The organism is Paragemmobacter kunshanensis (genome assembly GCF_011059185.1).
GTDB lineage: Bacteria > Pseudomonadota > Alphaproteobacteria > Rhodobacterales > Rhodobacteraceae > Paragemmobacter > Paragemmobacter kunshanensis.
The window spans coordinates 1-55925 of sequence record NZ_JAALFE010000009.1 but is presented as its reverse complement, the minus strand read 5'-3'; the positions used below and the strand labels follow the sequence as shown (position 1 = coordinate 55925).

The window sequence follows — 55925 nt, the reverse complement described above, 5'->3', positions numbered from 1 at the left end:
ACGCCGGGGCTGCGCGCGATCACCGGCGCGGCACCGGCGCGCGTGATCTCGATCCCCGGCGCGGGGCGGCCCTCCAGCAGCCCCGCGAAATCCACCTGCAGGGCCTGCGTCAGGTTCCACAGCGTGGCGACCGTGGGCGAACTTTCCCCCCGCTCGATCTGGCTCACCATGGATCGCGACACGCCCGACAGCTTCGCCACCGCATCCAGCGACAGGCCGCGCGCCTTGCGCGCCTCGCGCAGGGATGCGGCCAGCCGGTCATGGATATCGGAACGCGGGTTCATGGCCGCATCGTGGCGCCTCGGCGGCCCAAGGTCAACGCGCCTCAGGTGCCGCAATAGGTGACATGCCGGCCCAGCCCCTGCGGCGCGGGCAGCATATAGGCCTCACGCTCCACGAACGGCTCCGACACGGCGGCCAGCAGGGCCCCGAAGGGGGCCATGTCGCCCATCGTGGCGGCATCCAGCGCCTCTTCCACCTTGTGATTGCGCGGGATCACGGCGGGATTGGCGGCCCGGATGCGATCCGCCGCGTCCGGGGCCAGCCGCGCCTGCCAGCGCGGCAGCCAGGCCCGCAGCGCCGTGGCATCGGCAAACAGCGGCGCGATCCCGCCCGCCTCTCCGCCCACCGCCCCCGCCAGACGGCGGAAGGTCAGCGTCCAGTCCGCCCCCTGCCCCGACCCAGAACCCTCCATCGCCGCCAGCAGATCATCGGCCAGCGCGCCGTCGCTTTCCTCGGCCCCCGCCAGCCCCAGCTTGCCGCGCATCACCGCCACCCATTCCGCGCGATAGCGCGCCGCGATCCCCTCCAGCAGCCCGTTCGCGATATCCACCGCCCGGTCCTGATCGGCATCGAACAGCGGCAGCAGCGCCTCGGCCAGCCGCGCCAGGTTCCAGCCCAGGATCAAGGGCTGGTTGCCATAGGCATAGCGCCCGCCATGATCGATCGAGGAAAACACCGTCCCCGGCGCATAGCCCTCCATGAAGGCGCAGGGGCCATAGTCGATGGTCTCGCCCGAAAGGGCCATATTGTCGGTGTTCATCACCCCATGGATGAACCCCACCCCCATCCATTGCGCGATCAGCCGCGCCTGCCGCCCGATGACGTGATCGAACAGCGCGACATAGGGGTTCTCCGCCCCCGCCACCTCGGGAAAATGCCGCGCGATGGTGTAATCGGCCAGCCGCCGCAGCTGCGCCTGATCCCCGCGCGCGGCAAAGAACTGGAATGTCCCCACACGGATATGGCTGGCCGCCACCCGCGCCAGAACCGCACCGGGCAGTTCCACCTCGCGCAGCACCGGCGCGCCGGTCGCCACCACGGCCAGCGCCCGCGTCGTGGGAATGCCCAGCGCGGCCATCGCCTCGCCCATCAGATATTCCCGCAGCATCGGCCCCACCGCTGCCTTGCCATCCCCCCCGCGCGAAAAGGGCGTCCGCCCCGATCCCTTCAGATGGATGTCCCAGCGGCGGCCATCCGGGGCCAGCACCTCGCCCATCAGCAGCGCGCGCCCATCGCCAAGCTGGGGCGAAAAGCCGCCGAACTGATGCCCGGCATAGGCCTGGGCCACCGGCTCGGCCCCCTCCGGCAGGCGGTTGCCCGAAAACAGATCGGCCGCCCCCGCCTCCAGCGCCACGGGATCCAGCCCCATCTCGCAGGCCAAGGCCCGGTTCAGCACCAGAAGGCGCGGCGCAGGGGCCGGGGCCGGACGCACGGGCAAGAATGTCCCGGGCAGATCCCGCACCCATGAATTGTCGAAGGAAATGGTCATCCTGCCCCCAAGCCCACGGCGCGCCTGCCCCCGATATGGGCCAGCCCCCGCCCCACTGCAAGCAGGGCCCGCCGCCGCGTCCTGCCAGGCTCAGCGGATCTCCAGCCGGGCAAGCTGCCAGATCGACCGGACATAGACCGTCTCGGTCTGGTATTGCGGCACCGAATCATAGGGATAGACCACCCAGAGCGGCCCCTTGTCCCGCACCGAAAGCAGCCGTCCATTCTGCTCGAAGGCCAGGATCGGCCCGCCCTCCACCGCATCGGCCAGCGGGATCTCGACCATGTAGTCGTTCAGCGCCGATGCCGCGATCACCTCGCCCTCTGCCTCCAGCGCCGCCAGCAGTCGCGACAGGGGCACGCCCCGAAAGCTCTGCACGCCTTCCGTCCAGATCGTGGTGGTCTCGATCGCCACCGGATCCATGGCCTGCAGCATCGCCAGATCGAACCGCGCCGTCCCGTCGCCATTGGTTCTTTCGATGCTGCCCGTGACCGTCAGGATGACCGCGCCATCCGGTTCCGGCAGCGCCTCGGCCAGCGCCGCCGTCGCCATCAGGCCCAGCAAGGCCAGCGCAGAAAGCACGGATCTGCAACACATCATGCCAGTCGCCCCCATCCAGCGACCTGCATACGTCAGAACCGGACCAAGGTCAGCTATCCTTTTGGGGTATGCACCCCGCGCGCCCGATCCCGCAAGGGTTGTGCCCTCCGCAAGGGCGCGCCTCCGCCCGGGCGGGACAATTGCCGCCTTGCCGTGGAAACTGGTCGGGGCGATAGGATTCGAACCTACGACCTACGGTACCCAAAACCGTCGCGCTACCAGACTGCGCCACGCCCCGAACGCGCCCTCCTTAGCCTGTCATTCCCGGCTTGGAAAGCGCCGATCGCGGGCGGCCTAGTCGCAGGGCCAGGCCGCGCGGTCCTGCGGGATCGCGGGATGGCGCAACTCGGCCCCGGGCACGATGCCCATGCGCGCCGCCAGCCCGCCATTGATCTCCAGCACAAAGCGCACCCCGTCGCCGCCATCGACCGGCGTCGTGTCGCCGGGGATCGCCTCGGCATGAACCCGGGTCACGCGCCCGGTCTCGTCGGCAAAGATCATGTCCAGCGGGATCAGCGTGTTCTTCATCCAGAACGAGGCCCGCTGCGGCGCCTCGTAGACGAACAGCATCCCCGAAGACTTCGGCATGCTTTCGCGGAACATCAGGCCCTGCGCCCGCTCCGCCCCGTCATCGGCCAGTTCCACCGAAAACCGCTGCTGGCCGCCCGGGCCGCGCAGCTCCACCACCTCGGGCGCACAGGACGCAGCCAGCGCCGCGCCCGGGATCAGCGCCATCACGGCACCGATCAGCCAACCTGCCGGGTTGCCGCTTCCCATGAAACCACCTGTACCGCCATACGCCCGCGCTTGCCCTCGACGATGCGCAGGCAGATCGCCTCGCCCGCCTGCAGATCCGCAAAGCCGGATACGCGCAGCACCTCGATATGGATGAACACATCCTCGGGCCGCCCGAAGACATTGGCAAAGCCAAAGCCCTTGGCCTTGTCGAACCACTTCACCCGGGCCGGTTCCAGCGGAAGCTGCGCGATCTCGTCGGCATCGACAGGCGCGTTCTCGTCGCCCAGCGGGAAGGAAACCCCCTGAGGCGGCTCGATCTCAAGCACCTCAACCGCCTGAACGCCACGCTGCGTCATCTGCACCTTCACCGAAATCACTGCCCCGTCAGCCACGGAATTCTGGCCATAGTTGCGCAGGACATTCGCATGAAGGAGGATATCAGCCCCGCCCTCATCCGCAACAATGAAACCAAACCCCTTGCCGGGATCGAACCATTTTACGCGGCCATGCACGACGTGCACGTCCTTTTCTTCATCTATCATCTCGAGAGCCAATCCCCAGTCAAAGCCCTGCGATGACATGACGCTAATGTAGAACCTGATTCAAGGGGCAATCGTTAACGATCCTGAAGCCAATCATTCGCGAAGCGCGAATTTCACGGGTTCAGGCGCACGATTTCCCAAGGTGCATCGTTGTCATTTCTGCTCCAGCGGAAACGGTCATGCAGGCGGAACTGGCCATCGGCCCAGAATTCGATCTCTTTCGGGCGGATGCGGATGCCGCCCCAGAAAGGCGGGCGGCGGGGAATCGGACCCTGCTCGACGGTGACCTTCGCCACCTCGGCCATCAGCGCCGCGCGCGACGACAGCGGCTCCGACTGGCGCGATGCCCAGGCGCCAAGGCGGCTCTTCAGGCTGCGGCTGGCGTAATAGGCGTCGGCCTGCGGGCCTTCCTCACGCTCGGTCACGCCGCGCACGCGGATCTGGCGGCGCAGGCTCTTCCAGTGCAGCACGAAGGCAGCCTTCCCGCTCGCGGCGATCTCGCGGCCCTTCCTCGACTCATAATTCGTATAGAAGACAAAGGCATCCGCCTCGATCTCCTTCAGCAGAACCATCCGCACATTGGGCATTCCCTCGCTGTCCACGGTCGCCAGCGCGATGGCGTTCGGATCGTTCGGCTCCACCGGTTCCGCCTCTGCCAGCCAGGCCCGCGCGATCGCGAAGGGGTCGTCCCCGGCGAAAATTCCACTTCTGTCCATGATCTTCCCCGACTGCCTTCCTGGGCCGGGCGCAACCGGGCCACCCTTGATGCAGCCCCGCAGTTCGCCTACACGTCAAACCCAACGCAAAGGGTGGGCGAGGGACAGGCAATGTCAACCGGACTTATGGCAGGAAAGCGCGGCCTCATCATGGGGCTGGCCAATGACAAATCCATCGCCTGGGGCATCGCCAAGGCGCTGGCCGATCATGGTGCCGAAATGGCCTTTTCCTACCAGGGCGAGGCGCTGAAAAAGCGCGTCGAACCGCTCGCCGCCTCCATCGGCACGCCGCTGCTCTTTGAATGTGACGTTGCGTCAGAAGAGTCGATGGATGCCCTCTTCGCCGGGCTCAAGGCCGAATGGGGCACGATCGACTTCGTCGTCCATGCCATCGGATTCTCCGACAAGAACGAACTCCGCGGCCGCTATGTCGACACGACACGCCAGAACTTCCTGATGACGATGGACATCTCGGTCTATTCCTTCACCGCCATCTGCCAGCGTGCAGCGGCCATGATGCCGGCGGGCGGCTCGCTGCTCACGCTCACCTATTACGGCGCGGAAAAGGTCATGCCGCATTACAACGTGATGGGCCTTGCCAAGGCCGCGCTGGAATCCAGCGTGAAATACATCGCCGAGGATCTGGGCAAGGACGGCATCCGCGTCAATGCCATCTCCGCGGGCCCCATCAAGACGCTGGCCGCCTCCGGCATCGGCGATTTCCGCTACATCATGAAGTGGAACGAGCTGAACTCCCCCCTCCGCCGCAACGTCACGCAGGAAGAGGTGGGCAAGGCCGCGCTCTACCTGCTTTCCGATCTGGGCTCGGGGACCACGGGCGAAAACCTGCATGTCGATGCAGGCTACCACGTCGTCGGCATGAAGGCCGTCGATGCGCCCGATATCGACGCGGTCACCGGCCGGAACGGCAAGGAATGACGCTGGCGGCCTTCCTCGCCTTCGCGGGCCTCGTGATCTTTGCCGCCATCTCGCCGGGGCCTGCGGTGCTGATGTCCGCCCGCACCGGCCTGACCGAAGGCTTCCGCACCGGGCTGATGCTGGCCATGGGCATCGGCGCGGGGGCGGTGGTCTGGGCCTCGGCGGCGATGTTCGGCCTGAACCTCCTTTTCGCCGTCGCCCCCGCCCTGCTCTGGGCGCTGAAGATCGGCGGCGCGGCCTATCTGATCTGGATGGCCATCGGCCTCTGGCGCGATGCCAGCACCCCGCTGATGACCGAAGACAGCCGCCCCCTGCCCCGTTCCGCCCTCTCGGCCTTCCGGCTCGGTCTCTTCACGCAACTGGCGAACCCCAAGCCTGCCGTGATGTTCTCGGCCATCTTCCTCGGCACCGTGCCGCAGGGCACGCCCCTTTGGGTCTACGGCGCCCTGCTCGCGCTGATCTTCACCGCCGAAACCGCCTGGAACAGCCTCGTCGCCCGCATCTTCAGCCTTGATCGCACCCGCGCCCGCTATATCAGCCTCAAAACCCTGATCGACCGCAGCTTCGGCGGCCTGCTCGCCCTGCTGGGGATCAAGATCGCAGCCACCTGAAAGGGATTGCCCCATGTCCGCCGAACGCCTGCCGCATGAAAAAGGCTTCCATGTCAGCTGGGACCAGATCCACCGCGACGCCCGCGCGCTGGCCTGGCGGCTGGATGGCAAGGGTCCGGGCGAAGGCGGCGCCTGGAAGGCCGTCGTCGGCATCACGCGCGGCGGGCTGGTGCCTGCGATGATCGTCAGCCGCGAACTGGATATCCGCGTCGTCGACACGATCAGCGTGAAATCCTATCACTCGGGCGGCGGCGCGCAGGACCAGCGGCGCGAGGCGCAGGTCGTGAAGGCGCCGCAGGCCGATCTGATGGGCGACGGTTCGGGCATCCTCATCGTCGACGACCTCGTCGACAGCGGGCGCACGCTGGAACTGATCCGCAGCCTCTATCCCAAGGCACATTGCGCCACGGTCTATGCAAAGCCGCATGGCAAGCCGCAGGTGGATACCTATGTGACCGAAGTGTCGCAGGATACCTGGATCTTCTTCCCCTGGGACATGGCGCTGCAATACGTGCAGCCCTTCCGCGGCACCGACTGACGGAAGGCGAAATCTGACGCAGATTTCGCGCCGCTTTCTGACGCAGAAAGCGGATGGCAGCCGCGCGGTCGTCCCCGACCCGGAATATGCGTCAAATTCCGGTATAACCACCGCCCACCACCCGGAATTTGCGTCAAATTCCGACGCGAAATCTGCGTCAGATTTCGCCATCCCCGCCATTCCGCGCAGACCATCCCGCCATCCTGTCGCAAACGATGCGCATCCCGCGCAAATTGGCGGTCGCAGCCTGCCCGTTCCGCGCCTATCCTGCCCGCGAACCGTCAACGGAGCCAAGCATGACCCTGCCCCTGAACCCCGCCATGGCCGCCACCGAACCGCCGCCGGTGATGGAGGCCCGCCGCTGGCTTCAGGGCGTGGCCTTCCCCGCCGACCGGCCCCTGATCAATGTCAGCCAGGCCGCCCCCGTCGATCCGCCGCCGCTCGCCCTGCGCCAGGCCATCGCCGAGGCCGCGCTCACCAATGACGCGGCCCATCTCTACGGCCCCGTCCTTGGCCTGCCCGAACTCCGCGCGGAGATCGCCGCGCAATGGTCCGCCGCCTATGGCGGCACCATCACCGAGGGCCAGACCGCCATCACCCAGGGCTGCAACCAGGCCTTCACCGCCGTCCTGTCCACCCTCGCAGGCCACGGGGATGAGGTGATCCTGCCCACCCCCTGGTATTTCAACCACAAGATGTGGCTCGATATGCAGGGCGTCAAAGCCGTCCCCCTGCCCGCAGGCCCCGGGCTGATCCCGCAGGCCGAGGATGCCGCCCGCCTGATCACCCCCCGCACCCGCGCCATCGTGCTGGTCAGCCCCAACAATCCCGGTGGCGTCGAATACCCGTCCGAGACGCTGGCCGCCTTCCGCGACCTCGCCCGCGCCCATGACCTTGCCCTGATCGTGGACGAAACCTATCGCGATTTCGATGCCCGCACCGGCCGCCCGCATGACCTCTTCGCCGATCCCGACTGGGATGACACGCTGATCCAGCTCTACAGCTTCTCCAAGGCCTACCGCCTGACCGGCCACCGCGTCGGCGCCATCACCGCCAGCACGCAGCGCCTGGCCGAGGTGGAGAAATTCCTCGACACCGTCGCCATTTGCCCCAGCCAGCTTGGCCAGATCGGCGCGCTCTGGGGAATGCGGAACCTGACGCAATGGGTGGCGGGGGAACGGGACGAAATCCTCGCCCGTCGCGCCGCCATGGTCAACGGCTTTGCCGCCCTGCCGGATTGGAAACTCCTCGGTTGCGGCGCCTATTTCGCCTATGTCGAACATCCCTATCCCATGGCCTCCGACGCGCTGGCCAAACGGCTGGTGCAAGAGGCCTCGCTCCTCATGCTGCCCGGCACCATGTTCCAGCCCGACAGCCATCCCGAAGGCCGCCGCCAGCTGCGCATCGCCTTCGCCAACATAGATGCAGGCGGGATTGCCGAGATGTTCCGCAGGTTGGCCGCCTTCCGTCCCTGACGCGCGCGCCAGGGGCAGGCGCGGCCCGCCGCGCCGATGACAATGTCACCACCGGCGGATGCCCCCGCTTGCCCCCCGCGCCGCGACCCACTAGACAGTCCCCGACCGTTAGAAACCGACCGATCCCCAGCCCGTAAAGGCGCGACCCATGGCCAAGCCCTCCGAAACCGACGAGACGCCCCGCAAGAAGAAGAAGGCCGGCAACATCGTTGTCTGGGTCATCCTCGTGCTGGTGATGATCGGCCTCGGCGGCTTTGGCGTCACCAATTTCGGCGGCGGCGTCACCTCGCTTGGCAAGGTGGGCGACCGCGAGATCACGGTGAACGACTATGCCCGCGCCCTGCGGCAGGAAATGGATGCGCTTTCGGCCCAGTTCGGCCAGCCCCTCACCTTCGCCCAGGCCCAGGCCTTCGGGCTTGACCGGCAGGTGCTGCAACAGGTCATCACCCGCGCCGCACTCGACAATGAAGCCGCGCGCATCGGCATCTCCGCGGGCGATGCGACGGTGGCGCAGGAAATCACCGCCATGCGCGCCTTCCAGGGCACGGCGGGCAGCTTTGATCGCGAAACCTATCGCTTCGCCCTGCAGCGCAACAACCTGACCGAGGCCGAATTCGAACAGGGCATCCGCGAGGATGTCGCCCGCTCCATCCTGCAAGGGGCCGTCGTCGGCGGCTTCACCGCCCCCGCCGTGGCCGTGGATCGCCTGGCCGCCTGGGCCGGCGAACAGCGCAGCTTCTCGCTTCTGGCGCTGACCGCGGCCGATCTGCCCAGCCCCATTCCCGCCCCGACCGAGGCGGAATTGCAGGCCTTCCATCAGGCCAATATCGACCGCTTCACCCGGGCCGAGGCCAAGCGCATCACCTATGTGGCCCTGCTGCCCGAAACGCTCGCCCCCGAAATGGAGGTGGACGAAGCCGCGCTGCGCAGCCTCTATGACCAGCGCATCGACGAATTCATGATCCCCGAAAAGCGCCTTGTCGAACGCCTCGTCTACCCGACCGAGGAAGAGGCAACCGCCGCCCGGGCGCGCCTCGATGCGGGCGAGGCCAGCTTCGATGATCTTGTCGCCGAACGCGGCCTGACGCTGGATGACATCGACCTTGGCGATGTCTCCCGCGCGGATCTAGGCGCCGCGGGCGAGGCCGTCTTCGCGCTGGCCGAACCCGGCGTCGCGGGGCCGGTGCAATCCGATCTGGGCCCCGCGCTCTTCCGGATGAACGCCATTCTGGCCGCGCAGGAAACCACCTTCGAAGAGGCCAGCGAAAGCCTGGGCGCGGAACTGCGCACCGATGCCGCGCGCCGCGCCATCTCGTCCCGCCTGGAAGAGATCAACGATCTGCTTGCCTCGGGTGCCGATCTCGAAGCCGTGGCCCAGGAACAGGGGATGGAGATCGCCACCCTCGACTTCCGCCCCGACGACACGCCCGAAGGCATCACCGCCTATCCCGATTTCCGCGCCGCCGTCGAAGCCGTGCAGGAAGGCGATTTCCCCGAGGCGGACCTGCTTCAGGATGGCGCCCTCTTCGCGCTCCGGCTGGACGAGATCGTCCCCGCCGCCCCGATCCCGCTGGACGAGGCGCGCGAAGATGTCATCGCGGGCTGGACGGCCGAGGCCACCGCCCGCGCCCTGGCCGACCGCGCCGCCGCCATCCGCGCCGAGGTGGAGGGCGGCAAGTCCCTTGGCGCCTTCGGCATCGTCAGCGTGTCCCGCGGCATCGGGCGCGACGGTTTCGTGGAAGGCGCGCCCGAAACGCTGCTTCCCGCAGTCTTTGCCATGGCCGAGGGCGAATTGCGGGTGATCGAAGGCCCGGGCTTCACCGGCCTCGTGCAGCTTGATGCCATTCTGCCCGCCGAAACCGAAGGAGCGGAGGCCGAGGCCCTGCGCGACACCATCACCCTGCGCGCCCGGCAGGCGCTGGCCCAGGATGCCTTCACGCTCTTCACCAATGCCCTCTCGAACGAGGCCGGCATCCAGATCGACCAGACCGCCGTCAACGCGGTTCATGCCCAGATGAACTGAAGGCCGGGCCGATGAAACTGGAACCCTCCTTCGCGGAATTCGAACGCGGCTGGGCCGCCGGGCGCAACCAGATCGTCCATGCCCGCATCGCGGCGGATCTGGATACACCCGTCTCGCTGATGCTGAAACTGGCCGAAGCGCGCGCCGACACCTTCATGCTGGAAAGCGTGACCGGGGGCGAGGTGCGGGGCCGCTATTCCGTGGTCGGCATGAAGCCCGATCTGATCTGGCAATGCCATGGCGAGAAAAGCCGCATCAACCGCGAGGCGCGGTTCGATCCGGCGGCCTTCGCCGAACTGGAGGGTCCCCCCCTCGATACCCTGCGCGCGCTGATCGCCGAAAGCCGGATCGACCTGCCCGAAGGGCTGCCCGCCATCGCCGCGGGCCTCTTCGGCTATCTCGGCTATGACATGATCCGTCTGGTGGAACATCTGCCCGACGTGAACCCCGATCCGCTGGGCCTGCCGGATGCAGTGCTGATGCGCCCCTCGGTCGTGGCGGTGCTGGACGGGGTCAAGGGCGATGTCACCATCGTCGCCCCGGCCTGGAACGCGCCCGGCCAGACCGCCCGCGCCGCCTATGCCCAGGCCGCCGAACGGGTGATGGACGCGCTGCGCGATCTTGATCGCGCCCCCCCCGCCCAGCGTGATTTCGGCGAAGCCGCGCCGGTGGGCGAGGCGACATCGAACTTCACCCATGACGGCTACAAGGCCGCCGTGGAACGCGCCAAGGATTACATCCGCGCGGGCGACATCTTCCAGGTCGTCCCCTCGCAACGCTGGGCGCAGCGCTTCGAGGCCCCGCCCTTCGCGCTGTACCGCTCGCTGCGGCGCACCAACCCCTCGCCCTTCATGTTCTTCTTCAATTTCGGCGGCTTCCAGGTCGTGGGGGCGAGCCCGGAAATCCTCGTCCGCCTGCGCGATGGCGAGGTGACGGTCCGCCCCATCGCGGGCACCCGCAAGCGCGGGGCCACCCCGGAAGAGGACAAGGCGCTGGAGGCCGACCTGCTGGCCGACCGCAAGGAACTGGCCGAACATCTGATGCTGCTCGATCTGGGGCGCAATGACGTAGGCCGCGTGGCGAAGGTCGGCACGGTAAGGCCGACCGAGCAGTTCATCATCGAACGCTATTCCCATGTCATGCACATCGTCTCGAATGTGGTGGGGCAGATCGCGGAGGGCGAGGATGCGCTCTCTGCCCTTCTGGCAGGCCTGCCCGCGGGCACCGTCTCGGGCGCGCCCAAGGTCCGCGCGATGGAGATCATCGACGAGCTGGAACCCGAAAAGCGCGGCGTCTATGGCGGCGGCGTGGGCTATTTCGCCTGCAACGGCGAGATGGATTTCTGCATCGCGCTGCGCACCGCCGTCCTGAAGGACGAAACGCTGTATATCCAGGCCGGTGGCGGCGTCGTCTATGACAGCGACCCCGAGGCGGAATACCAGGAAACCGTCAACAAGTCCCGCGCCCTGCGCCGCGCGGCGGAAGATGCGGGCCTTTTCACACGCCGCTCCAATTCCTGAAAGCGGACGGGGGGGCAACGGCCCCCCCGCACCCCCCCGTCACCAGACCACAGGCGTTCCGACAGGCGCCCCCTCCTTCAGGGTGCAGGAGGCGTTTCCAGCACCGCGCTCAACGGGGCCAGCGCCACGCTCGAGGCGCGGCCCTCCACCGTCCATTCCAGAATCGCCGCCACCGTCTCGGCCCGGGCCTGCCCGATCACCAGCACCCGCCCCTCCTGCGCGGCCTTGAAGGCCGCCCGGTCCAGATAGTTGCGCATCTTGGGGATGGATTCCCCTTCGCCGTCCAGGATGCGGAAGATCGTCGCCCGTGGCGCGCCTTCGCGGCGGGCCACCTGATCGGCGGAATTCAGGCCGCGATCATAGGTCACGAGGCCCCGCCCCTGCTCGGCCACGATGGGCACGGCCTGCCGGGCCAGCGCCAGATCGTCCTGGAACCCGCCCTCCATCCGGTCCAGCACCGCCACCGCCTCGGGCAGGGCGATGTCCAGCGCCTGGAAGGTCTGTTCCAGATCCGCCGCCGTCGCACCCTGCGGGATGCCGGTGGCCAGCATGGCCACTTCCTGCCCGGCATCGCGATAGATGCGCGCCGCCGCCGCCGCATCCGCGGCCAGGGGATCCAGCGCAAAGGTCACCGGGAAGGGCAATGCGGCCAGCCGCGCCCGCTCCTCTTCCGGCAGGCCCGCATCCACAAGGATCAGGCCAAAGATCGGCTTGCCATCCGGGTTCTCGAAGGCCCGCCGGAACAGTTCAAGCGGCGTTGTCCCCAGAACCGCCATCTCTTCCCCGGCGGCGTCGTCGGGGGCACCCTCCTCTGCAGGCGGCGGGGTCGTCTCATCCCCGATGCGCGGCAGGCGATCGGTCCGCAGGCCGGGCATGGCGATCTCTGTCCCATCCGCCGCGTCGGCCATGCCGGGCGCGGTGCCATCGGGCGCCTCTTCCGGCGCGATGATCTGCGGCAGGGCCTGCGGCGCGGGCTGCGGCTCTTGCGGGGCGACAAGGGCGGGGGCCGCCTCGGCCAGGCCCTGCGGGGCGGGCTGCATCAGGGCTTCGCCCGGCTGGGCGGGCGGGTCCATCGCGGCCTCGGGGGCGGGATCCGGCATCGGCTCGACCGGGGCCACCGCCTGGGCAAGGCCCGGCGCCGCCGCATCCACAGGGGCCGGCAGGGCCGTTCCCACCTCGGGCTGGGCGGGCGCGACCGGCGCATCGGGCGCGGTGGCCATCGGCACTTCGGGCTGGGAAAGCGCGGGCTGGGCCGTATCCGGCGCGGTCTCGACGGGCGCGGTCTCGACGGGTGCTGCCGCCCCTGCGGGCGGACCCTTCTGCAGGATCTCGGGCTGCAGCACATCCACCGCCACCTCGGGGGAAGGCGTGGCCTCGCCCGCCGCGGGCTCTGCGCCTCCTTCGGTCTCTGCCCCTGCCTCCGGCGCGTCCGGGGCTGCAGTGGCCTCAGCTGAAGCCCCTGCCGCTGCATCCGCAGCCCCCGCCTCTGCCCCCGTTTCGGCCCCGGCTTCCGGCACAGGCTCGCCCGGCTGATCCGCGTCACCCGTGGCCTCGGCCACGGCCCCCGCACCATTCGCCGCGTCAATCCCTTCGGGGGCGACCACCGGCTCTGCCCCGCCCTCCTCCGAGGGTGCCGCCACCCCGCCGGTCTCTGCCATCGGGCCCGGCTGCGGCAAGGGTGCCACCTGCGACACCACGGCCAGCCCCGTCGCCGCCACGACACCGCCCCAAATCACCCCTGTCACAAAGCCCCGGTTCACCCCGATCACTCCCCTTGCCTGTCCCCTTGCCCGAAACGGGCGCACCCCGAAACCCATCCGGACGTCACTTTGACTTGACGCCCCTTTGCCGCTCGGCCCATGTATAGCCCGTCCCTCTCCGGGGTTCATCCCCTATCCGGCAAGGCCCTGCAAGATGCTGCTTCTGATCGACAACTATGACAGCTTTACCTACAACCTCGTCCATTATCTGGGCGAGTTGGGCGCGGATGTCGTGGTGAAGCGCAACGATGCGCTGGATGTCCAGGCCGTGCTGGCCCTGCGCCCCGAATGCATCGTCCTGTCTCCCGGCCCCTGCGATCCGGCGCAGGCGGGGATCTGCCTGCCGCTCACCACCGCCGCGGCCGAGGCGCGCATCCCGCTTCTCGGCGTCTGCCTTGGCCATCAGACCATCGGCCAGGCCTTCGGCGGCAATGTCGTCCGCTGCCATGAAATCGTCCATGGCAAGATGGGCAGCATGCATCACGCGGGCAAGGGCGTCTTCCGCGGCCTGCCCTCGCCCTTCCTTGCCACGCGCTACCATTCCCTGATCGTCGACCGCGCCACCCTGCCCGATTGCCTTGAGGTCACGGCCTGGCTCGAGGATGGCACGATCATGGGCCTGCGCCACAGGGAGCGGCTCATCGAAGGCGTGCAGTTCCACCCCGAAAGCATCGCCTCGGAACATGGCCACCAGCTCTTGCGCAATTTCCTGGACGAGGCGAAGGCCGCCGCCCGGGTGCCGGCATGAGCGACGCGCTCCGCCCGCTGATCGGCACCGCCGCCGAACGCCCGCTGACAAGGGACGAGGCCGAACGCGCCTTCGAGGCGCTCTTCAACGGCGAAGGCACCCCGGCCCAGATGGGCGGCTTCCTGATGGCGCTGCGCACGCGGGGCGAGACGGTGGATGAATTCGCCGCCGCCGCCACCGTGATGCGCGCCAAATGCCACAAGGTGAAGGCCCCGCCCGGCGCGATGGATATCGTGGGCACCGGCGGCGACGGGAAGGGCACGCTCAACATCTCCACCGCCGCGGCCTTTGTCGTGGCGGGCGCGGGCGTGCCGGTGGCCAAGCACGGCAACCGCAACCTTTCCTCCAAATCCGGCTCGGCCGATGCGCTGACGGAACTGGGCCTGAACGTCATGGTCGGCCCCGACGTGGTGGAGCATTGCCTGGCCGAGGCCGGGATCGGCTTCATGATGGCCCCCATGCACCATCCCGCCATGCGCCATGTCGGTCCGGTGCGCGCCGAACTTGGCACCCGCACCATCTTCAACATCCTCGGCCCGCTGACCAACCCCGCAGGCGCGAAGCGGCAACTGACCGGCGCCTTCAGCCCGGCGCTGATCCGGCCCATGGCCGAAACGCTGCTGGCGCTGGGGTCGGAAAAGGCCTGGCTCGTCCATGGCGGCGACGGCACGGATGAACTGGCGATCTCCGCCCGCTCGCAGGTGGCCGCCCTCGAAGGCGGCCGGATCCGCGAATTCGACATCGGCCCCGAAGATGCGGGCCTGCCCTATCACCCGTTCGAGGCCATCCTTGGCGGCAGCCCGGCCGAGAATGCCACAGCCTTCCGCGCGCTGCTTGACGGCGCGCCCGGGGCCTATCGCGATGCCGTCCTCCTCAATGCCGCCGCCGCCCTTGTGGTGGCCGAACGCGCCACCACCCTCGCCGAAGGCGTCACCCTCGCCCGCGCCTCCATCGACAGCGGCGCCGCCCGGGCCAAGGTCGCGGCGCTGGCCCGCCTCACCTCGGCCGCCTAGGGGAACCGGGGGAAGGGTCCCCTTTCCTTCGCGCCCGACAGGGGATAGTCAGAGAACCATGAGCACCATTCTCGACCGCATCAAGGCCTACAAGCTGCAGGACGTCGCCGAACGCAAGGCGCGGCGGTCCCTGCAGGATCTGGAAGAGGCCGCCAATGCCGCGCCCGCACCGCGCGGCTTCACCCGCGCCCTGACCGAGGCCGCCCATGGCGGCTATGGCCTGATCGCGGAAATCAAGAAGGCCAGCCCCTCCAAGGGCCTGATCCGCCCCGATTTCGATCCCCCCGCCCTCGCCCGCGCCTATGAGGCGGGCGGCGCCACCTGCCTTTCGGTGCTGACCGACGGGCCCAGCTTCCAGGGCGACGATGCCTTCCTCACCCAGGCGCATCAGGCCACCGCCCTGCCCTGCCTGCGCAAGGATTTCCTCTACGATCCCTATCAGGTCGTCGAATCCCGCGGGCTCCATGCCGATTGCATCCTCCTCATCATGGCCTCCCTCTCCGACAGCCAGGCGGCCGAGCTTGAGGATTGCGCGATGGACTGGGGCATGGATGTGCTGATCGAGGTGCATGATCAGGCCGAACTCGACCGCGCCGCGCGGCTGAAATCCCCGCTCATCGGGATCAACAACCGCAACCTGCACACCTTCGAAGTCACGCTGGACACCACGCGCAACCTTGCCCGCCGCGTGCCGGAAGACCGCCTGATCGTCGCCGAAAGCGGCCTTTATACCCCCGACGATCTGGCCGATCTCGCCCGCTTCGGCGCGCGCTGCTTCCTGATCGGCGAAAGCCTGATGCGCCAGAAGGATGTCGAGGCCGCCACCCGCGCCATCCTCGCCCGCCCCCTTCAGGGCCAGAGATAGCGGCCATGTCCGACACGCCGCTCAGCCATTTCGATGATCAGGGCCATGCCCATATGGTCGATGTCTCGGCCAAGCCGGTGACGGCCCGCCTCGCCCAGGCCGAAGGCCGCGTCCTGATGTCGCCCGAAACGCTCGCCCTCGTGATGCAGGGCCGCGCCAGCAAGGGCGATGTGCTGGGCATCGCGCGCCTTGCGGGCATCATGGGGGCCAAGCGAACCGCCGACCTGATCCCGCTCTGCCACCCGCTGCCCATCACCAAGGTCGCGCTCGACCTGACAGCCGATCCCGCCCTGCCCGGCATCCATGTGCAGGCCACCGTCAAGACCGGCGGCCAGACCGGGGTCGAGATGGAGGCGCTCACCGCCGTTTCCATCGCCTGCCTCACCATCTACGACATGCTCAAGGCCGCCGAAAAGGGCATGCGGATCGACGGCATCCGCCTTGTCCTGAAGGAAGGCGGCAAATCCGGCCGCTATGAGGCCGCCCCGTGATCACCGTGGACGAGGCCCTCGCGCGCTGCTTCGCGCTTGTCTCGCCCCTCGGCACGGAAACCGTTTCGCTGCGCCATGCCGCAGGCCGCGTCCTCGCCCATCCCGCCATCGCGCGGCGCGACCAGCCGCCCTTTGCCGCCTCGGCCATGGATGGCTATGCCCTGCAGGGCGATCCCGCCCCCGGCGACAGCTTCACCCTGATCGGCGAGGCGGGCGCAGGCCATGCCTTCCGCGGCCAGGTCGGCCCCGGTCAGGCCGTCCGCATCTTCACCGGCGCCCCCATCCCCGACGGCGCGACCCGCGTCGTGATCCAGGAGGATGTCGATCGCCATGCCGACCGCATCACCCTCCGCGCGGGCGCCGATTCCGGCCCGCATATCCGCCCCCTGGGCCAGGATTTCCGCGCCGGGGCCATGCTCACGCCGCGCCGCCTGCGGCCGCATGACCTCGCCCTCGTCGCGGCGATGAACCTGCCCGAGGTGACCGTCACCCGCCGCCCCGTCGTGGCCATCATCGCCACCGGGGATGAGCTGGTGATGCCCGGCGAAGATCCCGGCCCCGACCAGATCATCGCCTCCAACGCCTTCGCCCTCGCCGCCATGGCCGAAGCCGAAGGGGCCGAGGCCCGCCTCCTGCCCATCGCCCGCGATACCGAGGCCGAGCTTTTCACCGTCCTCTCCATGACCGAAGGCGCCGATCTGATCGTCACCATCGGGGGCGCCTCGGTGGGCGACCATGATCTCGTCGGCCGCGTGGCCGAAAGCATGGGAATGGAACGCGCCTTCTACAAGATCGCCATGCGCCCCGGCAAACCGCTCATGGCGGGCCGCCTGCGCGGCGTGCCGATGCTGGGCCTGCCGGGCAATCCCGTCTCCTCCATCGTCTGCGGGCATCTCTTCCTTCTGCCCATGATCCGCGCGCTTCTGGGCCTTGGCGAACACCCCCCCGCCACGCGCCGCGCGGAACTCGCCTGCGATCTCGGCCCCACCGGCCCGCGCAGCCATTACATGCGCGCCCGCCTCTCCCCCGGCACCGGCCTGCCCCGCATCACCCCCTTCGACAGGCAGGATAGCGCCCTCATCACCATCCTGACCGAGGCCGACAGCCTGCTGATCCGCCCGGCAGGCGATGGCCCCATCGCCGCGGGAACCGAAGTCGATTTCCTGCCGATCTGACCCGCCCCCCGGCACGGAATGCGGGAACGGGTTGACACAAAACGGGAACACTGGCAGAACATTATACCAACATCACGCCGGTGGAGGGGCCCATGCTGACCCGCAAGCAAATCGAACTCTTGGATTTCATCAAGACCCGGATGGAAGCCGATGGCGTCCCCCCGTCCTTTGACGAAATGAAGGACGCGCTCGATCTGCGCTCCAAATCGGGCATCCACCGCCTGATCACAGCGCTGGAAGAACGCGGCTTCATCCGCCGCCTTGCCCATCGGGCGCGGGCGCTGGAAATCGTCAAACTGCCCGAAGCGATGGAAAAACCCGGCTTCAAGCCGCGCGTGATCGAAGGCAACCGCCCCGAACGCCCCCCCGCCGCCCTGCCGGTGGAACCGGTTCACGCGCTGGAACTGCCCGTCATGGGCCGCATCGCCGCCGGCGTCCCGATCGAGGCGATTGCAGAAATCTCGCATCACATCGCGGTGCCCGGCTCCATGCTGTCGGGCCGGGGCCATCACTACGCGCTCGAGGTGAAGGGCGACTCGATGATCGAGGCCGGGATCAACGACGGCGACATCGTGGTGATCCGCGAACAATCCACCGCCGAGAATGGCGATATCGTCGTGGCCCTGGTGGAGGAGTCCGAGGCGACGCTGAAACGCTTCCGCCGTCGCGGCAACATGATTGCGCTCGAAGCGGCGAACCCCGCCTATGAAACCCGCGTCCTGCCCGATCACGCCGTCCGCGTGCAGGGCCGCCTCGTGGGCCTGATCCGCAGCTACTGATCCCCACCCGAATACGGCCCGGCCCCCGGTGACCAGGGGCGCCGGTCCGCATTGGCCGCGACGATGCGCAGCCCATCCGCCCCCGCGCTGATCGCCAGCGTCCCGCTCTCGGCCAGCAGCGCATCGTCCACCTGCAGGCAATCCCCCGCCAGCGGCAGCGCCTCGGGCAGCACGATCAGCGCGTGGCGCAGGCAGGCATCCCCCGGCGGCGCGGCATCGCGCGCCACCAGCAGCCCCTCCGCCCCGCCGCCCAGATCGAAGACGCGTCCCCCCGCCCCCGCGCGAAAGCCCGGCCTTGCCGCCGCCGCCTTCTGCCCCGCCAGATCGCCGTCATTCTCCAGCCAGCCCGTCACCAGAAACCCGCCCCCCCGCTGCGCCGACAGCGCGCGCCCCTCCGGCCCCATCACGCCCACATGCCGCCCCTCGCCGATCAGCACGGCGGGCCGCGCGCCCTGGCTCCAGATCCCCAGCGCCACGCCAATCCCCGCCACCGCCACAAGGCGCCCCCGCCCCGGCCACAGCACCAGCAGGCACAGCGCCAGCGACAGGATCGGCAGCACCGCCCCCGGCGGCGCGGGGATCGCCGTCACCGCCCCCTCCATCGCGGCCACCCGATGCGCCACCGCCAGAATCCAAAGGCATCCCTGCTCCATCAACCAAAGCGGCAGCGCCTGCAGGCCCAGCGGCGTCATCACCGCCGCCATCGCCCCCGCCGGCATCACGATCAGCCCCATCACCGGCCCCGTCAGCAGGTTGGCCAGCAGCCCGTAATCGGTAAAGCGGTTGAAATGCGCCGCCGCAAAGGGCGCCGTGGCCACCCCCCCCAGCACCGAGGCCAACACCAGCGACGCCACGAACTGCCCCCCGCGCGACCAGCGCCCCGGCTCCACCCGGCGCGACATGGCCTCGAACCCCACAATCAGCGCCACCGTCGCCGCGAAACTCATCTGAAACCCCGGCGACAGCAGCTCTTCGGGTTGCCAGGCCAGCAGGATCGTCGCCGCGATCGCCACCGATCGCAGCGTGATCGCCCGCCGGTCCAGCAGCACCGCCACCAGCATCACCGCCACCATGATGAAGGCGCGCTCCGTCGCCACATTCGCCCCCGACAGCAGCAGATAGAAGAAGGCCACCCCCAGCGACACCACCGCCGCGGCCTTCTTGCTGTTCACCCGCAGCGCCAGCGGCGGCACCAGCGCGATGCCATAGCGCAGCAGGCCAAAGACGAAGGCCACCAGAAAGGCCATGTTCATCCCCGAAATGGCCAGAAGATGCGCCAGGCTCGAATCCCGCAGCGCCGCCACCGCCTCGGGCGACAGGCCCGATCTGTCGCCGGTCAGGACGCCTGCGGCAAAGGCCCCTGCGTCGCCCGGCACATGGGCGCGGATCGCCGCCGAAAGATGGCTGCGCATCCGCCCCACGCGTTCCGCATCCGGCGCGGGCTCCTGCCAGACAAGCACCGGGCTCCGCGTATAGCCCACCGCGCCCAGCCCCTCGAAAAAAGCCATGCGGCGAAAGTCAAAGGCCCCCGGCTCCACCGGCCCGCGCGGCGGCGAAAGAAAGGCCGTCGCCATCACCACCGCCCCCGGCACCGGCTCCAGCCAGCGCTGGTCGCCATGCAGCGACAGACGGATCCGCGCGGGCGTCTCCTCCGGCGCGCGCCGCGCCATCCAGACCTGATCCAGCGTCAACCGCAGCGCCCCGCTCTGCGACCGGTCTATCTCCACGATGCGGCCCTTTACCGGACCGTAACTCTCCCCTGCCAGAATCGGGGCGGCGACGATGTGAACGCGCAGGCCGCAGGCCAGAAAGCCCAGAAGGATGCAGACCAGCCCCAGCAATGCCGCCCGCCCGGCCATCCAGCGCAACGGCAGGGGCAGCGCCGCCAGCCCCGCCATCGCCAGCGCCGCCCCCAGATATTCCCGCCCGCCCGGCTCGACCGGCAGGCCAAACCAGATCCCGATGCCACAGCCCATGCCCACCGGCACGGCCAGAAAGGCACGCCCCTGCAGCATGGCCAGCGCAAGGCCAGGCCCTGCCCCCTCCATCCGCCTGCCCACCCCCGCCACCTTGTTTCCCGACCTGCATTTGCCTAGACAGACGCGAACCCTAGTCTCCCCTTGGTTTCCGAAAGGTTAATGCACCCATGTGCCCCGCCGCCGCCGACCCCGCCGCCAATCCGGCCGCCAAACCCGTCGTCACCCGTTTCGCCCCCTCTCCGACGGGCTATCTGCATATCGGCGGGGCGCGCACGGCGCTTTTCAACTGGCTCTATGCCCGCGGTCGGGGGGGCAAGTTCCTCCTGCGGATCGAGGATACGGATCGCGAACGCTCCACCCCCGCCGCGACCGAGGCGATCTTGCAGGGCCTGCGCTGGCTCGGCCTCGATTGGGATGGCGACGCCGTCAGCCAGTTCGCCCGCAAGGATCGCCATGCCGAAGTGGCGCATCAGATGCTGGCGCGCGGCACGGCCTATAAATGCTTCTCCACCCCCGAGGAAATCGCCGCCTTCCGCGCCGAGGCCGAGGCGAAGGGCGCCAGCTACGCCGTCTTCCAAAGCCCCTGGCGCGATGCCGATCCCTCTACCCATCCGGCGGGGGCGCCCCATGCCATCCGGATGCGTGCGCCCCGTTCGGGTGAAACTCTGGTTCAGGATGCCGTTCAGGGCACCGTGCGCTTTGGCAATGACCAGCTGGATGACATGATCGTTCTGCGTTCCGATGGAACCCCCACCTACATGCTTGCCGTGGTCGTCGATGATCACGACATGGGCGTGACCCATGTCATCAGGGGCGACGATCACCTGAACAACGCCGCGCGCCAGCAGATGGTCTATGATGCGATGGGCTGGGATATCCCGGTCTGGGCGCATATCCCGCTGATCCATGGCCCGGACGGCAAGAAACTGTCCAAACGCCACGGCGCCACCGCCGTGGGCGATTATCAGGCGCAGGGCTATCCGGCGGCGGGCATGCGCAACTACCTCACCCGTCTGGGCTGGGCGCATGGCGATGACGAATTCTTCACCAGCGCCCAGGCGATGGACTGGTTCGATCTGCCGGGAATCGGGCGCTCCCCCGCCCGGCTGGATTTCAAGAAGCTGGAAAACATCTGCGGCCAGCACATCGCCGCCGCCGACGATGCCGCACTGCTGCATGAAGTTGAGGCATATCTCACCGCCGCCGGGCAGCCCGCCCTTGCCCCGGGCCAGCGCGACCTCCTGTCGCGTGCGCTCTACTGCGTCAAGGAACGTGCCAAGACCTTCCCGGAACTCCTTGAAAAGGCGCATTTTGCGCTGACATCGCGCCCCATCCTCGCGGATGAGGCATCGGCAAAGGCGCTGGACACGGTATCCCGTGGTATACTGAATTTATTGACGCCGCGCCTGCAAACTGCTAGCTGGACGAAAGAGGGGCTGGAACCGATCCTGACGGAAATCGCCACGGCCCATGGCATAGGCTTCGGCAAGCTTGCCGCCCCCCTGCGCGCCGCCCTTGCCGGGCGGAGCGCGACACCCAGCGTCTATGACATGATGCTTGTCATCGGTCGGGACGAAACGATTGCGCGGCTGAAGGATGCGGCGGCCTGACCATCGCATCACCAGAACACCGCGACCGAGTGACACGCCGCATCCCGGGCATCCGGCGATCCGGCCCAGAGAGGGACGTTGAGAGATGGCAGAAAGCAAGAAATCCGCGACGCTGACACTGGACGGCAAATCCTATGACCTGCCGCTCTATGCGCCGACCCTCGGGCCCAGCGTGCTGGATATCCGCAAGCTCTATGCCGAGGCGGATGTCTTCACCTTCGATCCCGGCTTCACCTCCACCGCCGCCTGCGAAAGCGCGATCACCTATATCGACGGCGATCAGGGCGAACTTCTCCATCGCGGCTATCCGATCGAGCAACTGGCCGAGAAATCCTCCTATCTCGAACTCTGCTTCCTGCTGCTTTACGGCGAATTGCCCACCGCCGCGCAACTGGCCGATTTCAAGGGCCGCGTGACGCGGCACACCATGGTGCATGAACAGATGCACTACTTCTTCCGCGGCTTCCGCCGCGACAGCCACCCGATGGCCACGATGGTGGGCGTGGTGGGCGCGATGTCGGCCTTCTATCACGACTCGCTCGATATCAACGATCCCTGGCAGCGCGAGGTGGCCGCGATCCGCATGATCGCGAAACTGCCGACGATTGCCGCCATGGCCTACAAATACTCCATCGGCCAGCCCTTCGTGTATCCCAAGAACAGCCTCGATTACGCGGGCAACTTCCTGCACATGTGCTTCTCCGTCCCGGCCGAGGATTATGTGGTCGATCCCGTCCTGTCCAAGGCGATGGACCGGATCATGATGCTCCATGCCGATCACGAACAGAACGCCTCCACCTCCACGGTGCGCCTGGCGGGGTCTTCGGGGGCGAACCCCTTTGCCTGCATCGCGGCGGGCATCGCCTGCCTCTGGGGCCCGGCCCATGGCGGCGCGAACCAGGCCTGCCTTGAAATGCTGCGCGAGATCGGGACCGTGGACCGCATCCCCGAATTCATCGCCCGCGCCAAGGACAAGGACGATCCCTTCCGCCTGATGGGCTTCGGCCACCGCGTCTACAAGAACTTCGACCCGCGCGCCAAGGTGATGAAGGAGTCGGCCGACGAGGTGCTGGGTCTCATGGGGATCGAGAACAACCCCACCCTGCAGGTCGCCAAGGAGTTGGAACGCATCGCGCTGGAAGACGAATATTTCGTCTCCAAGAAGCTCTACCCGAATGTCGATTTCTATTCGGGCATCATCCTCGATGCGATGGGCTTCCCCACCTCGATGTTCACGCCGATCTTCGCGCTGTCGCGCACCGTCGGCTGGATCTCGCAGTGGAAAGAGATGATCGGCGAAAAGAACCAGAAGATCGGCCGTCCGCGCCAGCTCTATGTCGGGCAGAAAAAGCGCGACTATGTCGATCTGAAGCACCGCTAAGCGGACCGGAAATCGCAGGAACGGCGGCCCCCTGGCCGCCGTTCCTCATTTCGGCCCTCAGCCCCGGCGCTGGCCGTCCAGCGTCTGAACCGCGCCGTAAAGATCCACCCGCCTGTCCCGGAACAGGCCCCAGCTTCCCCGCAGCGCGGCAATCGCCTCCAGATCGAAGGTCGCCGTCAGCACCTCTTCCCCGTCGCGGCCCGCCTTCGCCACCAATTGCCCGGTCTGATCGGCGATGAAGGACGATCCGTAGAAGGTGACATCCACCCCCTCGGGCGCGGTTTCCGTGCCGATCCGGTTCGACGCGATCACCGGCATGATGTTCGCCGCCGCATGGCCGCGCATCACCATTTCCCAATGCGGCTGGCTGTCATAGCCCGGCGCCGGCGGCTCCGATCCGATGGCCGTGGGATAAAGCAGCATCTCCGCCCCCATCAGCGCCATCGCCCGCGCCGCTTCGGGGAACCACTGGTCCCAGCAGATGCCCACCCCGATCCGCCCATGCGCGGTGGACCAGACCCTGAACCCCGTATCCCCCGGCGAGAAATAGTATTTCTCCTCATATCCCGGCCCCTGCGGAATATGGCTCTTGCGGTAAAGGCCCAGCATCGCGCCATCCGCATCAATCATCGCGACCGAGTTGAAATGCGCCTGCCCCGCCTTCTCGAAAAAGGAAAGCGGCAGCACCACGCCCAATTCCCGCGCCAGCGACTGGAACCGCGCCACCAGCGGATGCCCCTCCAGCGGGCGGGCAAGGCGGAAATATTCCGCCCGTTCCGTGATGCAGAAATAGGGCGCCTCGAAAAGCTCCTGGATCAGCACGATCTGCGCGCCCCGTGCTGCGGCCTTGCGGATCGCCTCTTCGGCCTTGTCCGCATTCTTCGGCAGATCCCAGGAACAGGCGAATTGCGTGGCGGCGACGGTAACTCTGGTCATGGCGTCCTCTGTGTCAGCTTGGGCGCAGTTAACCCTTCCGGCGCGTCAAGGCAAAGCCCCCTGCCGCGCCTCGGCCTCCTGCAACCAGTGCCAGATGCGCTGCGGGGTAAAGGGCATGTCCACCCGCGCCACCCCGCGCCCGGCCAGCGCATCGCGCACCGCGTTGGAAATCGCCCCCAGCGCCCCCACCGTCCCCGCCTCGCCGCAGCCCTTCATCCCGAAAGGGTTCAGGATCGAAGGCACGGGCTCCGAGGCAAAGCCGAAAAAGGGCAGGTCATCCGCGCGGGGCATGGCGTAATCCATGAAGCTGGCAGTCAGCATCTGCCCGCCCTCGTCATGCACCGCATCCTCCAGCACCGCCTGGCCAAAGCCCTGGGCGATCCCGCCATGCACCTGGCCCATGGCCAGTTCCGGCGCGATCAGCGTGCCGAAATCATCCACCACCGTGTAACGGTCCAGCCGCAGCGCCCCGGTCTCGGGGTCGATCTCCACTTCCGCCAGATGCGCGCCATTGGGGAAAGACCGCCCCTCCAGCGTGATCGTCGCCGCCTGGTCGCAGAGATCCGCCCGCCCCCTCTCGCGCGCCAGATCCGCCGCCTCGGCCAGGGTCAGGCGCAGGTTCGATCCGGGCGCGCCGAAGGCAAGCCCGTCAAAGCGCATCCCCGCAACCCCCGTCTCCTCCGCAAGAAAGGCCTCGAAACCCGCCACCATCTGCCCCACGGTGGCCCGCGTCGCCGTGCCCTGCACCGTCACCGACCGCGATCCCCCCGTCCCGCCGCCCGCCGGAATGGCATCGCTGTCGCCCTGCACCACGCGGATCCGCCCTTCCTCGATCCCCGTCATGCCCGACAGCATCCGCGCATAGACGGTCTCATGCCCCTGCCCGTTCGATTGCGTGCCCACGTAAAGCGTGGCCCCGCCATCCGCATCCAAAGTGATCCGCGCGGTTTCCGACGGATCGCCCAGGATCGATTCGATATAGGTGGCCAGCCCCAACCCCCGCAGCATGCCCCGCGCCGCGCTGGCCTGCCGCCGCGAGGCAAAACCCGCGACATCCGCCTCGGCCTCGGCGCGGTCCAGCACGCGGCCGAAATCGCCCACGTCGATCACCTGCCCCGTCACCGTGCGATAGGGAAAGGCCCGGATGAAGTTCCGCCGCCGCAGATCGGCCCCCTCCACCCCCAGCACGCGCGCCGCCTCGTCCATCAGCCGCTCGATGGTCAGGATCGCCTCGGGCCGCCCGGCCCCGCGATAGGCATCGACAGGGGCGGTATTGGTAAAGACCCCGACCGTGTTCAACCAGGCGCAGGGGATGTCATAGACCCCGGTCAGCACCTTTGAAAACAGTTCCGATTGAATGGGTTGCCCGAATTGCGATGCATAGGCCCCCAGGTTCGACAGCACCCGCACCCGATAGGCGGTGATCCGCAGCCCCGCATCGAAGCCCATCTCCGCCTCGGCGATCAGGTCGCGCCCGGCATTGTCGCTCAGCATGCCCTCGCCCCGCTCGGCCATCCAGCGCACCGGCCGGCCCAGCATCCGCGCCGCCTGCGCGATCACCACATATTCGGGATAGGTCATGGCCTTCATCCCGAATCCGCCACCGACATCGGGGTTGGTCACCCGCACCGCCTCGGGCGGCAGATGCAGCATCCGCGCCAGTTCCTTCTTCTGCGTCCAGACGCCCTGCCCGTTCACACAAAGATGCAGCCGCGCGCCATCCCATTCCGCCCAGGCCCCGCGCGGCTCCATCGGGTTCACGATCACCCGGTTGTGCCGCACCTCCAGCCGCACCCGATGCACAGCCCCCGCCAGCGCCGCCGCCGTCCCGGCCTCCTGCCCGATCCCGAAGTCAAAGCACAGATTGCCCGGCGCCTCGGGATGGATCGCCTCTCCCCCGGGTTCCAGCGAAAGCGCGACAGGCCGCTCCTCGATGTCGAAGGTGATCAACTCCGCCGCATCGCGCGCCGCTTCCGTCGTATCGGCCACGATCAGGGCGATGGCCTCGCCCACAAACCGCACCCGCCCCTCGGCCAGCACGGGCCGCGCCGGGGCCGCGCCCCGGCTGCCGTCGCGATTGGGCACGCGGGCAAAGCGCATGCCCGTCTCCACCCCCGCCGCGCGCAGATCCTGCGCGGTCAGCACCAGATGCACCCCCGGCGCCGCCCGTGCCGCGGCCAGATCCAGCCCCGAGATATCCGCATGCGCCCGATCAGACCGCAGGAACCACGCCCGCAAGGCATCTTTCGGCGCGATATCATCGACATAGCGGCCCTGCCCCGTCAGGAAGCGATGATCCTCGATCCGGTGGGCAGGCTGCGACTGGCCGAACTTCATGGGCGATTTCCTTCCTCTGGCAGCGCCAAAAGCTACGCCCCCGGCCGGGAATGTCCAGCCGGGGGCGCGCCCTGTCGGAAATCAGGGGCCGGGATCAGACCTTCAGCGAAAGCACCGTCGCCATGGTCAGATCGCCAAAGCCGTTGAAGCGGGTATTGGTCACCGTGGAATAGGCCCCCATCCCCTGCACGATCACATAATCACCCTCGGCGATATCGGCGGGCAGGGCCACTTCGCCCGGCAGACGGTCCACCGAATCGCAGGTCGGCCCGAACACGATGCGCGGCTGGATCGCACCCTCGCGCTTTGCCCCTTCGGGCGTCAGCACCTCGGTCCGGTCGATCACGCCGATCAGCGGAAGCTCCGTCAGCGTGCCATAGACCCCGTCATTCAGGAAGACATGCGCCTCGTCCCGCACGGCCTTGACCCGCGCCGCCAGCGTGAAGGCATCCCCGCACAAGCCCCGGCCCGGCTCGCAGACCAGCATCGGCCGCGCCGCGCCAAAGGCTTCGCTGGCCACCCGGTCGATCAGGGTGAAGGTCGCCTCAAGCTGCGGCACCACCCCCATCAGGCGATGCGACGGGAACCCCCCGCCGACATTCAGCCGCGCCAGCGTGACACCGGCATTGCGCGCGATCTCCGCCGCCGTGCGGATATAGGTCTCCCATGCCGCCGGATCGGTGCATTGCGTGCCGGGATGGAAGGTCAGCGACGGGATGAACCCCGCCTCCGCCACCCGGCGCAGCAGCGCCGTCGCCACTTCCGCCGTCGCCCCGAACTTCGCGCCAAAGTTATAGGCCGCCCCGGCCACCGGCAGCTTGAAGCGGACCGAAATCTCGCTGTCCTGCGCAGGCACCATCTCGATCAGCTTGGCCAGTTCGCTCTGCGAATCCACCGACCAGGACTTCACGCCCTTCGCCACCGCATGGGCGATCTCGGACCGGGCGCGTACCGGGTTGTTGTAGTGGATCGCCGCATCGGGGGCGAGGCGGCGGATCAGGTCGATCTCAAAGCTCGACGCGCAGTCATAGCCGCGAATCCCGGCCGCGGCAAGGTTCTCGATCACCTCTTCACCCGGATTGGACTTCACCGCATAGGTGACCATGCCCGGAAAGCCGTCGATGAACCGCCGCGCGGCGGCCTGCAGCGCCGAGGGGCTGAAGAACAGCACCGGGTTTTCCGGCTGCTGGTTGCGGAGGAATTCGGTCGGATTGGTCCAGATCGTTTTGGACAGTCCCATCGGCGTGATCCTTTCTGCCAACAAGACGCAAGCCCTCCCCGTTTGCATGTTACGGGCAGCGGCACCTGCGAGGTTTTTTCCAACCAGGCCAGGTGCGTATGAGCCGCCCTTTTCCTGCAATCGAGGATGCCGCATATGGGGTACAAACTCACCGAACAAAACTGTATAAATGTAGCGAATTGTCGTTATAATGACGAAAAGATCGGGCAGAATGCATGGACGAACTGGATCGCAACATAATCGGGCTTCTGGGGGCGGATGCCCGCATGTCGGTGGCGACGCTCGCCCGGCGACTAAAGGTTGCGCGTTCCACCATCCAGGCGCGGCTGGAACGGCTGGAAACCACCGGGGTGATCGCGGGCTATACCCTGAAACTGGGCGAAGGGGCCCGCCAGGGGCGCTTGCGCGCCTCGGTCCTGCTCACCATCGAACCCCGCGCCCAGGCCGGAATCCTGCAACGCCTCAAGGCCATCGCCGAGGTGGAAAGGGTCTTCACCACCTCGGGCCGCTTCGATCTTCTGATGCAGATCGCCTGCCCCAATACCCAGGTCCTCGATCAGGTGCTGGATCAGATCGGGGCGATCACCGGCGTCCGGTCTTCCGAAAGCCTGATCCACCTCTCCACCCGGCTTGACCGCGCCGTCTGACTGCGCCCCGGGTCAGCCCCGCCCCGGAAAGGCGCGTTCCAGCAGCCCCACCAGCACATCCTGCCGCGCCGCCTCGGGCAAGGTCAGGATCGCCCGCAGCCGCCCGTTCGACAGCAGGTCCGCCAGACCATGCGCCATCGCCCAGACCGAGGCCGCGGCCACCTCATCCCCGCCGACCTCCGCCACCTGATCGCGCAGATGCCGATAGGCCGCCGTCGCCGCCTCGTTCAGCACCGGATCGGCGAAATCGGGCCGGTCCGACCCGAACATCAGCCGGAACAGTGCGGGCCGCTCCATCGCGAAATCCACATAGCCCAGCCCCGCCGCTGTCAGCTGCGCCGCCGGGGCCGGATCGGCCCGCGCCTCGCGCCGCGACTGTGCCGCCAGAAACCGGTGGAACCCTTCCGCCGCCAGCGCCGTCAGCAGGCCCCGCGCATCGCCGAAATGATGCGCAGGCGCGGCATGGCTCACCCCGGCCCGCCGCGCCACCTGCCGCAGCGAAAAGGCCTCCACCCCGCTGGCCTGCAATTCCTCTTCCGCCGCGCGCAACAGCGCCGCGCGCAGATCGCCATGGTGATAAGTGCGCCTGTCCTCAGCCATGACCCTGCATAGGCGACAATCTTGACGATGTAAAGATAACCCTTGACCGACAGCCCCGATTCGGCGCACCCATGTTGACAGTGTAAAGATGGGGGCCGCGATGACACCGGACAGCCTGTTCCAGATCGCCAATCCGCTGGCCATGGCGGGCTGGCTGGCGCTGGCCCTGTCGCCGCTGGCCCCGCGCCCGGCGCTGCTTCTTGCGGGGGTCGTGGTGCCGCTGATCCTCTCGCTCGCCTATACGGGGCTGATCCTCGCCTTCTGGTCGGGCGCCGAAGGCGGCTTTGCCACCCTCGCCCAGGTGCAAACCCTCTTCACCGATCCCCATGTCGCGCTGGCGGGCTGGCTTCACTACCTTGCCTTCGATCTGCTCATCGGAGCCTGGGCCACGCGCACCGCCCGGGACGAGGGCATCCCCCATCTCTTCCTGCTGCCCTGCCTCGCCCTGACCTTCCTCTTCGGCCCGGCGGGCTTTCTCGCCTTCTCCGCCCTGCGCCTCACCCTCTCCCGCCTGAAAGGTTGATCCCATGACCGCCCTTCCCGCCCCCTCTCGTCCCTACGCCCCCACCCGCCTCTGGACCGACGCCCCCGCCTTCACCGCCCTTGCCCTGCTGATCCTGCTGGCCATGGCGCCCCTCCTTCTGGCCATGGCCCTCGATCCCCGCCTCTCGGGGGCCGAGGATATCTGGCTCAAACCCCTGAAATTCCACATCGCCCTCGCCATCTACCTGATCACCCTCGCCGCCTTCGCCCGCTGGCTGCCCGAAGGCATGCGCGCGTCCCGCCGCTGGCGCGGCTTCGTGGCGCTGGTCTGCCTCTGCGTCCTGGCCGAGCTTCTCTGGATCGGCGGCGCGGCGGCGATGGGCACCACCTCGCATTTCAACCTCTCCTCGCCCCTCTGGCAGACGCTCTATTCCCTGATGGGGCTTGCCGCCGTCACCCTCACCTCGGCCAGCCTCGTGATGGGCCTCGCCATCCACCGCAACCCCGCAACGGGCCTTCACCCGGCGGTGAAGCTCTCGGTCGTGCATGGCCTGATCCTCACCTTCCTGCTGACCGTCCTCACCGCGGGCTACATGGCCTCCACCCCCGGCCACCATGTCGGAACGCCGCTCACCGGCGCCACCCTCCCCCTCTTCGGCTGGTCGCGCGAGGTGGGCGATCTCCGCATCCCCCATTTCCTCGCCACCCATGCCCTGCACGCCCTGCCGCTCTGGGGCCTTGCCATGGCCCGCCTTGCCGCAGGCCCCCGCAGCCTCACCCTCGTCCGCGCAGGCAGCCTCGCCTTCACCCTGCTCGTGCTGGCCACCTTCGCCCAGGCCATCGCGGGCCAGCCCCTCTTCTGACGGCCATCTGCCGCTTTCCCTCGCCCCGATGCCGCGCTAGAACCCCCCCGACTGCAAGGGGTGCATGCGATGCCGATGGAAAAGACCTTCAACGCCGCCGAGGCCGAGGCGCGGATCTCCGCGAAATGGCTTGAAACCGGGGCCTTCCGTGCCGGGGCGAACGCCAGACCCGGCGCCGAAAGCTTCTGCGTGATGATCCCCCCGCCCAATGTGACGGGCTCGCTCCATATGGGCCACGCCTTCAACAACACCCTGCAGGATATCCTGACACGCTGGCACCGCATGAAGGGGCACGATACGCTCTGGCAGCCGGGCACCGACCATGCCGGGATCGCCACCCAGATGGTGACCGAACGCGAAATGGCGAAGAACGGCGAACCCTCGCGCCGCGAGATGGGCCGCGGCGCCTTTACCCGCCGCGTGTGGGAGCAGAAGCGGAAATCCCGCGGCACCATCATCGGCCAGCTCCAGCGCCTCGGCTGTTCCTGCGACTGGGACCGCGAAGCCTTCACCATGTCCGGCGCCCCGAATGCCCCCGCGGGGGAAGAGGGCAATTTCCACGACGCCGTGATCCGCGTCTTCGTCGATCTCTACAACAAGGGCTTCATCTATCGCGGCAAGCGGCTGGTGAACTGGGACCCGCATTTCGAAACCGCGATCTCCGACCTCGAGGTCGAGAATATCGAGGTCGACGGCCATATGTGGCACTTCAAATACCCGCTCGCGGGCGGGGCCACCTATGACTATGTCGAAAAGGACGCCGAAGGGAATGTCACCCTGCGCGAGACGCGCGATTACATCTCCATCGCCACGACGCGGCCCGAAACCATGCTGGGCGATGGCGCGGTGGCCGTGCATCCCTCCGACGAACGCTATGCCCCCATCGTGGGCAAACTCTGCGAAATTCCGGTCGGGCCAAGGGAACACCGCCGCCTGATCCCGATCATCACCGACGAATACCCCGATCCCACATTTGGCTCGGGCGCGGTGAAGATCACCGGCGCGCATGATTTCAACGACTATGGCGTCGCGAAACGCGGCGGCATCCCCTGCTACCGCCTGATGGATACGCGGGCGCGGCTGCGGGATGACGGTGTGCCTTACGCCGAGGCAGCGGGCATCGCCCAATCCGTGGCGCGTGGCGAGCGCGTGCTGACCGAGGCCGAGGCCGATGCCCTGAACCTCGTCCCCGATCACTTGCGCGGACTGGACCGGATGGAGGCGCGCAAGCGCGTGATCGAAGAGATCACCGCCGAAGGCCTGGCCGTGATGACACGGGCGGATGATCCGCGTCTGGGCAAGGCGGCGGTGAAGGGAGGCGGGGTGAACCCCGCCCTACAGGATGGCGCGGAAGAGGTGGCGCCGGTGCCTCTGGTCGAGGCGAAGAAGATCATGCAGCCCTTCGGCGATCGTTCGAAAGTGGTAATCGAACCCATGCTGACGGACCAATGGTTCGTCGATACTGTTCGAATTGTGCAACCCGCCCTGGACGCCGTCCGCAACGGAACGGTCAGGATCATCCCCGAAAGCGGCGAGCGGACCTATTACCACTGGCTCGACAATATCGAGCCCTGGTGCATCTCGCGCCAGCTCTGGTGGGGCCATCAGATCCCGGTCTGGTATGATGCCGAAGGCAACCACTTCTGCGCCCCGACCGAGGCGGAGGCCCAGACCATGGCCCCCGGCCGCGCGCTCACCCGCGATCCCGACGTGCTGGACACCTGGTTCTCCTCCGGCCTCTGGCCCATCGGCACCTTGGGCTGGCCCGAACAGACCGATGCGCTGAAGCGCTATTTCCCGACCTCCGTCCTCATCACGGGCCAGGACATCCTCTTCTTCTGGGTCGCCCGGATGATGATGATGCAACTCGCCGTGGTGGGTGAGGTGCCGTTCAGGACGGTCTACCTGCATGGCCTGGTGCGCGATGCCAAGGGCAAGAAGATGTCCAAATCCCTGGGCAATGTCATCGACCCGCTGGAGATCATCGACGAATACGGCGCCGACGCGCTGCGCTTCACCAATGCGGCGATGGCCTCGCTGGGCGGGGTGCTGAAACTCGATACCGCGCGGATCGCGGGCTATCGCAACTTCGGCACCAAGCTGTGGAATGCCTGCCGCTTCGCCGAAATGAACGGCGTCTGGGAGGGCCACAGCACGCAAGGCACCGCCCCCAGGGCCACCGCCACCGCCAACCGCTGGATCATCGGCGAAACCCTGCGGACCATCGCCGAGGTGGACGCCGCACTCGCCGATTACCGCTTCGATCAGGCGGCGGATGCGCTTTACAAGTTCGTCTGGGGCAAGGTCTGCGACTGGTATGTCGAATTCGCCAAACCCCTCTTCGACGGCGCCGCCGCCGATGAAACCCGCGCCACAATGGCCTGGGTGCTGGACCATTGCATGATCCTCCTCCACCCCATGATGCCCTTCGTGACCGAAGAACTTTGGGCCACCACCGGCCGCCGCGCGAAGATGCTCGTCCATACCGATTGGCCCGCGCCCGACCTCACCCTCGCCGATGCGGCGGCGGATCGCGAAATGGGCTGGGTCACCACCCTGATCGACGAGATCCGCTCCGCCCGCGCGCAGATGCATGTCCCCGTCGGCCTGAAGATCGACCTTGTCGCCACCACCCTCTCGGACGAGGCCCGCCAGGCCTGGGCGCGGAACGAGGTGCTGATCAAGCGCCTCGCCCGCATCGAAACCCTGACCGAGGCCGCCACCGCCCCCAAGGGCTCTGTCTCCATCGCGCTCGAAGGCGCGGCCTTCGCCATGCCGCTCGAAGGCATCATCGACATCGCCGCGGAAAAGACACGTCTCTCCAAGGCGCTGGAAAAACTGGGGAAAGAGATCGGCGGTCTGAAAGGCCGCCTGAACAACCCGGCCTTCGTCGCCTCCGCCCCCGAAGAGGTGGTGGAAGAGGCGCGCGCCAATCTCGAAGCGCGCGAGGATGAGGCAGGCAAACTCGACGCCGCCTTGCGGCGCCTTGCCGAGATCGACTGATTTCATCCGGTCCCGATCATCCCGAGGGGGGGGCAAGCAGCCCCCCTTTTCCTTTCCCGTCACCTGAGCCAAACTCGGACCAAGGGAGAACCGCCTATGTCCTGGCTCAGCCGCCTCGCCGAACGCCAGATGCAGAAGGCCCGCCTGAAGGGCGAATTGCAGGGCCTTTCCGGCGAAGGCAAACCCCTTCTTGACCGTCCGGGTGATGTCTTCATCTCCCCCGGCGATGCGGTGGGTTTCCGGATCATGGCCGAGGCCGGCGTGCTGCCCGAAGAAATCGTCCTGAAGAAAGAGGCCGCGCGCCTGCGCGAGGTGCTTGCGGCGACCGAGGGGGCAGAGCCCCGCAAGGCGGTGATGGCAGAGCTTGCCCAGGTGGAGATGCGGCAAGCCATGGCCGAAGAGGCGCGTCGCCGCTTCCTGCAGAGCTGACGAGACGGCGCACAAGCCCAAGAATTTTCATTGAAAATTCTTGGGCTGCCTGACCTGTAGAATTTTCAGTGAAAATTCTACAGGATAGCGGGGGGAAGAATTTTCGGAGGAAAATTCTTCCCCCCTTGCGCTTTGCGACGCCGCGCGCTTCCCTCCCTGCCATGACCGGACCTCGCCTCACCCCGCTTGCCACCGCCTTGCCCGATGCCGTGCCCTTCGTGGGGCCCGAAACGCAGGAACGCGCCCAGGGCCGCGCCTTCCGCGCCCGCCTCGGCGCGAATGAAAGCCGCTTCGGCCCCTCGCCGCGCGCCGTGGCCGCCATGGCCGCGGCCGCGACCGAGGCCTGGATGTATGGCGACCCCGAGATGCATGACCTGCGCGCGGCCATCGCGGCGCATCATGGCGTGACACCGGCCCATGTCATGGTGGGCGAAGGCATCGACGGGCTTCTGGGCACGCTCGTCCGCCTGATCGCCGGTCCGGGGGATGCGGTGGTCACCTCCTTCGGGGCCTATCCCACCTTCAATTTCCATGTCGCAGGCTTCGGCGCCGATCTGCACCGCGTCCCCTATCGGGACGACCGCGAAGATCCCGAGGCGCTGCTCGCCAAGGCGCGCGAGGTGGGGGCAAAGCTCGTCTATCTGGCCAATCCCGACAATCCCATGGGCAGCTGGCATGCCGCCGCCACGGTCGAGGCGATGCTGCCAGCCCTGCCGGAGGGCGCGCTGCTGGTACTGGACGAGGCCTATATCGACCTCGCCCCCGAAGGCACCGCGCCGCGCATCGCGCCTGACGATCCGCGCGTGATCCGCCTGCGCACCTTCTCCAAGGGCTATGGCCTTGCCGGTCTCAGGGTCGGCTATGCCTTGGCCGCGCCCGACCTGATCCGCGCCTTCGACAGGGTCCGCAACCATTTCGGCATGGGCCGCATGGCACAGGCCGGGGCCCTGGCGGCGCTGGCCGATCAGGATCACCTGCGCCACGTCCGGGCGCAGGTTTCGGCGGCCCGCGACCGCATCACCGCCATCGCCGCGGCCAACGGCCTTGCCGCCCTGCCCTCGGCCACCAATTTCGTCGCCGTGGATTGCGGCCGCGACGGCCGCTTCGCCCGCGCCGTGCTGCAGGGCTGTCTCGCGCGCGGGCTTTTCATCCGCATGCCCGGCCTGGCCCCGCTCGACCGCTGCATCCGCATCAGCGCGGGCACGCCCGCCGATCTGGATGTGCTGGAAGAGGTTCTGCCCCAGGCCCTCGCCGCGGCAGGGGGCTAGATCACTCCGCCCGCCCGATGGAAGGGGCCTGCCCCGGCGCAGGCTCCACCGCCGGGCCAAGCCGCGGGGCCGCCGCTTCGGCCGCGGCCTGCGGGCGAAAGGCCGCCACGCCCCCCTCCGCCGGATTGACCAGCGCCGCAGGCCCCGCAAGGCTGCGCCGGAAGATCAGCACCGTCTGCTCCACCACGCGGGTCTTGGTGAACCCCGCCCGCTCTTCCGTGGGCAGGGTTTCCGCGCGGACATAATCCCATCCATCCCGCCCCAGATCATTCATCAGAAGCGAAAGGGTCAGCGCAAAGCGATCCTCGTTCGTCTTGGCCTCGCGGGATTTGGTGCCGCGGCGCGGGGCGGGGATAACCTTGTATTCGTGACGCTGCATGACTGGCTCCGGCAGGATATGCGGGGAAGGTAGCGCTGGCGCGACCGGCTTTGAAGGGGCAAGCGGGGCCTTGCGGGCTTTCCCGCCGACCCCGCCGCCGCGGCCCTGGCCCTAAAGGCCCAGTTTCTGCGCCACCATCTGGTTGACAACCGCCGGATTGGCCTTGCCGCCCGTGGCCTTCAGCACCTGGCCCGTGAACCAGCCCGCCAGCTTGGCATTGACCTTGGCCTTCTCCACCTGATCGGGATTCGCGGCGATCAGCTCATCCAGCGCGCGCTCGATCGCGCCCGTATCCGTCACCTGCTTCATCCCGCGCGCCGCCGCCACCTCGGCCGGATTGCCGCCCTCGGTCCAGAGGATCTCGAACAGGTCCTTGGCCATCTTCGTGGTGATCTCGCCCGAGGCGATCAGATCCAGCACGCCGCCGATCTGCGCGGGCGAGAGGGGGCTCTCCGTCACGGATTTCCCCTCCTTGTTCAGCCGCCCGAACAGCTCGTTGATGATCCAGTTCGCCGCCTGCTTTCCATCGCGGCCCTGCGCCACCGCCTCGAAGAAGGCGGCATTGTCCAGTTCCGCCGTCAGCACATTGGCATCGTAATCGGTCAGCCCGAAATCGGCCATGAAGCGCGCCTTCTTGGCATCCGGCAGTTCCGGCATGGAGGCGGCGATCTCATCGACCCAGGCCTGCTCGATCTCCAGCGGCAAAAGGTCCGGGCACGGGAAATAGCGGTAGTCATGCGCCTCTTCCTTGCTGCGCATCGACCGCGTCTCGCCCTTGTCGGGATCGTAAAGCCGGGTTTCCTGATCGACCTTGCCGCCATCCTCCAGAATGGCGATCTGCCGCCGCGCCTCGTATTCGATGGCCGCCTGGATGAAGCGCAGCGAGTTCATGTTCTTGATCTCGCAGCGCGTGCCCAGGTGCGAAAAGTCCTGCGTCGCCTGATAGCGTTCGTAATCGCCCGGGCGGCAGACCGACACGTTCACATCGGCCCGCAGGTTGCCGTTCTGCATGTTGCCATCGCAGGTGCCTAAGTAGCGCAGGATCTGGCGCAGCTTGGCCACATAGGCCGCAGCCTCTTCCGGCCCGCGGATATCGGGGCGGCTGACGATCTCCATCAGCGCCACGCCCGTGCGGTTGAAATCGACGAAGGACATGTTCGGATCCATGTCATGGATCGACTTGCCCGCATCCTGTTCCAGATGGATCCGCTCGATCCGCACATGGCGCGCGACGCCCGGCCCCATCTCGACCAGCACCTCGCCCTCGCCCACGATCGGGTGATAAAGCTGGCTGATCTGATAGCCCTGCGGCAGGTCGGGATAGAAATAGTTCTTCCGGTCGAAGGCCGAGCGCAGGTTGATCTGCGCCTTCAGGCCCAGCCCCGACCGCACCGCCTGCTCCACGCAGAATTCGTTGATGACGGGCAGCATCCCCGGCATGGCCGCATCGACGAAGGCCACGTTGGAATTCGGCTCCGCCCCCACCTGGGTCGAGGCGCCCGAAAACAGCTTTGCGTTCGAGGCGACCTGGGCATGGATCTCCATGCCGATCACCAGTTCCCAATCGCCCGTCGCGCCCGCGATGATCTTGGGTCGGGGGGCCTCATAGCTGATGTCGAGCATGGCGTGCCGTCCTCTTGCCGCTTTGCCCGCCTGTCTAGGCCCTCAGGGCGCAGGCTTCAAGTCGCCTTGCGGCCACGGCCGCCGGGCGCAGGCGGCACCGCCGCCGCAGGCTGGCCCGCGCGCCTTGCGGCAGGCTGCGGCAGGGCCGCAAGCGCCAGCACGAAGGGCAGAAGAAGGATGAACAGCAGCAGGTTGAAAAACCGGCCGCACAGATCGGCTGTCACCGATCGGGCAAGGATACGCGACATGGCAGTGTCACACTCATACTGGGGGCCCCGTCACAGCAGCGTTCAGGAACCATTACAACTATAGGCGAAATTGCAGTGCGATTATGGCAATTTAAGGGCGATCATGGCCGAAATGCGGCGAAAACCCCCGAAAAGGGCGGATTTCTGCCGATCAGACCCGGCAACACAGCGTTTCCATGGACAGGACAGCCCGCAGCTGATCAAAGGCCCGGGTCGCGCACAGGGGGCGCGGCGCTGCCGCTCAGGAACCGATGACACAGAATTCCGCCCGTCCAGGCACCCGTCTGGCCCATCGCCTTGGCCAGGGTCTTGCCGCTGTCACGCTGGCCGCCACCCTGGCTGGCTGCGTGTCCAGCGAAGGCACCACCAGCCTGTCGACCAGTGGTCAGATGCCGCCCATGCAATGGGATCAGCGCCCCGAAGGCCGCGAATGGACGCGCGACACCCTCGACGCCCTGCAGGATCACGATGCCATGCTGGCCGCCACCGTGCCTGCCGATGTCGCCACCTGGTGCCCGGGCTATGCCGAAGCCCCGATCGAGGATCGCCGCGCCTTCTGGGCCGGGCTCATGTCGGCGGTGGCGCGCTACGAATCCACCTGGAACCCCCAGGCGTCGGGCGGCGGCGGCCGCTACATCGGCGTGATGCAGATCTCGCCCGTTTCCGCCAGCTACCACCAGTGCGAGGCGAATACCGTCTCCGAACTGAAGGACGGGTCGGAAAACCTCGAATGCGCGGCGCAGATGATGGCCAAGGCCGTGGCGCGCGACGGGCTGGTGGTCGGCGGCGGCAATCGCGGCATCGGGCGCGACTGGATGCCCTTCCGCAACGCCGAAAAACGCGCCGCCATGGCCGCCTGGACCCGCGCCCAGCCCTATTGCCAGGGCTGATGCCCCCCACGCCGGACAGCATGGCGCTGGAAACCCCGCCCCGGGCCTGACCCGGGACCTCCCCCATCCACGGCATTCACCGCCCGGCAGCGGTCCCGGGTCAGGCCCGGGACGGGCTTCGCCCCCCCTACGCCCCCCGCATCCGCGCCACCATCTCGCCCAGGTCGCGGCTCAGCCCCGGCGCTGCCGCCATCCGCGCCAGTTCCGCCTGCACCATCCCCTGCCGATCCGCATCATAGCGCGGCCATGTCTCGAAGGCCGTCGACATCCGCGCCGCCGTCTGCGGGTTCAGCGGATCCAGCCGCAACAGCCAATCCGCCACCAGCCGGTAACCCGCACCCGAACCATGGTGGAACCCCGCATGATTGGCCGACAAGGCCCCGATGACCGACCGGAACCGGTTCGGATTCTTCCAGTCGAAATCGGGATGCCGCGTCAGCGCCTCGGTCACCGCCACCGCCTGGTCCGGATGGGCATGCGCGATCTGCAGCGCAAACCACTTGTCCATCACGTTGCGATCCCGGCCCCAGCGCGCCTCGAAGGCCACCAGTTCCTCCTGCCCCGCGCCCACCTCCAGCAGGGCGATCAGCGCGCCCACCTCTTCGGTCATGTTGTCGGCGGCCGCATGGGCGGCCCGCGCCGCCCGCCCGCCATCCACCCGCGCCAACAGCGCCAGCGCCGCGATGCGCAGCGCCCGCCGCCCCGCCGCCCGCGCATCCGGCGTGAACGGCCCGGGCTCCGCCAGCGCCTCGATCAGCCCCGGCAGTTGCGGCCCCAGCCGCCGCGCCAGCGCCTCCCCCATCCGCCGCCGTTCCGCCCAGATGCGCGCGGGATCGGGCGTGATCCCCCCCGCATGCAGGGTCGAGGCCATGTCATCCTCCCCCGGCAGGCGCAACGCCAGCGCGCGAAAGGCCGGATCCAGCCCCTCGTCAAAGGTCACCCGCGCAATCGCGTCCAGCCAGTCCGGCCCCGGCGCCGCCCCCTCCGTCACCATCCGCGCGAGCAGGTCCTTGGCCAGCGCGCGCCCCGCCTCCCATTTGTTGAACGGGTCGGTGTCATGCGCCAGAAGGAAGGCCCGCTCTTCGGGGCTGACATCCCGCTCCAGCACCACGGGCGCCGAAAAGCCGCGCAGGATCGAAGGCACCGGCCGCGCGGCGGCAGGAAAGCGGAAGCTCTGCCGGTCTTGCGTCAGTTCCAGCACCGTCGTCGGCAACACCTCGTCGCCATTGGGGTTCAGCAAACCCACGGCAATGGGGATCACCTTCGCCCCCTTCTCCGGCTGTCCCGGCGTCGCGGGGTTCTCCTGCTCGAAGGTCAGGGTATAGCTTTCGCCGTCCCACTCCTCCCAGACCTTCACCCGCGGCGTCCCCGCCTCGGTATACCAGCGCTTGAACTGCGCCAGATCGCGCCCCGTCGCATCCTCGAAGACGCGCAGCCAATCCTCGATCGTCGCCGCCTCGCCATCATGGCGGGTGAAGTACAGGTCCAGCGCCCTGGCATAGCCCTCCTCCCCCACCAGCCGCTTCAGCATGCCGATGACTTCCGCGCCCTTCTCATAGATCGTCGCGGTGTAGAAATTGTTGATCTCGACATAGCTGTCGGGCCGCACCGGATGCGCCAGCGGCCCGCCATCCTCGCGGAACTGCCGCGCGCGCAGCATCAGCACATCCTCGATCCGCTTCACCGCATGGCTGCGCATGTCGCCGCTGAACTGCTGGTCGCGGAACACCGTCAGCCCTTCCTTCAGGCACAGCTGAAACCAGTCCCGGCAGGTGATGCGGTTGCCCGTCCAGTTGTGGAAATATTCATGCGCGATGATCGCCTCGATCCGGGCGAAATCGTCATCCGTCGCGGTTTCGGGGCTGGCCAGCACGTATTTGGAGTTGAAGATGTTCAACCCCTTGTTCTCCATCGCGCCCATGTTGAAATCATCGACCGCCACGATGTTGAACACGTCCAGATCGTATTCGCGCCCATAGACCTCTTCATCCCAGCGCATCGACCGGATCAGGCTGTCCATCGCATAGGCGCAGCGGTCCTGATCGCCCGCGCGCACCCAGATGTTCAGCGCCACCGCGCGCCCCGATGCCGTGGTGAAATCGGCCGAATGCGCCACCAGATCGCCCGCCACCAGCGCGAACAGATAGGCAGGCTTCGGCCAGGGATCCTCCCATTCCGCCCAGCCCGGCCCCTGCCCCAGCGGATTGCCATTCGAAAGCAGAACCGGCAGATCGGCCTCGATCCGCACCCGAAAGGGGGCCATCACATCGGGCCGGTCGGGGTAATAGGTGATCTTGCGGAACCCCTCCGCCTCGCATTGCGTGCAATACATGCCGCGCGACATGTAAAGCCCCTCCAGCGCGGTATTGCCCTCGGGCGCGATCTCCACCTCCGTCTCCAGCGTGAAGCCCCCCTCGGGCAGCATCTCTGCCGGGATCGTCATCCCCGTCGCATCCACCCGCGCCGCCACCTCCCGCCCCTCGATCCGCACCGCGATCAGGCGCAACTGCTCGCCATCCAGCCGCAGGTCATGCCGCCCGGGTCGGCCCGGATTGGGCGACAGGCGCAGCGCCGCCAGAACCCGCGTCGCCCGGGGCGCCAGACGGAATGTCAGCGCCACATGCTCCACGCGATGGGTATAGGGCTGGTAATCGGCAAGATGCACGGCGCGCGGCTGGTCGGTCATGGGTCACTCCCTTTGCCGGCCAAGCTAGGAAGCCCGCAAGCCGAAGGCAAGCCGCCCCCCGATCACGCCAGCGGCAGGCTCAGCGTGAAGGTCGATCCCTCGCCCGCGCGGCTGACGAAACCGATCTCCGATCCGGTCAACTGCGCCAGCCTGCGGCAGATCGTCAGCCCGATCCCGGTGCCGCTGATCGTGCCATTCTCATGGCCCAGCCTGTCAAAGGGGGTGAAAAGCCGCGCCTGCTTGTCCTCGGCGATGCCGATGCCGGTATCGGCGACGCGGATCACCAGCCGCGCCGCCTCGGCCCGGAAGGACACCACCACGCTGCCGCCGTCGTGATTGTATTTCACCCCGTTCGATACAAGATGCGTGACGATGCGGCGGATGATCTCCTCGTCGCCCGTCACCTTCGGCAGCGGCTCCGCCGGTTCCTCCAGCCGCAGCGTCACCTTGCGATCCCGCATCGCGGGCCGCACCGCATCCAGCGCCTGCCGCACCGCGGGCAGCACATCCAGCGCATGCAGGTTGCGCCGGACCTGCCCCTGTTCGATCCGGCTCAGCTCGATCACCCCTTCCACAAGCTGCAAAAGCTGCCATCCCGCCGCCGAAATCGCCTGCACCTGGCGCAGGTCCTCGGGCGCCAGCGGCTGGCGCGCGCCCACCGCCAGCAGATCGGAAAAGCCGATGATCGCATTCAGCGGCGTGCGGAATTCATGGCTCATGGCCGACAGGAAGCTGTTCTTCGCCTCGTTCGCGGCCTGCAGCTTTTCCCCCATGGTCACCAGATGGTCGCCCACGGTCTGCAACTCGGCCACCTCATAGCGATGCCCCGGCGGCACGCTGCCGCCTTCCGAAATCTGGATCATGTTGCCCTCGATCTCGGCCAGCGGCTGGGCCACCCGCGCCGACATGGCAACCGACCGCCGCCACAGGAACAGGAAGAAAACCAGATAGAACAGCACCAGAATGGCCAGCATCGCCTTGCTGACAAAGGACAATTGCTCGCGCAGCGTGGTCGCCCCGGTCAGGATGCTTTCCTCGCTCGTCAGCACGATCAGCTTCCATTGCGGCCCCGCGATGGTGGCCCAGGCCGCGATCATCGGCCGGCCCAGATCGACCTTGGCATTCCCCTCTTCCGACGCCTGGATCGCCTCGGCCATGGTGAACAGCTCGGCCCGGCGATACAGGTTGAAACTGTCGGGCTTGAACGTGTCCTGAAGGATCGCCTCCTCATAGCTGTGGTCGATCAGCTCCGACAGGCCCAGATCCGCCTCGCCCGCAGGCGGCAGCGCAAGGATCGTCCCGTCCCGCCCGACCAGCAGCGCATAGCCGTCGCCCTCCAGCCGCAGGTCCAGCACCTGATCGACGATCCGCCCGATCGTCACGTCGATGCCCACCACCGCCTCCAGCCGCTCATCGCCGCCCGCCGCCCAGCCATAGGCCGGCGCGATGGCCGAAACCATCCACCCCGCCCCCGCCGGATCGACATAGCTGTCGGTCCAGACCACCCGCCGCGCCGGGTTATGCGTGGCATCGGCGTCGTAATAGAAATTGTAGCTCGGGATATCCATCTTCGGCGGATAGATCGCCAGCACGTCAAACCAGGGAAAGATCCGGTTGAGCGAGTCATGCGTGTTCACATAGATCTGCGTGATCAGCGGATTGCTCTCCACGATCGACCGCATCAGCGGATCCAGCCGCGCCGTCCGCCAGACCTTCTCGCGCTCGGCCTCGCCCACCGGCACAAAGCCGCTGTAGAAGACCGCCGCCCCCCCGTCATCGACGGTGCTGTAATACACCCCCTCCGGCGTATAGGCATAGCGCGTCCGCTCCGCAGCACTCACCTCGCCCGCCGGTTCCGCCAGCGCCCGCGTCGTCTCGCGGGCGAAGATCTGCGTCACCGTGGCGATCGTCTCCAGCCGCCGCGCGATCACATCCGCCTCCCGGCGCGAGGCATCGCGCAACGCCTCGGTCGATATCTCGGTGATCGCCTTCGCGCTGCGGTCATAGACGACGCGGCTCGTCCCGAAATACAGCGCGACAAAGGTCAGTTCGATCAGCAGAAGCGGCACCAGCGCCGCCCGCAGATAGGACCGCCAGAGCCAGGTCCTGAGGGGAGGAGGAGGTAACCCGCCCCGCCCGATCTGCCCGCTCTCCTGCATGATCCTCCCCGCTTCCGCCTGCCGCACTCACCGTCCGGCTTCCGGCATGCCGCCAAAAGGTGACGCATTTCCAGCGGAAAGGCGAAGGCAAGCGGTGTCGCACCCTGATAGGGGTAAGGGCCTACATACTTTCGGATGGGGTTTTCGCCCAAAAACCGGGCCGTTTCCGGGGGCTTTACGAATCCTCCCGGCGGGTTAAATAAATGTTCCATGAATGTTCTCGTCTGGTTCAAGCGCGACCTGCGCCTTTCCGATCATCCCGCCCTGGCCCGCGCCGCGTCCATGGGCGCGGTCCTGCCGCTCTACATCGCCGAACCCGATCTCTGGCAGCAACCCGACGCCGCCGCGCGGCACTGGGCCTTCACCGCCGAAAGCCTGCAGGATCTGCGCGAGGCCAGCGCCGCCCTCGGCGCGCCCCTCGTGATCCGCATGGGCGACGCGGTCGAGGTGCTGGACAGGCTCTGCCGCCAGCACCACATCGCCCGCCTCCTCAGCCATGAGGAAACCGGCAATCTCTGGACCTTCGCGCGCGACCGCCGGGTGGCCGCCTGGGCGCGCGGCGCGGGCGTGATCTGGGAGGAACTGCCCCAGCAGGGCGTCATCCGCCGCCTGCCCTCGCGCGATGGCTGGGCAGGGCGGCGCGATGCCTTCGCCTCCGCCGCCCAGATCCCCGCCCCGCCTGCCCTGCGCCCCGTGCCCGGCGTGGAACCCGGCGCGATCCCCTCCGCCCGGGCACTGCGCCTTGCCGATGATCCCTGCCCCCACCGCCAGCAGGGCGGGCGCGCGGCGGGCATGGCCCTGCTGGACAGCTTCCTCTCCCATCGCGGCGAACCCTACCGCGCGGCCATGTCCTCGCCGCTCACGGGCGAACGCGCCTGCTCGCGCCTCTCGGCCCATCTCGCCCTGGGCACGCTTTCCTCGCGCGAGGTGGTGCAGGCCGCCGCCGCCCGCGCCGCCGAACGCCCCGGTGGTCGGTGGCCCGGCGCGCTGACCAGTTTCCAAAGCCGGATGGCCTGGCGCGATCATTTCATCCAGAAACTCGAAACCGAACCCGAAATCGAAATCCGCGCCCTGCACCGCGCCGCCGATGCCCTCCGCCCGCGCGCCCCCGATCCCCTCCGCCTCGCCGCCTGGGAGAATGGCGAAACCGGCCTTCCCTTCCTCGATGCCTGCATGCGCTACCTGCGTGCGACAGGCTGGCTGAACTTCCGCATGCGCAGCATGGTGATGGCGGTGGCCTCCTATCACCTCTGGCTCGACTGGCGGGCCACCGGCGCGGCTCTTGCCCGGCGCTTCACCGATTACGAACCCGGCATCCACTGGCCCCAGGTGCAGATGCAGTCGGGCGTCACGGGGATCAACACGATCCGCATCTACAACCCCGTCAAGCAGGGCCATGACCAGGATCCGACCGGCGCCTTCACCCGCCGCTGGCTGCCCGAACTCGCCCCCGTCCCCGATGCCTTCCTGCAGGAACCCTGGAAATGGCCCGGCGCGCGGGGCCTTCTGGGCCGGCTCTATCCCGAACCCGTGGTCGATGTGGCCGCAAGCGCCCGCGCCGCCCGCGAGGCCTGCTGGGGCCTGCGGAAGGAACGCCGCCACGACCCCGACATCGCCGAGGTGATCGAACGCCATGCCAGCCGCGCCGATCCCCGTTTCGTCAATGACCGCAGCCCCCGCCGCCCTGCGAATGCCGCCCAGATGAGCTTCGATCTCTGATGGCGAAGATGCGCAAGAAGGCCGACCTGCCCCGCAAGACCTGCGCCTGCTGCGGCCTGCCCTTCACCTGGCGCAAGAAATGGGAAAAGGTCTGGGACGAGGTGAAATACTGCTCCGACCGCTGCCGGACAGAGGCCCGGCGCAAAGCCTGACACCCACCCCCGCTGCGCAGAAGCGCCCATCAGATTTTTCGCAGAAAAATCGTCCCCTTTTCCCCGTCGCCCACGTCCTCCCCAAAGCCCCCGAACCCGCGCCCCCCGCTTCGCAGAAGCACCCCTTCAGATTTTTCGCAGAAAAATCGTCCCCACAGCCCACAACGCCCGCCCCCGGGCCGAGGCTTCGCAGAAGCCTCAAACCGATCTTTCGCAGAAAGATCGCCCCCCTCAGTCCGCCCCCGCCGCCACAGCCAGCTTGCCCAGCGTCTGCAGCCCCAGCGCCTCGGCGCCAAAACCCTTCGCCGTCCGCCATTCCTCGGCCGTGGCAAAGACCATGCCCAGCGTCACCTCCGTCCCCTCCGCCCCCTGCGCAAAGATTGCCCAGGCATCGGCATGTTTCGGCCCGTTCTCGCCCCAATGCAGCGCATAGTCGATCCGCGCCCCCGGCAGGACCTGCCCATAGCGGTGATGATTGGGAAACACCGTCCCGTCCGGCCCGATCATGTCAAAGACCCATTCCCCGCCTTCCCGCAGGTCGATCCGCGCCGTGCGGCAGGAAAACCCCTCCGGCCCCCACCAGCGCGGCAGCGCCTCGGCATCCCACCAGGCCGCCCAGACCGCCTCCAGCGGCGCGCGGATGGCCCGGCGGATCACCATGGTCCGCCCCGCCACCCCCGCCAGATTGTCCAGCCCCGCGCCGAACCCCGCGCGATAGCCCGCCTCCATCTCCTCGCCCAGGCTGGACAGCTGCACCGTCACCGCGATCCGCGCCCCCGCGCCTTCCGCCGTTACCTCCGCCGTCACCAGCGCCGCCGACAGCGCCACCCCCCCGCGCGAGATCACCTCGGAATTCACGCTCCGCCACAGCACAGCCCCCGGCTCCAGCACCAGCCAGCCGACATCGCAGCGGATAGCCGCCTGCCCCGCCACATGGCAAAGCGATACTTCCCGCCCGCCCGCCCGGCTGTCGGCTTCCAGGAATTCCACCTCCACCTCCGGCGTGGGGGCCGCCCAGACGGCCCGCGCCGCGGGCGCCGTCCAGGCCTGCCACAGCGTCTCGGGCGGCGCCTCGACCCTCCGCGCGAAACTCAGCGTCGCAAAGCCCCCGCTCACCGCCCCAACCCCTGCGCATAGGCTTCAAGCTGGCTCGCAACCGTGCCCCAGCCGTCATGGAACCCCATCTCGGCATGCTGCCGCGCCGTCTCGGCATTGCGATGCCGCGCCACGGCCGTATAGCGCGTCCGCCCGGCCCCAAGATCCTCGAACGTCAGGATCGCCGTCATGAAAGGCTCCGCCGCGGGCTTCCAGCCTTCGGAATAGGCATCGGTGAAGACCAGCCGCTCATTCGGCACAACCTCCAGATAGACGCCCTTGTTCTCCATCACAGTCCCCTCGACATCGAAGGTCGTGTTGCAGGCCCCGCCCACCCGCACATCCAGATGGCAGGCCGTCACCCGATGCGGCTTCGGCACGAACCAGTGGATCAGATGCTCGGGCGTGGTCCAGCATTCGTAAAGCACCTCGCGCGGCGCGGCCAGGTCGCGCTGCAGCACAAGATCCAGCGCCGGGTCGAAATCGGGCAGGGTTTCGGGGGTCATCTCTCGCGCTCCTTCATCAGCCGCGTCACATAGTCATCCAGCCGGTCCAGCCGCGCCTCCCACAGCGCGCGCTGGCCCTCAAGCCAATCCGTCATCGGCACCAGCGCCTGCGGCACCAGCGCGCAACTGCGCACCCGCCCGTCCTTGGCGCTGGTGATCAGCCCCGCCTCCTCCAGCACCGAAAGGTGCCGCAGCACCGTGGGCAGGCGCAGCCCCGTCGGCCCGGCAAGTTCCGTCACCGCCGCAGGCCCCCGCGCCAGCCGCTCCAGCATGGCCCGCCGCGTCGGATCGGACAGCGCATGAAACAGCAGCGAAAGATCGGGATCATACTTAGCCATTCCTCTAACTATCACGCCGCCCCGAGTCGCGAAAGAGAAAACTTAGCCAATCGGCAAAGCATTGCATTCGACCGCATTCCCGAAAGGTGATGTTCGGATTTCCGCGCAAATCCGCCGCCCCGCCCGGTTGCGGCGACAGGGCCGAAACCGTTATGGTGTCCCATCGCATACCGAACCGGAGACCCGCGCATGGAACGCCTCGATCGCCACGGCCTGCAGGTGGATGCCCGCCTCGCCCGCTTCGTCGAAGACCGCGCCCTGCCCGGCAGCGGCATCGCCCCGGCCCGCTTCTGGCAGGGCCTCGCCGATGCCGTGGCCGATTGCGGCGCGGAAAACCGCCGCCTCCTCGAAACCCGCGACCGGATGCAGGCGCAGATCGACGACTGGCACCGCGCCCGCAAGGGCCAGGCCCATGACGCCGCCGCCTATACCGCCTTCCTGCGCGAGATCGGCTATCTCCTGCCCGAAGGCCCCGATTTCACCATCCGCACCACCGGCACCGACCCCGAGATCGCCACCGTCCCCGGCCCGCAACTGGTGGTCCCGGTGATGAATGCCCGCTACGCGCTCAACGCCGCCAATGCGCGCTGGGGCTCGCTCTATGATGCGCTCTACGGCACCGATGCGCTGGGGGATGCGCCGCAGGGCAAGGCCTATGATCCCGCCCGCGGCGCCCGCGTCATCGCCTGGGCCAAGGCCTTCCTCGATGACGTGGCCCCCCTCGCCCAGGGCAGCCACGCCGCCGTCACCCGCTATGCGGTGCAGGACGGCCAGCTTTCCCCCGCGCTCCGGACCCCCGCGCAATTCGCAGGCTTCCGCGGCCCCCCCGAGGCGCCCTCCGCCATCCTCCTGCGCAACCACGGCCTTCACCTTGTCCTGCGCATCGACCCCGGCCACCGCATCGGCGCCGAGGATCCGGCAGGCCTTGCCGATATCCGCATGGAATCCGCCCTCTCCGCCATCATGGATTGCGAAGACAGCGTCGCCGCCGTGGATGCCGAAGACAAGGTCGTTGCCTATGCCAACTGGCTCGGCCTGATGAAGGGCGATCTGGTGGAGATGGTCGCCAAGGGCGACCAGACCATCGAACGCCGCCTGCGCGACGACTATGCCTTCACCGCCCCCGACGGCACGCCCCTTACCCTGAAGGGCCGCGCGCTGATGCTGGTGCGCAATGTGGGCCATCTGATGACCAACCCCGCCATCCTCGACCCGCAAGGTCGCGAGGTGGGCGAAGGCATCATGGATGCCTTCCTCACCACGCTCTGCGCGCTGCACGATCTGCAAAAGACCGAAGGCCCGCGCAACTCGCTCCATGGCTCGGTCTATGTGGTCAAGCCCAAGATGCATGGCCCCGAAGAGGTGGCGCTCGCCTGCGCCATCTTCGACCGGGTGGAGGAAACCCTCGGCCTGCCCCGCTTCACCGTCAAGCTCGGCATCATGGACGAGGAACGCCGCACCAGCGTCAACCTCAAGGAATGCATCCGCGCGAGCGCCGACCGCGTGGCCTTCATCAATACGGGCTTCCTTGATCGCACGGGGGATGAGATCCACACCTCCATGGAAGCAGGCCCCATGATCCGCAAGGGCGACATGAAGAATGCCGCCTGGATCCGCGCCTATGAGGATCGCAATGTCGATATCGGCCTTGCCTGCGGGCTCAAGGGCCGCGCCCAGATCGGCAAGGGCATGTGGGCCATTCCCGACCGGATGGCCGCGATGCTTGAGGCCAAGATCGCCCACCCGCAGGCAGGCGCCACCTGCGCCTGGGTGCCCTCGCCCACCGCAGCCACCCTGCACGCCACCCATTACCACCGCGTCGACGTCCTGGCCCGGCAGGACGCCATCGCCGCCGCAGGCCCGCGCGGGCGGCTGGAAGACCTGCTCACCCTCCCCCTCGCCCAGGGCCAGAACTGGTCCGATGCCGAAATCCGGGCCGAGGTGGAAAACAACGCGCAAGGCATCCTTGGCTATGTCGTGCGCTGGGTCGATCAGGGCGTCGGCTGCTCCAAGGTGCCCGACATCCATGATGTCGGCCTGATGGAGGACCGCGCCACCTGCCGCATCTCGGCCCAGGCTCTGGCCAACTGGCTGCATCACGGCGTGGTGTCCGAGGCGCAGGTCATGGCCGCGATGCGCAAGATGGCCGCCGTGGTGGATCGCCAGAACGCGGGCGACGCCGCCTATCGCCCCATGGCCCCCGGCTTCGACGGCGCGGCCTTCAAGGCCGCCTGCGATCTGGTCTTCCAGGGCCGCGCCCAGCCCTCGGGCTATACCGAACCCGTGCTGCACCGCCGCCGGCTGGAACTCAAGGCCCGCGCGCGGCTCCACGCCGTCTGACAGCAATCAGATTGCACGGGCTTGCGCCCGCATTCCTTTTGCCTCGCCTGCGCGCCTGCGCGCTTGGCTCAGGCCGGGGGTTCCCCCCGGACCCCCAGGGCATTTTCCCAAGGCGAAAACCCCTTCATCTTGGCCCAAATACCCGCGGGGGAGGCGCCCGGAACGGGCGACGGGGGCGGCAGCCCCCACCCCGAGCCGAAGCGCGCAGGCGCGCAGGCGAGGCAAAAGGAATGCGCAGCCCCCCCCGGGGGGGGCAAGCTCAATTCAGCCGATATCCAGCGCCAGCGCATGGATCCGCGTGTTCAGATCCCCCAGCGCCTTCTGCACCGCGCGGTGCCGCTCCACCCGCCCCATCGCCGCCAGTGCCGGGGCGCGGATCACCACGCGGAAATGGCTTTCCCCCGATCCGTCATCCCCCGCATGGCCCGCATGGCGGTGGCTTTCGTTGATGACCTGCAGTTCCGTAGGCTGGAAGGCAGCGGTCAACCGCCGGGTGATCTCGTCCTGCGCTGCCATTTTTCCCGAACCCCTCTTCTATCTGCCGCGAGAACCCCTAAACTCTTGCCTCCGAGTCGGAAAGGCCAGCCTGAACCATGACCACCCGCCCCCCCTTCGAGTTCGACATCCGCGTCTCTTCCGACAAGAAGCGCCGCAAGTCCGGCCGCCGCGGCATGTCCGGCGCCTTCGAAACCTCGCAGAAGCAATGCGAATATCCGGGCTGTTCCGAACAGGGCGCCTATCGCGCCCCGAAATCGCCCGATCACCTCGACGAATATTTCTGGTTCTGCAAGGATCACGTCCGCGAATACAACCTGAAGTGGAACTTCTTCCAGGGCTCCACCGATGAGGAATTCCAGAAATTCCTCGAAAAGGATCGCGTCTGGGGCCGCGCCACCGAACCCTTCGGCAAGCGCCCCGACGAGGGCCGCGCCTGGGCGCGGCTGGGTGTGGATGATCCGATGGCGATCCTGGGCGAAAAGGCCACGCTCAACCCCGCCAAACCCTCGGGCAATGCCACTCGCAAGCTGCCCCCCACCGAACGCAAGGCGCTCGAGATCCTCGATGCCCGCGACACCATGACCAAGGCCGAAATCCGCAAGCAGTACAAATCGCTGGTCAAGGATCTTCACCCCGACATGAACGGCGGCGACCGGTCCGACGAGGACCGCCTGCAAGAGGTCGTCTGGGCCTGGGATCAGATCAAGGACAGCCGCTACTTCCGCGACTGATCCCTCACCGCCCGCCCGCCCGCCGCAGCGCCAGAAGCTGCGGCACCACCAGCCCCGCCAGCGCCGCCCCCCAGGCAAAGCCATGCTCGGGCAGCGCCACCAGCAGCCCCGCGCCCTGCCCCGTCATCCCCCCCGCGGCCAGCCCCGCCGCGCCCAGCACGGCAAGGCCCGCCCCCCCCGCGCGCAGCCAGCCCGCCAGCCCCGCCCCGCCATAGGCCCCGGCCAGCACCAGCCCGAGCAGCGCCGCCACCGCCAGCGCCGGGCCGAAGGCCGGGGTGAACAGGACCGACGCCTCGGTATCCGCCCCCAGTTCCGCCCGCGCCACGGCCGAAGCCATGAACAGCGCCAGCGGCAGGGCAAGGGTCAGGCGAAGGCGAAACGGCATGGCGGCTGGTCCTCTGGCAATGCGACCCGCCCTCGTTGCCCGCTTGCCCGCCCGGGATCAAGCCGCATGCACAGCCGCGCCCCGCTCAGGCGGGCCGGAACAGCAGCGCCGCGCCATTGATGCAATGGCGTTTTCCCGTAGGCTCCGGCCCGTCGTCGAAGACATGTCCGAAATGCCCGCCGCAGCGCGCGCAATGCACCTCGGTCCGGGTGGCGAAGAGACTGTTGTCCTCCTTCGTCCCCACCGCCCCCTTCAGCGCCTGCCAGAAGCTGGGCCAGCCCGTGCCGCTGTCATATTTATGGGCCGAGGAATAGGCCGCCAGATCGCAGCCCGCACAGTGATAGATCCCCTCGCGCTTTTCCTTGTCCAGCGGGCTCGTCCCTGCCCGCTCGGTCTCTTCCTCGCGCAGCACGGCATATTGCAGCGGCGTCAGCCGCGCGCGCCATTCCGCCTCGCTCAGCGTCACGGCAAAGCTGCCCTCGCCGGCCAGCGCCGGGCGCAGCCCCGGCCACAGGGCGGCCAGCGCCCCCATCTGCAGGATGTATCGGCGATGCATCGGTGATCCTCCCTCTCTCCCGGCCGGATCCGTTCCGCCCGATCTGCCAGACATTACGCCCCCGCGCGCCCCGCAGTTTCACCCGATCACGCAATCGCGTTCACCCCGCCTTTGCGGCGGCGCGATGTCGCGTCCCGGCCTTTCCCTGCCGCCCTTCCCCTTGCAGCCCCCCGCGATATGTTCCACACATCGCCAAAGGCCCGCTTGGGGCCGGAAAGCGAAAAGATGGCGGACGGCATGCTGGACACTGTGATGAAACCCACCGAAGAAATCTCTGTCCGCGACGTGTTCGGCATCGACACCGAGATGAAGGTCAAGGCCTTCGCCGAACGCACCGACCGCGTGCCCGAGATCGACCCCACCTACAAGTTCGACCCCGACACCACGCTCGCCATCCTTGCAGGCTTCGCCTACAACCGCCGCGTGATGATCCAGGGCTATCACGGCACCGGCAAATCCACCCATATCGAACAGGTGGCCGCCCGGCTGAACTGGCCCTGCGTGCGCGTCAACCTCGACAGCCATATCAGCCGGATCGACCTGATCGGGAAAGACGCGATCAAGCTGCGCGACGGCAAGCAGGTGACAGAGTTCCACGAAGGCATCCTGCCCTGGGCGCTGCGCAACCCCGTGGCCATCGTCTTCGACGAATACGATGCCGGCCGCGCCGACGTGATGTTCGTCATCCAGCGCGTGCTGGAACATGACGGCAAGCTCACGCTTCTGGACCAGAACGAGATCATCACCCCCCACCCGTCCTTCCGTCTCTTTGCCACGGCCAACACCGTGGGCCTTGGCGATACGACGGGCCTCTACCATGGCACCCAGCAGATCAACCAGGCCCAGATGGACCGCTGGTCGCTGGTCGCCACGCTGAACTACCTCAGCCACGATGCCGAGGCCGCCATCGTCCTGGCGAAATCCCCGCATTACAACACCGAGAAGGGCCGCAAGACCATCAGCCAGATGGTCACCGTGGCCGACCTGACGCGCACCGCCTTCATGAACGGCGACCTCTCCACCGTCATGTCGCCGCGCACCGTCCTCAACTGGGCGCAGAACGCCGAGATCTTCCGCAATGTGGGCTATGCCTTCCGCCTCTCCTTCCTGAACAAATGCGACGAGCTGGAACGCCAGACGGTCGCCGAATTCTACCAGCGCTGCTTCGGCGAGGAACTGCCGGAAAGCGCGGCCTCCATGGCGATGAAGTAAGGAACAGGTCCCGTCCGGGTGCCGGGCGGCGGCAGGCCCCGATCTTCGGGCCTGCCCGACCGCGGTGAAACCGGGCAAAGGCGACAGGCCGCGAAACGCCCGTTCCTTCGGCAGTTTCGGGCGAAACAGGCCCTGCAGGGCAGGCAAACCGGCGAATCCTTGACCTGAGCCTGAAAATGGGTTCCAAGGGGGTGTTTGTTGGTATTATGATTAATTAATGTTTTCTTTGTGGTCCTCCAAAGGAGTTGCGCATGTCTTCCCTCTCCATGCTTGCGAAGTCTGCAGCGCTGGCAGCCGTTCTCGCGGCCCCCGCATCAGCGGCCGTGGTGGTTCCGGACTCCGGCACCACCAATTATGAATTCTACTGGGCAGGCGGTCTTGGGCCGATCGACGGCATCGACGGGGTCGGTGACCCCGATTGGTCGCTCACACTGACCAGCGCGTCCGACGTGTCCATCACCGCACGGGATGGCTTCATCCTGGGCGATGCCTTCGAACTTCTGGTCGGGGGCGCCTATGTCCCCTGGACGACGATCGGCACCACCGCTCAGGGGTATTTCCAGGCCACCTATCAGGCCTCCCTCGCGGCCGGATCCTATCTGTTCTCGCTCAGGCTCTCGGCACTCGCGCCGGGTTTCACGACTGGCGGCGCCTTTGCCTCCTTCACGGTCACGCCGACCGTCGTGCCGCTGCCTGCCGCGGGCTTGCTGCTGATCGGGGCGCTTGGCAGCCTGGTCGCCCTGCGCCGTCGCAAGACCGCCTGACAGCGCGGAAAGCCTCCTCTTCGGAAGGGCCGCCCGACAGGGCGGCCTTATTCATCCCGGCAGGCGCGGCACAGAAGCGAGGCCCGGCCTGAACGGCGCCCCCTTCTCAAACTGCCCACTTGCCAGCCGCAAGATCCCGCCTCATGCTGCAAATATGGGCGGTTTGCGAACATATCTCCGCGCCCCGGCGCTTCTCTGCGCCCTCGCTGGCCCGCTGCCAGCGCAGGCCGATACCGATCTGCCCGACAACCCCCTCCACTTCTTCGCCACCTGCGCAGGCCGCATGTCCGCCCTGATGGAGCATCAATGGCAGGTGGATGGCCCCGCCTCCGACATCACCAAGGCGCGGCGGGCGGCGCTGCTCGACGTGCTGTCCGCCCTCACCCCGCCGGGGGAAGAGGTGCAGGTCATGGCCTGGCGGGTCGAGGCCAAGGCCGCCCACGCCGCCCTGCTGCGCCAATCCCTCCACGGCCCGAACCAGACCCGCGCCGCCAGACGGTCGGCGATGCTTCTGCAATCGTGTGAGGCGTATCTGTCCTGATCGGCGCGCCCGCTATTGTCATTCTGACTTCACCCCTTACTTTGAGTTTAGTGATCGCCTTTGAACCAAGACTTGGAAGAAAGGCGGCCGTTGTACCGGATCATCCAATTGCCGACATAAATCACCCCTATCGCATATCTCGACCGCGACCTGCAGGCCAACCAGTACCGTGCGACGTTTTGCAGGCAGCCCCTGCCACCACGCCTGTGGACCGCCCGCATCCTACGGCAACCAGCCGAATACAAACCTTGTTCGGCCTTCGTTATCGATATCTGCCAAAGAGTCTGTCAGCGTCAAACCTTGATCTTGCAACCATGCAAGCGCCACGTCGCTGTCGGAAAATCGGTTCAGCGTTCGGGCGAGACACAGCTCAATGGCCTCAGGCGTCGGCAATAGCGACCAAGCCAATTCCTGGTCCCCAAAATCCTGTTCCGCAAGGCGAACCGGCCTCAAGACAGGCCTCAGCAGATGGCAGATCAAACGGCCATGTTCCATAGCGACGGCGGATGTTTTCGGCGATGCGGCCATCTTCAAGATAGAGCGCCCGATACCGTTCATGTCCAACCATGAAGGGTTGTTCCTCGGTCAGATCACGCGTCATGTCGGGCGCATAAGGCAGCGGGCGGATGGTCCCCGGAATGTAGTCGCCAAACAGCACCCAGAGCGAACCGAGCGGCACCCCGACAAGCACCGAAATCGCCAGCAGACGTCGCAGCAGGGCCATCGCCATCAGATCACCCTGACGCCTTCACGGCATCCGCCCGAGGCAAAAGCGGCCAGCCGGATCACCCCTGGCATGAAGTCCCCACACCCACGCACTCTTTACGCCCCACTTGGTCCGCAACCCCACCAACAACCAACGGTTGCACTCCTCCCAACAAGACCAAGAGCACTGCCCCTGTCAATCCACCCCAAACCACCCCACGCAAGGTGTAGGCGGATTGACAGGGGCGTTGGGCTTGGTTTTTTTGAGTAAGCGCAGCTTTTGGGTGCAGGCGGGGTTGCGGATCGGGTGGGGGTAAAGGGTGCGTGGTTCTCTATGGATTGGGGCTGGGGTGGTTGTAGGGATTGGATTGATCCTGACCGTACTCAGTTGGGTCAGAGCGCCGCCATCTGTGCCTTCGGCAGTGACAGTTGATCTGACCGAGGAACATCCCTTCCTGATGGCCAACGGAAAGCGCTATCGGGACCTTTATCCCCTTTCCGGCACAGAGGCGAAAAACGCCCGCTCGAATTACGGGACAGCGCCGTTCGATTTCCCGTCGGCGCAATCCTGTTTGAATGGAAACCTTCCCGAAGGCGCACCGCCGACTCATCACGAGTTTGCATGGGACAAATTATTGACCGTTGGCGCGGTTGAGGTCTGCCTTGCGCGCGTCATGCACAGGTTTTCAGAGGTGGAAGAAGCGGTGGCTTGGCTGGAGGCACAGGGGCTTGCGCGCCAATCTGGCACAGAACCCATCGCATCAGATGATGGTGCGGTTTTCTTTATGTGGAACCCTGCGGCCAATGGAGGGCCGCACGCGCTCTGGAATGCAATGAGCGAGCGCGAGAGATCGATCCGACTGAGCTTTGTTGTCACGATGAGTTTTTGCAGTGACTCGCCGGTTTGTAGTCGGCTGGAAGCATCCACTATCGGTGTGCGCTCTTTTGCTTTCGATGTGGGTTTTAACACGGTTTACCACAAGTAGTCAGCGTTGTAACGATTGAGGAGTGTACGGAAGAGACAGTTTTTCTCGGCGGAAATACAATTGCAAGTGGGATAGTATATTTACAACCAATCTTGAACGGCATGGAAATAGAGGTCCAGCCGTCCGATGGATACTTAGGAAACGTTACAGGAGACAGCTTTTGGGACTATGGTTACGTCCTGTAAACCGACATTCCCCAAGTGGCCTGCCGCTTGACTTCAAGATCGCCTGATTTTGCTCGCTGGGCAAGCGTTCTTCGCCCCGAGCGGTGTCTGTCGTCGCGCAAACGGCCGAAGTCGGGTGGATCAAGCCTCGAACCCGCAGCATTCTGG

At 67.4% G+C, this 55925-nt stretch carries 53 protein-coding genes and 1 tRNA gene (1 of these 54 running past the window's edge); 29 read left to right on the top strand and 25 right to left on the bottom strand.

Annotated elements, in window-relative coordinates; translation table 11 throughout:
• The 7 genes from G5V65_RS10670 to pdxH all read right to left on the bottom strand — a co-directional run.
• On the bottom strand, positions 1–284 hold the 5' portion of the coding sequence (locus tag G5V65_RS10670; RefSeq protein WP_165049816.1) for a helix-turn-helix domain-containing protein. It extends 271 nt beyond the left edge of the window; only the first 284 of its 555 coding nucleotides appear in the window; its start codon is at positions 282–284; the stop codon falls past the left edge of the window.
• A 41-nt stretch (positions 285–325) separates the two neighbouring features.
• Positions 326–1771 carry a protein adenylyltransferase SelO gene (locus tag G5V65_RS10665; protein WP_165049814.1) on the bottom strand — a complete coding sequence of 482 codons (1446 nt, stop codon included), beginning with the start codon at positions 1769–1771 and terminating at the stop codon, positions 326–328.
• A gap of 90 nt (positions 1772–1861) precedes the next feature.
• Positions 1862–2353, bottom strand: a complete 492-nt coding sequence (locus G5V65_RS10660) for a molybdopterin-dependent oxidoreductase (protein WP_343162840.1) — start codon at positions 2351–2353, stop codon at positions 1862–1864.
• 179 nt (positions 2354–2532) lie between these two features.
• Positions 2533–2609: transfer RNA gene (locus tag G5V65_RS10655), tRNA-Pro, on the bottom strand.
• Positions 2610–2665: 56 nt separating this feature from the next.
• The gene (locus tag G5V65_RS10650; RefSeq protein ID WP_165049812.1) at positions 2666–3148 is read right to left on the bottom strand and encodes a DUF192 domain-containing protein; all 483 of its coding nucleotides are present in this window, start codon (positions 3146–3148) and stop codon (positions 2666–2668) included.
• Positions 3118–3651 (bottom strand): cold-shock protein, encoded by a 534-nt coding sequence (locus tag G5V65_RS10645; protein WP_165049809.1) that lies wholly within the window; start codon positions 3649–3651, stop codon positions 3118–3120. The genes G5V65_RS10650 and G5V65_RS10645 overlap by 31 nt, the downstream gene beginning before the upstream one ends.
• A 113-nt stretch (positions 3652–3764) precedes the next feature.
• Positions 3765–4367, bottom strand: coding sequence for a pyridoxamine 5'-phosphate oxidase (gene pdxH, locus G5V65_RS10640; protein WP_165049807.1), 603 nt, complete (start codon positions 4365–4367; stop codon positions 3765–3767).
• A 111-nt stretch (positions 4368–4478) separates the two neighbouring features.
• Between pdxH and fabI the strand changes: the two genes are divergently transcribed.
• The 6 genes from fabI (at position 4479) to trpE (ending at position 11473) form a co-directional block, all read left to right on the top strand.
• Positions 4479–5306 (top strand): enoyl-ACP reductase FabI, encoded by an 828-nt coding sequence (gene fabI / locus G5V65_RS10635; RefSeq protein WP_165049805.1) that lies wholly within the window; start codon positions 4479–4481, stop codon positions 5304–5306.
• Entirely contained in the window at positions 5303–5917 is a 615-nt protein-coding gene (locus G5V65_RS10630; RefSeq protein WP_165049803.1) for a LysE family translocator, read from the top strand. The genes fabI and G5V65_RS10630 overlap by 4 nt, the downstream gene beginning before the upstream one ends.
• Positions 5918–5930: 13 nt before the next feature.
• Positions 5931–6455: a xanthine phosphoribosyltransferase gene (gene gpt / locus G5V65_RS10625; RefSeq protein ID WP_165049800.1), complete on the top strand. Its 525-nt coding sequence runs from the start codon at positions 5931–5933 to the stop codon at positions 6453–6455.
• Between the two features lie 296 nt (positions 6456–6751).
• On the top strand, positions 6752–7930 hold the full coding sequence (locus G5V65_RS10620) for an aminotransferase (protein WP_165049798.1): 1179 nt from the start codon (positions 6752–6754) through the stop codon (positions 7928–7930).
• Between the two features lie 148 nt (positions 7931–8078).
• Positions 8079–9953, top strand: coding sequence for a peptidylprolyl isomerase (locus G5V65_RS10615; RefSeq protein WP_165049796.1), 1875 nt, complete (start codon positions 8079–8081; stop codon positions 9951–9953).
• Positions 9954–9964: 11 nt separating this feature from the next.
• On the top strand, positions 9965–11473 hold the full coding sequence (gene trpE / locus G5V65_RS10610) for an anthranilate synthase component I (protein ID WP_165049793.1): 1509 nt from the start codon (positions 9965–9967) through the stop codon (positions 11471–11473).
• Positions 11474–11550: 77 nt separating this feature from the next.
• Here trpE and G5V65_RS22795 read toward each other — a convergent pair whose 3' ends face one another.
• The gene (locus tag G5V65_RS22795; RefSeq protein WP_165049791.1) at positions 11551–13218 is read right to left on the bottom strand and encodes a divergent polysaccharide deacetylase family protein; all 1668 of its coding nucleotides are present in this window, start codon (positions 13216–13218) and stop codon (positions 11551–11553) included.
• 169 nt (positions 13219–13387) lie between these two features.
• On the opposite strand from G5V65_RS22795, the gene G5V65_RS10600 reads away from it, so the two are divergent.
• The 6 genes from G5V65_RS10600 (at position 13388) to lexA (ending at position 18304) form a co-directional block, all read left to right on the top strand.
• Positions 13388–13981: an anthranilate synthase component II gene (locus G5V65_RS10600; RefSeq protein WP_165049789.1), complete on the top strand. Its 594-nt coding sequence runs from the start codon at positions 13388–13390 to the stop codon at positions 13979–13981.
• Positions 13978–14994, top strand: a complete 1017-nt coding sequence (gene trpD, locus G5V65_RS10595) for an anthranilate phosphoribosyltransferase (RefSeq protein ID WP_165049787.1) — start codon at positions 13978–13980, stop codon at positions 14992–14994. Before G5V65_RS10600 ends, trpD begins: the two co-directional genes overlap by 4 nt.
• A 58-nt stretch (positions 14995–15052) precedes the next feature.
• A complete protein-coding gene (gene trpC / locus G5V65_RS10590) occupies positions 15053–15859 on the top strand; it encodes an indole-3-glycerol phosphate synthase TrpC (RefSeq protein ID WP_165049785.1) in 807 nt (268 codons plus the stop codon).
• Between the two features lie 5 nt (positions 15860–15864).
• Positions 15865–16350 (top strand): cyclic pyranopterin monophosphate synthase MoaC, encoded by a 486-nt coding sequence (gene moaC / locus G5V65_RS10585; RefSeq protein WP_165049783.1) that lies wholly within the window; start codon positions 15865–15867, stop codon positions 16348–16350.
• Entirely contained in the window at positions 16347–17525 is a 1179-nt protein-coding gene (locus G5V65_RS10580) for a molybdopterin-binding protein (RefSeq protein ID WP_165049781.1), read from the top strand. Before moaC ends, G5V65_RS10580 begins: the two co-directional genes overlap by 4 nt.
• Positions 17526–17617: 92 nt before the next feature.
• Positions 17618–18304, top strand: a complete 687-nt coding sequence (gene lexA / locus G5V65_RS10575) for a transcriptional repressor LexA (RefSeq protein WP_165049779.1) — start codon at positions 17618–17620, stop codon at positions 18302–18304.
• Here the strand turns inward: lexA and G5V65_RS10570 are convergent.
• Entirely contained in the window at positions 18298–20364 is a 2067-nt protein-coding gene (locus G5V65_RS10570) for a ComEC/Rec2 family competence protein (RefSeq protein ID WP_343162839.1), read from the bottom strand. The two genes, lexA and G5V65_RS10570, sit on opposite strands and share 7 nt — an antisense overlap.
• Positions 20365–20450: 86 nt before the next feature.
• Between G5V65_RS10570 and gltX the strand changes: the two genes are divergently transcribed.
• Both gltX and gltA read left to right on the top strand, forming a co-directional pair.
• Entirely contained in the window at positions 20451–21893 is a 1443-nt protein-coding gene (gltX, locus tag G5V65_RS10565; RefSeq protein ID WP_165049777.1) for a glutamate--tRNA ligase, read from the top strand.
• An 85-nt stretch (positions 21894–21978) separates the two neighbouring features.
• Positions 21979–23274, top strand: coding sequence for a citrate synthase (gene gltA, locus G5V65_RS10560; protein ID WP_165049775.1), 1296 nt, complete (start codon positions 21979–21981; stop codon positions 23272–23274).
• 57 nt (positions 23275–23331) lie between these two features.
• Here the strand turns inward: gltA and aguB are convergent, their stop codons facing one another.
• The 3 genes from aguB to G5V65_RS10545 all read right to left on the bottom strand — a co-directional run bounded on the left by aguB (position 23332) and on the right by G5V65_RS10545 (position 27787).
• On the bottom strand, positions 23332–24210 hold the full coding sequence (gene aguB, locus G5V65_RS10555; protein ID WP_165049773.1) for an N-carbamoylputrescine amidase: 879 nt from the start codon (positions 24208–24210) through the stop codon (positions 23332–23334).
• Between the two features lie 45 nt (positions 24211–24255).
• Positions 24256–26547, bottom strand: coding sequence for a xanthine dehydrogenase family protein molybdopterin-binding subunit (locus tag G5V65_RS10550; protein WP_165049771.1), 2292 nt, complete (start codon positions 26545–26547; stop codon positions 24256–24258).
• A 94-nt stretch (positions 26548–26641) separates the two neighbouring features.
• Positions 26642–27787: a type III PLP-dependent enzyme gene (locus G5V65_RS10545; protein ID WP_165049769.1), complete on the bottom strand. Its 1146-nt coding sequence runs from the start codon at positions 27785–27787 to the stop codon at positions 26642–26644.
• Positions 27788–28002: 215 nt separating this feature from the next.
• On the opposite strand from G5V65_RS10545, the gene G5V65_RS10540 reads away from it, so the two are divergent.
• Positions 28003–28434 carry an Lrp/AsnC family transcriptional regulator gene (locus tag G5V65_RS10540; RefSeq protein WP_165049767.1) on the top strand — a complete coding sequence of 144 codons (432 nt, stop codon included), beginning with the start codon at positions 28003–28005 and terminating at the stop codon, positions 28432–28434.
• A 12-nt stretch (positions 28435–28446) separates the two neighbouring features.
• On the opposite strand, the gene G5V65_RS10535 is transcribed toward G5V65_RS10540, so the two are convergent.
• Positions 28447–29034 (bottom strand): TetR/AcrR family transcriptional regulator, encoded by a 588-nt coding sequence (locus tag G5V65_RS10535; protein WP_165049764.1) that lies wholly within the window; start codon positions 29032–29034, stop codon positions 28447–28449.
• Between the two features lie 100 nt (positions 29035–29134).
• On the opposite strand from G5V65_RS10535, the gene G5V65_RS10530 reads away from it, so the two are divergent.
• The 5 genes from G5V65_RS10530 to G5V65_RS10510 all read left to right on the top strand — a co-directional run bounded on the left by G5V65_RS10530 (position 29135) and on the right by G5V65_RS10510 (position 35080).
• On the top strand, positions 29135–29557 hold the full coding sequence (locus G5V65_RS10530) for an ABA4-like family protein (RefSeq protein ID WP_165049762.1): 423 nt from the start codon (positions 29135–29137) through the stop codon (positions 29555–29557).
• Positions 29558–29561: 4 nt separating this feature from the next.
• Positions 29562–30380 (top strand): hypothetical protein, encoded by an 819-nt coding sequence (locus tag G5V65_RS10525; protein WP_165049760.1) that lies wholly within the window; start codon positions 29562–29564, stop codon positions 30378–30380.
• Between the two features lie 69 nt (positions 30381–30449).
• The gene (locus tag G5V65_RS10520; protein WP_165049758.1) at positions 30450–33383 is read left to right on the top strand and encodes a valine--tRNA ligase; all 2934 of its coding nucleotides are present in this window, start codon (positions 30450–30452) and stop codon (positions 33381–33383) included.
• 96 nt (positions 33384–33479) lie between these two features.
• Positions 33480–33812, top strand: a complete 333-nt coding sequence (locus G5V65_RS10515; protein ID WP_165049756.1) for a DnaJ family domain-containing protein — start codon at positions 33480–33482, stop codon at positions 33810–33812.
• Between the two features lie 161 nt (positions 33813–33973).
• Positions 33974–35080: a pyridoxal phosphate-dependent aminotransferase gene (locus G5V65_RS10510; protein ID WP_165049753.1), complete on the top strand. Its 1107-nt coding sequence runs from the start codon at positions 33974–33976 to the stop codon at positions 35078–35080.
• Between the two features lies 1 nt (position 35081).
• Here G5V65_RS10510 and G5V65_RS10505 read toward each other — a convergent pair whose 3' ends face one another.
• The 3 genes from G5V65_RS10505 to G5V65_RS10495 all read right to left on the bottom strand — a co-directional run bounded on the left by G5V65_RS10505 (position 35082) and on the right by G5V65_RS10495 (position 37330).
• Positions 35082–35459 (bottom strand): DUF4177 domain-containing protein, encoded by a 378-nt coding sequence (locus G5V65_RS10505; RefSeq protein WP_165049751.1) that lies wholly within the window; start codon positions 35457–35459, stop codon positions 35082–35084.
• 111 nt (positions 35460–35570) lie between these two features.
• Positions 35571–37082 carry an Asp-tRNA(Asn)/Glu-tRNA(Gln) amidotransferase subunit GatB gene (gene gatB, locus G5V65_RS10500; protein WP_165049749.1) on the bottom strand — a complete coding sequence of 504 codons (1512 nt, stop codon included), beginning with the start codon at positions 37080–37082 and terminating at the stop codon, positions 35571–35573.
• Positions 37083–37138: 56 nt separating this feature from the next.
• Positions 37139–37330, bottom strand: a complete 192-nt coding sequence (locus G5V65_RS10495; RefSeq protein WP_165049747.1) for a hypothetical protein — start codon at positions 37328–37330, stop codon at positions 37139–37141.
• Positions 37331–37581: 251 nt separating this feature from the next.
• On the opposite strand from G5V65_RS10495, the gene G5V65_RS10490 reads away from it, so the two are divergent.
• Positions 37582–38220: a transglycosylase SLT domain-containing protein gene (locus G5V65_RS10490; RefSeq protein WP_241250527.1), complete on the top strand. Its 639-nt coding sequence runs from the start codon at positions 37582–37584 to the stop codon at positions 38218–38220.
• Positions 38221–38347: 127 nt separating this feature from the next.
• Here G5V65_RS10490 and pepN read toward each other — a convergent pair whose 3' ends face one another.
• Positions 38348–40906 (bottom strand): aminopeptidase N, encoded by a 2559-nt coding sequence (pepN, locus tag G5V65_RS10485; protein WP_165049745.1) that lies wholly within the window; start codon positions 40904–40906, stop codon positions 38348–38350.
• Between the two features lie 62 nt (positions 40907–40968).
• Positions 40969–43065 carry a sensor histidine kinase gene (locus G5V65_RS10480; RefSeq protein WP_165049743.1) on the bottom strand — a complete coding sequence of 699 codons (2097 nt, stop codon included), beginning with the start codon at positions 43063–43065 and terminating at the stop codon, positions 40969–40971.
• A gap of 210 nt (positions 43066–43275) precedes the next feature.
• On the opposite strand from G5V65_RS10480, the gene G5V65_RS10475 reads away from it, so the two are divergent.
• Together G5V65_RS10475 and G5V65_RS10470 are read left to right on the top strand one after the other, a co-directional pair.
• Positions 43276–44784, top strand: coding sequence for an FAD-binding domain-containing protein (locus G5V65_RS10475; protein ID WP_165049741.1), 1509 nt, complete (start codon positions 43276–43278; stop codon positions 44782–44784).
• Positions 44784–44936: a DUF2256 domain-containing protein gene (locus G5V65_RS10470; protein ID WP_165049739.1), complete on the top strand. Its 153-nt coding sequence runs from the start codon at positions 44784–44786 to the stop codon at positions 44934–44936. The genes G5V65_RS10475 and G5V65_RS10470 overlap by 1 nt, the downstream gene beginning before the upstream one ends.
• 231 nt (positions 44937–45167) lie before the next feature.
• On the opposite strand, the gene G5V65_RS10465 is transcribed toward G5V65_RS10470, so the two are convergent.
• The 3 genes from G5V65_RS10465 to G5V65_RS10455 are packed head-to-tail and all read right to left on the bottom strand — an operon-like array spanning position 45168 to position 46875.
• Positions 45168–46052: an SRPBCC domain-containing protein gene (locus G5V65_RS10465; RefSeq protein WP_165049737.1), complete on the bottom strand. Its 885-nt coding sequence runs from the start codon at positions 46050–46052 to the stop codon at positions 45168–45170.
• Positions 46049–46537, bottom strand: a complete 489-nt coding sequence (locus G5V65_RS10460) for an SRPBCC family protein (protein ID WP_165049735.1) — start codon at positions 46535–46537, stop codon at positions 46049–46051. The genes G5V65_RS10465 and G5V65_RS10460 overlap by 4 nt, the downstream gene beginning before the upstream one ends.
• On the bottom strand, positions 46534–46875 hold the full coding sequence (locus tag G5V65_RS10455; RefSeq protein WP_206526761.1) for an ArsR/SmtB family transcription factor: 342 nt from the start codon (positions 46873–46875) through the stop codon (positions 46534–46536). The genes G5V65_RS10460 and G5V65_RS10455 overlap by 4 nt, the downstream gene beginning before the upstream one ends.
• Positions 46876–47064: 189 nt before the next feature.
• Between G5V65_RS10455 and G5V65_RS10450 the strand changes: the two genes are divergently transcribed.
• Positions 47065–49215, top strand: a complete 2151-nt coding sequence (locus G5V65_RS10450; RefSeq protein WP_165049731.1) for a malate synthase G — start codon at positions 47065–47067, stop codon at positions 49213–49215.
• Between the two features lie 264 nt (positions 49216–49479).
• Here the strand turns inward: G5V65_RS10450 and G5V65_RS10445 are convergent, their stop codons facing one another.
• Positions 49480–49731 (bottom strand): BolA family protein, encoded by a 252-nt coding sequence (locus tag G5V65_RS10445; protein WP_165049728.1) that lies wholly within the window; start codon positions 49729–49731, stop codon positions 49480–49482.
• 77 nt (positions 49732–49808) lie between these two features.
• Here G5V65_RS10445 and G5V65_RS10440 point away from each other — a divergent pair, with 77 nt between their 5' ends.
• Positions 49809–50444: a J domain-containing protein gene (locus tag G5V65_RS10440; RefSeq protein WP_165049726.1), complete on the top strand. Its 636-nt coding sequence runs from the start codon at positions 49809–49811 to the stop codon at positions 50442–50444.
• 4 nt (positions 50445–50448) lie between these two features.
• Here the strand turns inward: G5V65_RS10440 and G5V65_RS10435 are convergent, their stop codons facing one another.
• The gene (locus tag G5V65_RS10435) at positions 50449–50829 is read right to left on the bottom strand and encodes a hypothetical protein (RefSeq protein ID WP_165049724.1); all 381 of its coding nucleotides are present in this window, start codon (positions 50827–50829) and stop codon (positions 50449–50451) included.
• Between the two features lie 85 nt (positions 50830–50914).
• A complete protein-coding gene (gene msrB / locus G5V65_RS10430) occupies positions 50915–51385 on the bottom strand; it encodes a peptide-methionine (R)-S-oxide reductase MsrB (protein ID WP_165049722.1) in 471 nt (156 codons plus the stop codon).
• A 225-nt stretch (positions 51386–51610) separates the two neighbouring features.
• On the opposite strand from msrB, the gene cobS reads away from it, so the two are divergent.
• The 3 genes from cobS (at position 51611) to G5V65_RS10415 (ending at position 53902) form a co-directional block, all read left to right on the top strand.
• Entirely contained in the window at positions 51611–52597 is a 987-nt protein-coding gene (gene cobS / locus G5V65_RS10425) for a cobaltochelatase subunit CobS (RefSeq protein ID WP_165049720.1), read from the top strand.
• A 251-nt stretch (positions 52598–52848) separates the two neighbouring features.
• Complete coding sequence (locus G5V65_RS10420) at positions 52849–53361, top strand: VPLPA-CTERM sorting domain-containing protein (protein ID WP_241250526.1); 513 nt, start codon at positions 52849–52851, stop codon at positions 53359–53361.
• Positions 53362–53524: 163 nt separating this feature from the next.
• Positions 53525–53902, top strand: a complete 378-nt coding sequence (locus tag G5V65_RS10415; RefSeq protein WP_165049718.1) for a hypothetical protein — start codon at positions 53525–53527, stop codon at positions 53900–53902.
• Positions 53903–54281: 379 nt separating this feature from the next.
• Here the strand turns inward: G5V65_RS10415 and G5V65_RS10410 are convergent, their stop codons facing one another.
• Positions 54282–54632 carry a hypothetical protein gene (locus G5V65_RS10410; RefSeq protein ID WP_165049717.1) on the bottom strand — a complete coding sequence of 117 codons (351 nt, stop codon included), beginning with the start codon at positions 54630–54632 and terminating at the stop codon, positions 54282–54284.
• Between the two features lie 343 nt (positions 54633–54975).
• Between G5V65_RS10410 and G5V65_RS10405 the strand changes: the two genes are divergently transcribed.
• The gene (locus G5V65_RS10405) at positions 54976–55593 is read left to right on the top strand and encodes a hypothetical protein (protein ID WP_165049715.1); all 618 of its coding nucleotides are present in this window, start codon (positions 54976–54978) and stop codon (positions 55591–55593) included.
• Positions 55594–55925: the final 332 nt, after the last annotated feature.

Excerpts from the sequence above, each read along its gene's own strand:
- G5V65_RS10665 (WP_165049814.1), bottom strand. The coding sequence starts at position 1,771 with ATGACCATTTCCTTCGACAATTCATGGGTGCGGGATCTGCCCGGGACA.
- G5V65_RS10650 (WP_165049812.1), bottom strand. The coding sequence starts at position 3,148 with ATGGGAAGCGGCAACCCGGCAGGTTGGCTGATCGGTGCCGTGATGGCG.
- G5V65_RS10645 (WP_165049809.1), bottom strand. The coding sequence starts at position 3,651 with ATGATAGATGAAGAAAAGGACGTGCACGTCGTGCATGGCCGCGTAAAA.
- pdxH (WP_165049807.1), bottom strand. The coding sequence starts at position 4,367 with ATGGACAGAAGTGGAATTTTCGCCGGGGACGACCCCTTCGCGATCGCG.
- fabI (WP_165049805.1), top strand. The coding sequence starts at position 4,479 with ATGTCAACCGGACTTATGGCAGGAAAGCGCGGCCTCATCATGGGGCTG.
- G5V65_RS10630 (WP_165049803.1), top strand. The coding sequence starts at position 5,303 with ATGACGCTGGCGGCCTTCCTCGCCTTCGCGGGCCTCGTGATCTTTGCC.
- gpt (WP_165049800.1), top strand. The coding sequence starts at position 5,931 with ATGTCCGCCGAACGCCTGCCGCATGAAAAAGGCTTCCATGTCAGCTGG.
- G5V65_RS10620 (WP_165049798.1), top strand. The coding sequence starts at position 6,752 with ATGACCCTGCCCCTGAACCCCGCCATGGCCGCCACCGAACCGCCGCCG.
- G5V65_RS10615 (WP_165049796.1), top strand. The coding sequence starts at position 8,079 with ATGGCCAAGCCCTCCGAAACCGACGAGACGCCCCGCAAGAAGAAGAAG.
- trpE (WP_165049793.1), top strand. The coding sequence starts at position 9,965 with ATGAAACTGGAACCCTCCTTCGCGGAATTCGAACGCGGCTGGGCCGCC.
- G5V65_RS10600 (WP_165049789.1), top strand. The coding sequence starts at position 13,388 with ATGCTGCTTCTGATCGACAACTATGACAGCTTTACCTACAACCTCGTC.
- trpD (WP_165049787.1), top strand. The coding sequence starts at position 13,978 with ATGAGCGACGCGCTCCGCCCGCTGATCGGCACCGCCGCCGAACGCCCG.
- trpC (WP_165049785.1), top strand. The coding sequence starts at position 15,053 with ATGAGCACCATTCTCGACCGCATCAAGGCCTACAAGCTGCAGGACGTC.
- moaC (WP_165049783.1), top strand. The coding sequence starts at position 15,865 with ATGTCCGACACGCCGCTCAGCCATTTCGATGATCAGGGCCATGCCCAT.
- lexA (WP_165049779.1), top strand. The coding sequence starts at position 17,618 with ATGCTGACCCGCAAGCAAATCGAACTCTTGGATTTCATCAAGACCCGG.
- gltX (WP_165049777.1), top strand. The coding sequence starts at position 20,451 with ATGTGCCCCGCCGCCGCCGACCCCGCCGCCAATCCGGCCGCCAAACCC.
- gltA (WP_165049775.1), top strand. The coding sequence starts at position 21,979 with ATGGCAGAAAGCAAGAAATCCGCGACGCTGACACTGGACGGCAAATCC.
- aguB (WP_165049773.1), bottom strand. The coding sequence starts at position 24,210 with ATGACCAGAGTTACCGTCGCCGCCACGCAATTCGCCTGTTCCTGGGAT.
- G5V65_RS10550 (WP_165049771.1), bottom strand. The coding sequence starts at position 26,547 with ATGAAGTTCGGCCAGTCGCAGCCTGCCCACCGGATCGAGGATCATCGC.
- G5V65_RS10545 (WP_165049769.1), bottom strand. The coding sequence starts at position 27,787 with ATGGGACTGTCCAAAACGATCTGGACCAATCCGACCGAATTCCTCCGC.
- G5V65_RS10540 (WP_165049767.1), top strand. The coding sequence starts at position 28,003 with ATGGACGAACTGGATCGCAACATAATCGGGCTTCTGGGGGCGGATGCC.
- G5V65_RS10535 (WP_165049764.1), bottom strand. The coding sequence starts at position 29,034 with ATGGCTGAGGACAGGCGCACTTATCACCATGGCGATCTGCGCGCGGCG.
- G5V65_RS10530 (WP_165049762.1), top strand. The coding sequence starts at position 29,135 with ATGACACCGGACAGCCTGTTCCAGATCGCCAATCCGCTGGCCATGGCG.
- G5V65_RS10525 (WP_165049760.1), top strand. The coding sequence starts at position 29,562 with ATGACCGCCCTTCCCGCCCCCTCTCGTCCCTACGCCCCCACCCGCCTC.
- G5V65_RS10520 (WP_165049758.1), top strand. The coding sequence starts at position 30,450 with ATGCCGATGGAAAAGACCTTCAACGCCGCCGAGGCCGAGGCGCGGATC.
- G5V65_RS10515 (WP_165049756.1), top strand. The coding sequence starts at position 33,480 with ATGTCCTGGCTCAGCCGCCTCGCCGAACGCCAGATGCAGAAGGCCCGC.
- G5V65_RS10510 (WP_165049753.1), top strand. The coding sequence starts at position 33,974 with ATGACCGGACCTCGCCTCACCCCGCTTGCCACCGCCTTGCCCGATGCC.
- G5V65_RS10505 (WP_165049751.1), bottom strand. The coding sequence starts at position 35,459 with ATGCAGCGTCACGAATACAAGGTTATCCCCGCCCCGCGCCGCGGCACC.
- gatB (WP_165049749.1), bottom strand. The coding sequence starts at position 37,082 with ATGCTCGACATCAGCTATGAGGCCCCCCGACCCAAGATCATCGCGGGC.
- G5V65_RS10495 (WP_165049747.1), bottom strand. The coding sequence starts at position 37,330 with ATGTCGCGTATCCTTGCCCGATCGGTGACAGCCGATCTGTGCGGCCGG.
- G5V65_RS10490 (WP_241250527.1), top strand. The coding sequence starts at position 37,582 with ATGACACAGAATTCCGCCCGTCCAGGCACCCGTCTGGCCCATCGCCTT.
- pepN (WP_165049745.1), bottom strand. The coding sequence starts at position 40,906 with ATGACCGACCAGCCGCGCGCCGTGCATCTTGCCGATTACCAGCCCTAT.
- G5V65_RS10480 (WP_165049743.1), bottom strand. The coding sequence starts at position 43,065 with ATGCAGGAGAGCGGGCAGATCGGGCGGGGCGGGTTACCTCCTCCTCCC.
- G5V65_RS10475 (WP_165049741.1), top strand. The coding sequence starts at position 43,276 with ATGAATGTTCTCGTCTGGTTCAAGCGCGACCTGCGCCTTTCCGATCAT.
- G5V65_RS10470 (WP_165049739.1), top strand. The coding sequence starts at position 44,784 with ATGGCGAAGATGCGCAAGAAGGCCGACCTGCCCCGCAAGACCTGCGCC.
- G5V65_RS10460 (WP_165049735.1), bottom strand. The coding sequence starts at position 46,537 with ATGACCCCCGAAACCCTGCCCGATTTCGACCCGGCGCTGGATCTTGTG.
- G5V65_RS10455 (WP_206526761.1), bottom strand. The coding sequence starts at position 46,875 with ATGGCTAAGTATGATCCCGATCTTTCGCTGCTGTTTCATGCGCTGTCC.
- G5V65_RS10450 (WP_165049731.1), top strand. The coding sequence starts at position 47,065 with ATGGAACGCCTCGATCGCCACGGCCTGCAGGTGGATGCCCGCCTCGCC.
- G5V65_RS10445 (WP_165049728.1), bottom strand. The coding sequence starts at position 49,731 with ATGGCAGCGCAGGACGAGATCACCCGGCGGTTGACCGCTGCCTTCCAG.
- G5V65_RS10440 (WP_165049726.1), top strand. The coding sequence starts at position 49,809 with ATGACCACCCGCCCCCCCTTCGAGTTCGACATCCGCGTCTCTTCCGAC.
- G5V65_RS10435 (WP_165049724.1), bottom strand. The coding sequence starts at position 50,829 with ATGCCGTTTCGCCTTCGCCTGACCCTTGCCCTGCCGCTGGCGCTGTTC.
- msrB (WP_165049722.1), bottom strand. The coding sequence starts at position 51,385 with ATGCATCGCCGATACATCCTGCAGATGGGGGCGCTGGCCGCCCTGTGG.
- cobS (WP_165049720.1), top strand. The coding sequence starts at position 51,611 with ATGGCGGACGGCATGCTGGACACTGTGATGAAACCCACCGAAGAAATC.
- G5V65_RS10420 (WP_241250526.1), top strand. The coding sequence starts at position 52,849 with ATGTCTTCCCTCTCCATGCTTGCGAAGTCTGCAGCGCTGGCAGCCGTT.
- G5V65_RS10410 (WP_165049717.1), bottom strand. The coding sequence starts at position 54,632 with ATGGCGATGGCCCTGCTGCGACGTCTGCTGGCGATTTCGGTGCTTGTC.